The sequence below is a fragment of the Mesorhizobium sp. P2_D1 genome, assembly GCF_056404455.1.
The window spans coordinates 1-46,835 of sequence record NZ_JBFUDZ010000045.1 but is presented as its reverse complement, the minus strand read 5'-3'; the positions used below and the strand labels follow the sequence as shown (position 1 = coordinate 46,835).

The window sequence follows — 46,835 nt, the reverse complement described above, 5'->3', positions numbered from 1 at the left end:
AGGTATGGCCTTGTCGTTGGGACGCGGCAGGGTCGGCAAAAAAAGGCGCGGGCCACGGCCCGCGCCTTTTTCGTATTCAAGCTTCCAAACCTCAGTCCTTCTCGAAGACGCGCGCCTTGGCGACGACGCCGGCAATGGCGCCGCCGATCAACGGTGCAACGATGAACAGCCAGAGCTGGCCGATCGCCGCACTGCCGGAAAACAGCGCCGGGCCGATCGAGCGGGCCGGATTGAGCGATGTGCCGGTGACCGGGATGATGGCGAAGTGCAACCCTGCCAGCGTCAGGCCGATGACCAGCCCGGCGAACGCCGTCGAGTGCTTTTCGGCGGTGACACCGAGGATCACGGTGACAAAAGTGAAAGTGCCGATCAGTTCCCACAGGAACGCCGAGCTGACGCCCCATTTCGCCACGTCCCAACCATTGGCGCCGAAGCCGCCGGTGTGTCCGCCGGTCTGGCCGGAGACGATGATCCACAATGCCAGCGAGGCCAGGATGGCGCCGATGATCTGCGCAATCCAGTAGGGGATGACGTCCTTGGCTGGCAGCCGGCCGGCAAGGAAGACACCGAGCGTCACCGCCGGATTGAGATGTGCGCCTGAAATCGGGCCGATCGCATAGGCCGCCGCAATGAGACCGATGCCGAATGCCAGTCCGATGCCTTCCTGGCCGAGCGGCAGCGCACCGCCGAAGCCACCCGTCACCACCGAAGCCGTACCGATGAACACCAACAGAAATGTGCCTAGAACTTCCGCCAGATAAGTCTTCATTGCCCTCTCCACGTAGCGATCCGCCGGTCCACGTTTTCCGTGCCGCGAATCATGGCGGCAAGAGTATTCCCAACCGAAAAACTTGGAAAGCAGAGCGGTTGCGCCAGATCGCGTACTTGCAGGCGCCAGTTACGAACATTAGAAATCTGTCATCTATTGATTGATCTGTTGTTGCTGGCCAAGGACATTTACTGGTCGGGCGATCAGCCTGCCTCAGTCAAGTCAACCTCGTCGGCATGAGACGGAAGCGGGGTTCAATCCAGTCGCGAAAGGCTCTAAGAGCAGGCCGGGAGATCATGTGCTCGATTTGATGGAATGACGAATGCGACTGGGCGGACGGCTGGCTGCGGCCATCGAAGTGCTGGAAGACATCGGCCGGCGTCACCGGCCGGTTGCGGACGCGCTGAAGGATTGGGGCCTGTCGCACCGCTTCGCCGGCGGCGGCGACCGCGCGGCGATCGGCAACATCGTCTATGACGGCTTGCGCCGAAAGCGTTCCGCCGGATGGCTGTTGGGGGAAGACACGCCGCGCGCTATCGGCTTCGGCGCGCTGTTGCTCGAATGGGGCCAGACGGCGCAGTCGCTGAACGATGCGCTCGACGGTGACAAATTCGCGCCGCCGTTGCTGACTGCCACCGAGCTTCAGGCCATTTCCGAACGCCGGCTCGCCGATGCACCGGCCGCGGTGCGGGCCGACATACCCGATTGGTGCGTGCCGCTTTTCGAGAAAACCTTCGGTGACACCTGGGCTGATGAGGGGGCGGCGCTGGCGACGCGCCCGCCGCTCGACATCAGAGTCAACACGTTGCAGGCCAACCGTGACAAGGTGCTGGCCGAGCTGACGGGAACCGGCGCCAAACCTGCCGCCATCGCCCCGCAAGGCATCCGCATCCCGCCGATCGATGGCGACGGCAGGCACCCCAACGTGCAGGCCGAGCCGGCTTTCCAGAAAGGCTGGTTCGAGGTCCAGGACGAAGGCTCGCAGGTCGCGGCCGCCCTTGCCGGCGCCGAGGCCGGCATGCAGGTGCTCGATTTCTGCGCCGGCGCCGGCGGCAAGACACTGGCGCTGTCGGCTGCAATGGACAATCGGGGCCAGATATTCGCCCACGACGCCGAAAAGGCGCGGCTGGCGCCGATCTTCGACCGCATCCGTCGCTCGGAAAACCGCAATGTGCAGGTCGTCACCAAGCCGGCCGAACTCGCTCCGCTCGGCAACCATATGGACATCGTGCTGGTCGACGCGCCTTGTACCGGCAGCGGCACCTGGCGGCGCCGTCCCGATGCCAAATGGCGACTGACGCAAAGACAGCTCGACGCCCGCAAGGGCGAACAGTCAGCGATCCTCGAAGCCGCCAAAGCCTACGTCAAGTCAGGCGGCTTGCTGGTCTACATCACCTGCTCGGTGTTCGACGAGGAGAATGGCGAGCAGGTCGCGGCATTCCGGCATCGCAACAGCGGCTTTGTCCCGGTCGATCATCGCGCGCTCTGGGACAGCCGTTTTCCCGGCCATAAGACGGCCGTGCGGATCGGTCCGGCCGGCGACGTCTCGCTGTCGCCGGCGTTGAGCGGCACGGATGGGTTTTACTTCTGTGCGTTGCGCAAGGCGAATTGACGCTGCCGTTGACAGGCGGCGATAGCGCCCCAGTTGCAGATGCCGGGCGTCTGGCCGCGATCAAGGGATAGGATACTTGCAAAGATATCTGTCGCTTCTGCTTTTCGTCATTGTGGTGCTCGGCGGGGGCCTGCTGATCGGTTATGCGACGCTGCCGGGTGCCTGGTATGCATCGCTCACCAAGCCGCCCTTCAATCCACCCAACTGGGTTTTTGCACCTGCCTGGACACTCCTCTATCTCCTGATCGGCGTGGCCGGCTGGCGGACATGGCTGCAAGCGTCGTCGGGAGCCGCGATGAAAATCTGGGCCGTCCAGCTGGTGCTGAACTTCCTATGGTCGCCGACCTTCTTCGGAGCCAAGATGATGGGGCTCGCGCTTGTTGTGATCGCGCTTCTTCTCGCCAGCATTGGGCTGTTCATCGCCACGGCCTGGAACCGCGACCGGACATCCGCATGGCTGTTCGCGCCATATGCGGCATGGGTTGCGTTTGCCACCTTGCTCAACGCATCGCTTCTCTGGTTGAATTAAGATCGGTTTGCTGCAGTGCAGCAAAAGCATTTGCCTGCCGCCCATGCCTCTGCAATAAGCTTATCCGCATAAAGAAAGGCAGCGGCCATGGCAGCAAAGATCGTACCCGCCCCGGACTATGAGGATCGCGTCAGAACCTCCTTTGCGCGCCAGCAGGCCATGGCCACGATCGGCGCCGAACTGACGCTGGTGACGCCGGGCATCATCGAGATCGAGATGCCTTATTCGGCGGCACTGACCCAGCAGCACGGTTTCCTGCATGCCGGCGTCATTTCGACAGCGCTGGACTCGGCCTGTGGCTATGCCGCGTTCTCGCTGATGCCGGAAAACTCCGGCGTGCTGACCATCGAATTCAAGGTCAATCTGCTGGCGCCGGGCAGGGGCGAACGCTTCCTGTTCCGCGGTTCGGTGACAAAACCCGGCCGCACCATCATCGTCGCCGACGGCCAGGCCTATGCCTTTGCCGCCGACGGCGAGGCCAAGCTGATCGCCACCATGACCGGAACGATGATGACGGTGGTCGGGCGTGATGGCATCGAAGGCTGATCCGATGGGTAAGATTGTACGGCTTGGCGGCAAGGGCGTCCTCTTCGTGATGGCTGCCGAGGCCGAGTATGGCCCGCACCTTAAGCGGCTGTTCACGCCGCTGATGACCGGCGTTGGACCGGTCGAGGCCGGCGTCAAGCTGGGCGCCGAACTCTCCTTGCTGAAGTCTCGGAAGACCCTGCCGGACCTCGTCGTATCGCTCGGCTCGGCCGGCAGCCGGACTCTGGAGCAGACGGAAATCTACCAGGCCGTGTCGGTCGGCTACCGCGACATCGACGCCTCGCCGCTCGGCTTCGAAAAGGGCGCGACGCCTTTCCTTGACCTGCCGGTGACCGTGCCGCTGCCGTTCAGGATACCCGACCTGAGGGAGGCAACGCTGTCCACCGGTGGCGCGATCGTCACCGGCGCCGCCTATGACGCAATTGCCGCCGACATGGTCGACATGGAGACTTTCGCTTGCCTGCGCGCCTGCCAGCTGTTCGACATCCCGCTGATCGGGCTGCGCGGCATTTCCGACGGCGCGGCGGATCTGCGGCACGTCGGCGACTGGACCGAATATCTACACGTCATCGACGAGAAACTGGCCGCAGCGGTCGGGCGGCTGGAACAGGCGATCGGCGATGGCTTGCTGGCGCCTGACCGGAAATAGCATCAAGCCGCCAGGCTCTCCGGATCGCCGAAATCGATGCGCGAAATGCGCCCGCGCACGGCGCCGCTCGCATCGACATAGTCGATCGCTCCTGGCGTATGATCGAGTTTCCAGGAGCCGGTGGGGCCATCTTTCCATTCGACCTTGTAGCCGTGGTCGAGCAGCATCCAGATCCCATGGAAAAGGGTACCATCCGGTAGCAGCATATGCGCCCGGTTCTCGTTTTCGTAGTGGATGAAGGCGTCCTTGCCGCCCATATCGATGACATGCGTGGTGCCAACCATGATAACGGCCAGCATGTTCCTGTCGTCCCTGTCCGCGTGCTTGAGTTCGAAAGAGCCTCGACGGAGTGAATATCGTCAAGTATCTTGACTATACGGAGCCGGGACAAAATGGTCAAGCAGCTTGACGAAAAAATCGAAACCCCGCCGGATCACGTCGGCTGGCGCCTATGGCAGGCAAGCCGTGCCTGGCAGGCCGAATTCGCCGCCGCGATGCGCGCCGCCGGTCACGGCTGGTTCACCGAAGCACGCGCCGGACTGCTTGGACACATCACCAGGAACGGCATGCGCCAGTCGGCGTTGATCGAACGCTCGGCAATCTCCAAGCAGGCGATCCAGCAACTGCTCGACGGCCTCGAGGCGGAGGGGATCGTCGAGCGTCTGCCCGATCCGCAAGATGGCCGCGGCAAGCTGGTGCGTTACACCAGCAAGGGGCTGGATGCCCTGCGCGACGGCGATCGGGTCAAGATGGAGATCGAGCGGCGCTATGTCAGTCGCATTGGCGAGGAGCGGTTCACGGCGCTGATGGGCGCTTTGCGGGCACTTGCGGCCGGACAGGCTGCGGCGAATGATGAAGACGCTGGCGCTGAAGGTGAAGTCGTGGAATCGAAGTGACAGCAAGGCCCCGCAACCCATTGCGTCGACTCATTTCTTTCTCTAAACGCTCGCCATGAAAACAGCCAATCATCCCGACACCGTCCTGATTGTCGATTTCGGCAGCCAGTTTACGCAACTCATCGCCCGCCGCATCCGCGAGGTCGGCGTGTTTTCCGAGATCGTGCCGTTCCAGTCGGCCGAGGCGGCGTTCAAGCGTATCAATCCGAAAGCCGTGATCCTGTCCGGCGGCCCCGCCTCGACGTCGGACATCGGCAGCCCGCGCGCCCCGCAGATCGTCTTCGATGCCGGCGTGCCGGTGCTCGGCATCTGCTATGGCCAGATGGCGATGTGCGTGCAGATGGGCGGCGTCGCCGAGAGCTCCGATCATCGCGAATTCGGCCGCGCCTTTGTCGAGATCGAGAAGGACAGTCCGCTGTTCGAGGGCCTGTGGGCGCCCGGCCAGCGCCACCAGGTATGGATGAGCCATGGTGACCGCGTCATCTCCTTGCCCAAGGGCTTCGAAGTGTTCGGCAAGTCCGAAGGCTCGCCCTTCGCCATCTTCGGCAATGTCGAGCGCAAGATGTACGGCATCATGTTCCACCCCGAGGTGGTGCACACCCCGGACGGCGCAAGGCTGCTGCGCAACTTCGTCCACAACATCGCCGGCATCGAGGGCGACTGGACCATGCGAGCCTATCGCGAACACGCGGTCGAGGCGATCCGCAAGCAGGTCGGCAAGGGCAAGGTCATCTGCGCGCTGTCGGGCGGTGTCGATTCCTCGGTCGCCGCACTTCTGATCCACGAAGCGGTCGGCGACCAGCTGACCTGCATCCTCGTCGACCACGGGCTGATGCGCAAGGACGAGGCGGCAGGCGTGGTGGCGATGTTCCGCCAGCACTACAATCTGCCGCTGATCCTGGTCGATGCCGCGGACAAGTTCATCTCGGCGCTGGAAGGCGAAACCGATCCCGAGAAGAAGCGCAAGACCATCGGCCGGCTGTTCATCGAGGTGTTCGAGGAGGAGGCGAAGAAACTCGGCGGCGCCGACTTCCTGGCGCAAGGCACGCTCTATCCCGACGTCATCGAAAGCGTCTCCTTCACCGGCGGCCCGTCGGTGACCATCAAGTCGCACCACAATGTCGGCGGCCTGCCCGCGCGCATGAACATGCAGTTGGTCGAGCCGCTGCGCGAACTGTTCAAGGACGAGGTGAGGGCGCTCGGCAAGGAGCTCGGCCTGCCCGAAAGCTTCATCGGCCGGCATCCGTTCCCAGGCCCTGGCCTTGCCATCCGCTGCCCAGGCGGCATCACCCGCGAGAAGCTGGAGATCCTGCGCGAGGCCGACGCCATCTATCTCGACGAGATCCGCAAGGCCGGCCTCTACGACGCCATCTGGCAGGCCTTCGCCGTGCTGTTGCCGGTGCAGACTGTAGGCGTGATGGGCGATGGCCGCACCTACGAGTTCGTCTGCGCGCTGCGCGCCGTCACCTCTGTCGATGGCATGACGGCGGATTTCTACCACTACGACATGGCGTTCCTGGGTGCCGCCGCCACCCGCATCATCAACGAAGTCCGCGGCATCAACCGCGTCGTCTACGACGTCACCTCAAAGCCGCCCGGCACAATAGAGTGGGAATGATTCAGACCCACTCAAACGCCGCCGAAAATACGCCAATCTGCGACGTAACATACTGAAAACAAAAATAAATCCCTTCAGGGACAATCAGCGACAATCGGTGCGCTAGGATTGGCTTTGACGGACCGCTTGACGGACCTTCCGCATATTGCCCACCCGATTTTTTCTGAGTACCGTCAGCGCCAATGAGGCTCGTGACGGTACTTTTTTGTGCCTTAAGGCATTGAAGAAAAAGGGAATTTCCTGTCACGAAGCCTCTAAATTGTCCTGACGGTACTTTTCAGGAGGCAATGGGAATGTTGACGGACATCGCTCTTAAAGCGCTGAAACCAAAAGATAAAATCTACAAGATTGCTGATCGTGACGGCATGTACGTCCGCGTCATGCCCAGTGGCGCGATCTCGTTTCGGCTGGATTACAGGCTGAATGGACGCCGCGAGACGGTCTATCTAGGCAGATATGGGAGAGATGGAATCTCGCTCGCGTTGGCACGAGAAAAGTGCCTCGACGCAAAGCGCGCTATTGGCGATGGCCGATCGCCGGCGATCGAGAAGCAGCGCGACAAGCGTCGCCTGAAAGAGGCGAAGAGCTTTGGCGAGTTCGGGGAGAAGTGGCTCACTGCCGCACCGATGGCCGACAGCACCCGCGCCATGCGGCGCGCCATCTTCGAGCGGGAGCTTCTTCCGACCTGGCGCAATCGCCTGCTGACGGAGATTACGCCGGATGACCTGCGGGCCCATTGCGGCGCTATCGTTGAGCGTGGCGCCCCGGCCACCGCCATCCATGTTCGAGATATCCTGAAGCAAATCTACGGCTTCGCGATTTTGCACGGGGAGAAGGTGGCCAATCCGGCTGATGAAGTTGGGCCCGCGTCAATTGCTACTTTCGTGCCGAAGGACCGCTCGCTTTCGCCCTCAGAAATCCGAGTGATGCTGAAGCAGCTGGAGCACGTCGCCACAATCCCCACGATCCGTTTGGGAATGCGGCTTTATCTGCTCACCATGGTGCGCAAGAGCGAGCTGCAGGACGCGGTGTGGGACGAGGTCGATTTCGAGAATGCGGTCTGGACGATCCCGAAGGCGCGGATGAAGCGCTCGAAGGCGCATAACGTCTACCTATCGCGTCAGGCTCTCGACATCATGATTGCCCTGAAGACTTGTGCGGGAAATTCCAGATACCTTCTTCCATCGCGGTACGATGCGGATGCTCCGATGTCGCGTGCCACGTTTAATCGGATCACCTACGCAGTCGTCGAACGGGCAAAGGCGAACGGACTGCCTCTCGAACCGTTTACGGTTCATGACCTGCGGCGAACGGGCTCGACCCTGCTGAATGAGCTTGGCTTCAACAGCGATTGGATCGAGAAATGCTTGGCCCACGAGGACGGGCGCTCATCGCGAGGTGTCTACAACAAGGCTGAGTATGAGCTACAGCGCCGCCATATGATGCAAGAGTGGTCAGACATTGTCGATGCATGGGTAAACGGTAAGAAGCACATCCCGGCGCTCATCCCGCCGTCGATGCCGCTCTTTGAACCTGATCCAGGACTTTGACGGGGCGGGTTTGGCGTTGGGTCACGTTGGGACCGGCAGCGCGCAGAATTGGCGTTGAGCGACGGGCCGCCAACCAGGCCTGAACCTCGCTCAGATCCCAAACGACGCATCGCTGGGTCAAGGCGAAGCGTCGAGGAAATTCCCCCCGCTGCTCCATCTCATAGATTGTGCTGTCGGCCAGAGGCACGATGTTCCGCAATTCCTTACGCCGAATGGTCCGACTCATTGTCGTGTCTTTCTTTGAAATCATGAAAACCTCCTGTCCGAGCGTTCGAAGAGTCTGGATTCAATCGGTCATCAAGAAAAGGCGCATTTGGGAGGCGTCGTGGAAACGGCGAAAATTGAGTACAGATAGGACAGACACGCGTCACCGAGCACTCCGCTGCGTCCTCTTCCTGCTGGTCGAAATGCATGGACTGGCCGCGCATTATCCCCAATGTCAGGCGATTGCCGGAGCGGACCGCCGCAGTCGGGGACAGTCGGTCCCGCGTCCCGGCCTGCGGCCGTCGCTATGCTGACGCTCCTACGGCTGTCCTGTTAACCGCCCGCGGCGGGGGCGAATTTCCTCCGTCCAACGCGCGACAATTGTCCGCTATTGCGGACGCGCGCAGGACTGCGGCTTATACGCCGTTTTTTCATTGGGCGCCGACTGTCGTCGGCGCTGATCGCAAGACAACGCTGGCCAGCCTGTCAGAGCGAGCGGACCCGAGATCGATCCTCTTGTGGTACCTCCAGCCAGGACGTGCTTACGTTCTCGAAAATGGGAGGACGACATGCTCAGGCTCGTACATGAAATGAAAGCCAAGAAGGCGGCCCAGAAAATGCTGGCCCAGATCGTGAAGAATTCCGTCCCCTCTCAGGGTGCGGTGAACGTCGGCTTCAGAGGTGGCAACGTAGATCGCGAGGTGTTCTCGTATGGCGAAGGTGAACTTTGGGCTTCGATCAGCCGGACACCGGACAATGCCGAGATTGCGAAATTCTGGAATGCGTTTGGAATCTTCGCCGAACGGCCCGTGCAGCACATCACCGTCGAGATAAATGTCCCCGCCCCAAGCAATAGCTGGCAAGTCGCCGGAGCCTTTGCCGAGGACGAAGAGACAGGCGACATCTACCTGATGCATGACGGCGCGGTTGGAGGAGGCCGAAAGGGGATCGGAAAGAACGCCTTTCTCCTCTGGTCACGGATAGGAATGGTCGACGTCCTCTGCGAAGACGGAAGAGTGCGCGAGGCAATTCCGGTTGGAAACATGGCCGACGACGACTTCGTTGGGCGACTGTCGCGCTTCGCCACCAAAGTTGCGGACTTCAAGGCTGCGGTAAAAAGCGGCGAACTCAGCACCCCCGCATTCAAAAAGAGGATAGAGGAGGACGATCGCTACAACAGAGAATTCTCAGGCACGAAGCGCGGCAGCCGAGCTCGAACAGCTTCTGGAAATGCAGTTGTTCGATCGCAACGTGCGCGGGGTTCGCTTGACCGAGCCAGGCAGAGCCTGGATCGATATCGTACGGGCTCACTACGAAGGCTTGCTGGAGGCTTTCGCTGAGCGGGCCCGCGACAACAACGATGCCAAGACGCTCCGGGTTGGATTGTGCTGGGTGACGGGAGGGAATTTCCTCAAGCGCCTCATTGATCGTTTCGGCAATTTGTATCCGGATATAAGGCTGACCATCGAGGATGTTCCAACTGGGCAGTGCATGGCGGCCATACGCCGCCGGCGCTTTGACATTGTGTTCACGCACGATTCGGGCGCCGTCAAATGCTGCAGCAGTCAGGTGTTTTGGCAGGAGCGTGGCGGTGATTGCTGGGGCGGTGCGCCGCCTAGACGCGAATTTCGCCGACGCAGTGGACCGCTTGGTGGGACGATTGGAGAAACAAGGGGCGGGCGCGATGGCGCCGGTGCCGGGTGATGTCATGCCGGCGTTCCTGCTGCCTGACGACGATGGCAAGCTGGTCAGTCTGGCCGACGTGCTGCAAAGGGGGCCAGCGGTGATCACCTTTCAGCGCGGGCATTGGTGCCCCTATTGCCGTTTGAACGCGATTGGCATCGTCGAAGCCCAGCCCGAGATTGCCACCCTGGGCGGCCAGATCGTGGTGATCATGCCCGAGCGGCGCAAATTCGCGAAGGCGATGAAGACTGCCGTCGGCGCGACGTTTCCCTTCCTGACCGACATGGACAATGGCTACGCCCTGTCTCTCAATCTTGCGATCTGGGTCGGGGCGGAGATGGAGCGGCTGATGGGGCTAGGCCTCGATCTCCCCAACTATCAGGGCAACAGCAGCTGGTTCCTGCCAATCCCTGCAACCTTCATCATTGGAACCGACGGGATCATCACCGATCGCTTCGTCGATCCCGACTACCGTCGGCGGATGGACATCGACGATCTGATCGCGGCGCTCAGGCGGGCTCGCTGACGCCAAAAGAGGACCAGTCGGTCGACCGCAACAGGTTGAGCAGCGTCGTGGCCACGGGTGAGCGATGTCGGCCGGCAACCGTGTAAACGGCGACGACCCGGGAGATATCGACGTCTCGCAGCTTGAGCCTGCGGATATTTGGCGTCCGTGGTGCCGTCACGGAGACGAAGCCCACCCCGGCGTTGGCCTCCAGCAGTGCCAGCAGGTCGTGGTCGGTCTCGACTTCATGCGCGGTGCGAGGCGTCAGGCCTTTCTCTGACAGGCAACGCGAAAGATCCTCGCTCGTTTCCCAATCGATCCGGCTGAGCACGGGTTCCGCCGCCAGTTGGCTCAGCGCGACATCGGCCTCGTTGCGGCGGGCAAGTGGGTGATCGGAATTCACGACGAGCTCAATACCCTCCTGGAAGAGCGGCCAGGTGTCGAGCCGATCCCAGGCCTGCCCCAACGGACCGGCAACGGCTAGCTCAACCTCACCGTTCTTGAGAGCCTCAACGACGGCGCTCGGCGAGCCCCGGTTGATCTTGAGATGGACTCCGGGATATGCGCGAAAAAGCTCCGTAAACGGCGATACCAGCAGCGCAATGTTGACGCTGTTGGAAATGGTGACATTAAGAGGCGCCACGTCGCTGCTTTGCACAGCCTTGGCGAGTGATTTTGCGGAAGTGGCAGCGTCGTAGCACTGTTGCAACAGAGGCAGCATACGCCTGCCGAGTTCAGTCAGGTGAGAGTGCTGGCGCTCGCGCCGAAGGAGTTCACCCCCCAACTCCTCCTCGAGCGTCTTGATCGCTCGTGTCAGCGCAGGTTGGGTAACGTTGCACTCTTCGGCTGCTCTGGTGAAATTAAGCGTGCTGGACAGGGCTAGGAAATAGCGGACTTGCTGCATCTCCATGAATCTTCGCCCCCTCAGCGAAATGATCTATCAGCGACTGCGCATGTTTGCAGGCTAGCGCATTGCAGCCGTTCCGGCAAAGTGTGGCAACGTCGCTAGGCGGGACGCTATGCAGTATGGCTTAGTCAATGTTTGCTTTGGGCCGGATCAAGTCGATGATCGCGATCGTCCTCGTCTCCCACATCCAGCCTTTGGCCTAACAGATCAGATTGGGCAAAAGCGCAGTTCCATGAAAAAGGATCACTTCAAGCGGCGCCTCAGATTTTTTCGGCACCAATGCCTTGACCTCGCAGGCATGGATGCCTGCACGTCCGTCAGTGCGTTTCGTGGTAGGGGCTCAATTTCACATAGCGATACATGGACGGCGCGGCTTCGCCATTCATCTTTTGGAACGCAGATTTCGACGGCAACCCGCCGATCCTTAGTGCGGATAGGCAAACAGAAATCGCTTCATCTAGTATGCGTTCCCCTTCCTAATTATAGAAATGGAGAGTACGGTTTAAGAAGCCATCCGGGGGGGTGAAATGCGCTTCAGGCAACTGATTGCAGCTCTTGTTCTAGTACTTTCCCACCCTTTTGGCGCACTGGCCGATGAGTTTGCCGCAGTAACGCACCCGAGCTTCTCAGCCGTAGAGCCGCGGCTGGTTTATGGGCTGATCACCTACGATTTTGCGTTTACTGGAAAGGACGGCGCTGCAAGAAGTCAATCGGCTTCGGCGTTCCTGCAATCGTTGATAAAGTCGAGGTTCCAAAACAAGTCGGGAAACTACATCGTAAGTCTCGATGTGGCGATTGGCGACAAGATCATTGCCACCGAGCCGATCATGTCGGCAACGTGGGAAGAGAGCAAATTCCTCTTCGTCACGACATCCGAGAAGTCGAACATCGTCATCAACAGGAACGGTATCCTCATCGACGACATCGTCGTGGATTCTGAGACAAATACAATCTCGTTCTCGATGAAGGTCAGATATAGTTCCAATACGTCGGTGGACATGTCGTTGCTGACCGAGCTGTCGCAACTGTCTAGAACCGCCTCTCTGGCCGGTTTGTCGCCTGGTGTTCAGGCGGTTTCGGATGCCTATGCTCCGTTCGCGACCATCCTCAGCAAGCTCCTGAGCAAATACACCGACGTGTCGATCGTCGACAACACAACGGGCTCGTTCACGTTGCTGGATGACGGATTTCCCAATCAGCTGCGATATAACGGGACCAACTTCAAGGTTAACATCTACCTGAAGACGCTGAACTCGCAACTGCCGACGAACTTTTCGCCTGAAGGGTTCAAGATCTCCAATTTCGGCCTGCCGCTGACCGAGGTGAAGAGCGGTGTTGGGGCAGCACGGGCACCGGTGATCGATCTGATATCGGCAGGAACCGACAGGGTTGCCGGATTTGTAAAGGCGATCACGGACGGCGCGCCGCTTGGATCCCCCAAGCCCGCATCCGAGACGGAAATCCACGACAGTTGCGTCGCCCTCAAGAACAAACTCAACAAATTCGTCACCTCAAGGGATGCGGCATTGGTCTACTGGTCCTTCCTTCGAAGCTTCCATGCGGCGCTGGTGCAATACAAGGATGGCGTAAGCTGCGGCAGGGGCGATTTGGTTGAAGACCTGAGCGCACTGAATTTGCCGCTCAGCGCAAGCGACTGGCCTGCACAATAGGCTTCGAATAACGGGCTGCCTTGCCCAGGTCTTTGTGGGTTCTCTGGAGCGAAACGATGTTCACAGTAGGCAAGCGGCATTGCCGGGCGCTTTTGGTGGCGTTGCTTCTCTTGGTGTGTCCTCGCGTCGTATTCGCAGAGGAGCCGGGCGTGTTCGCGCTCCTTGTTGGCATAAACAGCTACGCAAAGACGCCAGGCTCCGCCTACAACGCATCGGACCTTCATGGAACCGCAAACGACGTTGCCCTCGTTAAGGACCTGCTGACCGGCACCTACGGCGTTCCCGACGACAACGATCGTTTCCGGGTTTTGCTGGACGCCCAGGCGACCCACGCCGGCATTCGAGAGGCATTTGCGGATCAACTGATCGAGAAGGCAAAAGCGCATCCGGATGCGACGTTCCTGTTTTACTTCAGCGGTCACGGCTCCCTGGCCATCGATGACAATGGCGACGAGGGCGATGGCTATGATGAGACCATCGTTGCACAGGACAGCCGTGGTCCGGGTGGCACCGACATACGCGACGATGAAATCGAGGCCTGGCTGACGCAACTCAAGCAATACTCCCATAACATCGTGCTGATCTTTGACAGCTGCCACTCAGGCACGATTTCAAAAGAGCCCACACTTGCTGCCCGCATGGCGCCGCTAGACGGTAGGCTGCTGAAGGATGCGCCTGCTGAGCGTCACGGCAAGGATGCGTCGATCGCGGATTCAGGCCGCTCATACTCGATCGTCGAAGGGTCCCGGGCCGATGAAGTGTCCAACGAGGATCTTGTCGCTACCGCATCGGGTTCGCAGTATCATGGGCTGCTGACCTACTATCTGGTCCAGACGCTCAAGCGATCTCCACAGCTGACCTATCGCGAAGCAGTGATGCAAGCCGAGAGGTATGTCCAAAAACGTGCGCCATCCCAGCATCCACAGGCGGAAGGAGACTTCGACAGGGTGGTTTTGGGCGGAATAGGAACCCGCCAGCCCCCCTTCATTTCGGTCACAAGTGTGACGCAGGACCAGATTTCGGTCGCAGTTGGCCAGGCGCAGGGGATTCAACCAGGAGCAATCATGGCCGTGTATTCCAGCAAGGCAACCAAGCTGGTCGGTGAGGACGGCAAGATCGCGAACGCGGTCGTGATTTCGTCCGACGTCGCGACTTCGGTTGCCAAACTGGTCAAAGCCCCGAACGAGCCTGTGACCACTGCGTCGAAAGTTCGAATCGTCTCGCCCTATTCCGTTGAGCAAAAGGTTGCGGTGGCTATTGCCGATCCACCTCCAGAGCTGGGCATCGCTGCGGCGGTCCTGCCGATAAAGGCAGCGCTCGCTGATCGACTTCGCGACAATGCGCTGGTACGGCCGGTGCAGGATCTAGGCCAGGCGACGATGGTGATCGCCATGGGGTGCCTGAACGGTGGCAAGCTTGTTCCGATGGAGGAACGCAAAACGCTCAGCCCCGACTGCGACAAGGTCTACTACATCACGCCGCGAGACCAGGTTGGGGCCATGCATGGCTACACGGTTTCGGCAAAGGACGACGGTGCCGCTGTCGATGGCATTACGGGCGCGCTCGAGAAGATAGCCCGACAGGAAAACCTGCGCGCGCTGACAAACAGCGTTTCCCCGCTGGCAGGTGCGGTCAGGGTTTCTCTTGTCCGTGTGACGGTTAAGACCGAGAACGGCAAGACAAGCGTGGAGAGCGAGGCTCCGGTGGTGTCATCGGGTATAGAGCCGATGAAGCAGGGAGAATATTTTCGCTTCAGCCTCACAAATACAGGATCACAAGATCTCTACTATTCAATTATCGGATTGGGGAGCAGCGGATCTGTGTATGTCTTGGGAGATGGCGGATCAGGGGACAAATTGCAGGCTGGCGTCACGATCAGCACAAAACCGCCACTGAAGGTCGGGCCGCCCGCCGGCCTTGAATCCTACCTGGTGCTTGCGACGACTTCGCCAGTCAACGTCCATTTCCTCGAGCAGCAGGGCATAGATCCCAGAGATGCCGGCCCGCTTGGCTGGCTTCTCGCTGGGCTCTCTAATCCTGGTTTCAGGGACTCCGCCCAGGTTCCGGATTTTGATCTGAATTCCTGGGCAACCATGCGGATGGATATTGAAATTCAACCTTAACTCGGCAAGTCGGAGAAGGACAGACAATGACAGTTTTCAAGAAAGCACAATCGGACAGGCAAGGGTTCAAGCGTAAGCCTTGGTCGCAGGCTGTTCTTCTGGCGTTATGCGTGACAACAGCCTCGATCGCGCACGTCCAAGCCGGTCAGGCGGTGAAAACCCTCAAGGACAAGCATGCGCCGGGCATCCTCCTGGAAGACACCAAGGATGTACTGCCGCAGGGTGTGGAATTGCGCAAGGTATACCGGCCCGGCATTGAATTGACCAAGAAATGGGAAGGGTGGGTCCCCAAGCGCTATAATGATGCCGTTGGTTACTGCACCGTCGGCTACGGCCATCTCCTGAAGAAAAAGAACTGCGACGGTACGGGTAACGAAGTGGAGTTCCTGAAAGGTATCTCGAAAAAGCGCGGTGAAGAGCTGCTTATCGAGGACATGTCGAAGGCCCAGATCACTGTGCAGCTGGCCGTGCCAAAAGATATCGACGACGGCGCCTATGCCGCGCTTGTCGATTTTACGTTCAATGTTGGCGGCAACAACTTCAAGACCTCGACCCTTCTCGCGGTCGTCAAGAAAAAGCAGTTTGATCGTGTCCCCGAACAGCTCCTCAGATGGACACGTGCGGCAGGTGTCGAACTGGTAGGATTGAAGAACCGCCGCAAAGACGAGATCAAGGTGTTCTTTGACGGAAAGCCGGTTCCGAAGCCGGCGCCCATACCGGGTGAGGATCTGTCGCCTCTCAATATCGATGTTGTTGCCGAAAAGACGGCAAACTAGGATGCATCATGCCACATCCGTGCCGATTCTGGAGGCAGTAGCGCGCAACGGGTTATAGCGAGAGCATCGTCGGCGCCCCTACGCTGCGACGCGTCGCGCGGCGTAGGGCGTGTCGATCTTCGAAGGCAAGCGACGACTGTCACCGACCCAGTTGCAAAGAGAGTTCGCGGCAAGCCGCGACAGCTTTCAATGAGGGCTGCGCATGAGACCACACCGGGTAATTTTCGAGGTCCTGTACTTTTTCCTGATTTGTTCGGTGTTGTGCGGCGTCGCCTTTGCACAGGACATTGGTAGTCGCGGCCCAGACAATTTCGCTGCCCTGGTGCCCAACCTGCGGCCGCAGGAGGCTTCGTTCGTGACGTTCTCACCCAATGGCAAGCTGCTGGCCACAGGTGGCGGGTATGGTGAGCCGGCAGCAAGGCTCTGGGACGCGGACACCGGACGTTTTTTGCGCGTTATTGACGGCAGCAACAGCAGCGCTTCGATCGGAGTGCACGTCAGTGCTTTTGGCTTCTCCGACGACGGGCTGACCGCAGTGACAGGAGACGATGAGGGGCGGCTTCTGTTGTGGGACCTGAAGGGCGGTCGAGTGCTGCAGGAATACGCGACGCAACACCAGGCGATCTATTCGATTGCGATCTCGACTGATGGAAAAGAGGTGGCCCTCGTCGAGGAGGGCGGCATTGAGATATTTGACATTGCGGTCGCAAAGCCGATCTTTTACCGCAAGACGCCCGACATAAGTTACGGCAAGATCGAACGCCATGGAACTGGATGGGCGGCCATATCATGGAGCCCCGGCAGGGTCCTGTTCCTTGACCCCAGGCTCGGCAACGACACAGAGGTTGATCTGGGGGATGACACCACCAGCGTGTCGTTCTCGGACAGTGTCGGCAAGATACTGGTAACCACGTCCCAGGACGTGTCGATCAGGGACCAGAGCAACCACGTCCTGGCCAGAGTTCCGGTTCGAAAGAACGTGCCGACGGAATCCGCAATGTCTTCCGATGGGCACTACGTGGCCCTCGGATACCGCATGGGCCTTGTTGAATTCCTGGACGCGGGCACGCTTAGGCTTCTGCGCACCGTTTCCGTCGACGGCGACCTCGATTCACTCAATTTCTCGCCTGCGCAACCATCGCTTCTGGCGGTCGGCCTGCGGTCGAACGGCTCTCCGATTTTTTTGCTGAGCGCCGGTTCCGACAAGGGCGACGAGATCGTCGGCGCATCGATCGATCCAATTGGGTCTGCGGCGTTCCGGCCCTCCAGAAACCACCTGATACTCGCTCCCGTGGCAGGCCCGGTTGCGCTATGGCGCGACGACGATGGCCGAGGCGTGTTCGAGAACCTGGGCAATGGGCCGATATATTCGGGATCCATCGCCTTGTCCTCGGACGGTCAACTCCTGGTTGTCGATTCAAAAAGCGATACGCGTCTCTGGAGCGTCGACTCAAAAATTGGTTCACGCCTTCAAAAAGGCAATCTGGACCATCACGGTGGATGCAACGGGGCTCAAGTGTTCCTTCCCAAGACCCATCAACTGGTGACGACCGACGGCGCGGGGCGCGTGTTGATATGGGATCTGGACTCTCGTGCTCGGCTTATGCTGGACGAGAGTGCCGCCGACAGACGCCGTTGTATCGCCGTCTCCACCGACGGAGCCATGATCGCAGTCTCGGACGAAACCAAGGCAACGATTTCGCTCTGGGATGCAGGAAACCGAAAGCGGATCAGAAATCTCGCTGGCTTGTCGACCAACATCGGAGGCGTGGCGTTTTCACCGGATGGTTCGAAGATTGCGGTGGTCAGTCCTGCAGAAGGTTTCAGCCTGTTGGACATACGCACGGGGGAGAAGCTCAAGAGCGTGGATATCCCGTTGCTGGGATTGACGTTTCTGCCGGACGGCAGGCGACTTGCATTCGGCAAGGATGACGGCGAGATCGCAATTTTCGACTATGTCGCCGGCAAGGTCGAGCGATCCTTCTTTGGCCACGTCGCGAGGATTTCTTCGCTGAACGTGTCCGGCGACGGAACGCTGCTGGTTTCGGCAAGTGACGATGGCTCCGCGAAAATATGGGACATTCCAAGCGGCAAGCTGATGCAGACGATCGTCTTTGGCCGTGAGGGTACCTGCCGGAGCGACGTGGAGGGCAGCCACGCAGGCAATGGGCAGGCGGATCGTTCGGTCCCGACATCTTGTTGGATGAGCTTTGACGCTGACGGGCGATTTGATTCATCGGCCCTGGAGTCCATGCCGCTGGTCAGCTGGGTGGTCAGCGATGATCCCTTCAAGGCCCTTCTGCCCGAGATATTCATGCGGGATTATTACGAGCCGAACCTGCTTGGCCGGCTGCTGGCGTGCCATGGGGCTGAGGTGAGCGGAAAGAATGCGAACGCGTGCGCCGACGCGTTCAAGCCGGTACGGCCGCTGGCCTCGCTGAATCGGATCCAGCCGGATGTACGGATTGTGAGTGTGAAGGCGGGGCCGACACCTGGTGTTGCCCTGGTGGAGGTTGAGGCATCGGGCAAGGAAGATGCCTCACAGCCGAATGGCAAGACGAGCACCGGGATTTACGACGTACGGCTGTTCCGTGAAGGGCAACTGGTGGGCCAGTGGCCCGAGCCGAAGGACAATGCGGCGGTGGTCGGCGAAGATCTTGGTGCGTGGCGCAGCGCTTCGCGCGTGGCGATGACGCCGGGAAAGATCCTGGCGAGGCACGTCTTCCCGGTCCGGCTTGCAGGCGGTGACAAGGGCAAGAAGGTGACGTTCACGGCCTATGGGTTCAACGAGGACCGGGTGAAGAGCGCGACAGCCACCGACGACAGCTACACGGTGCCGCAGGGCATAGCCGTTCCGGCGAAGCCGCGGGCCTATGTGGTGACGGTCGGAGTGAACGAGTACGAGAACGAAGCACTGCGGCTGAACTTCGCTGTGGCCGACGCCAGGGCGATCGAGACGGCGCTGCGGGGAATCAAGGGCTACGACGTGGTGCCGGTGCTGCTGACCACCGACTACGCGCGCACGGAAGGGGATAAACAGATCCCCGCGGTCGACCACGCCAGCAAGGCCGACATCCAGGCGGTGCTGTATCTTCTGGCGGGCAAGGGGGAGGTGGAACGGTCGCGGCTGCGGCAGGAGATCGGCCCGGTCATCGACCATCTGGCGAAGGCGACGCCGGACGATGTTGTGATCCTTGCCTTCTCCGGTCATGGCCACAACGAGCAGGGCCGCTTCTACATCCTGCCGTCGGATTCGGGCAACGACCTGACGAAGCTGGACAGAATGATCTCGAGCGAGGAACTGACGGCGTGGCTGCGCGATGTCGATGCCGGCGAGATGGTGATGATCGTCGACGCCTGTCACTCCGCGGCGGGGGTGCCGGAAGGCTTCAAGCCTGGTCCGATGGGCGATCACGGGCTTGGTCAACTGGCCTATGACAAGGGCATGCGCATCCTTGCGGCCACCCAGGCCGACGACGTTGCCCTGGAGAGCGGTTCACTCGGCCAGGGGCTGCTGACCTATGCGCTCAAGGAGGGGTTGACGACCGGAACCAGCACGCACAAGCTTGCCGACACAGACGGCGATGGCACGGTCACCATGAAGGAATGGCTGACCTATGCCGAAACCCGGGTGCCCGGCCTCTACCAGGATGTGCTCGCCGGCAAGATCGAGAAGACCAGGGACTCCAGCCCCGATGCCAATCTTCTCGAAGACACCACCCGACACGCCCAGACGCCGGCACTGTTTGATTTCGTGAGAGCGACCGCGCAAGACCCTGTGATTGCAGCCCGCTGAGGATGGCGCGGGAAAGAGCCTATTCGCTCCCTCGAAAGACACATGGCGGCCGAGAGCAGATTCCTTTTCGACCCCATCATTTCAAAACGAATGCACGACCCAACGACGCAGGTTATATTGCCCCACGGGCCAACGTCATCGAAGGGGGAGGGCATGACATGCAGGCAATGCCGATAGCGCATCAAGCCGCGCAACCCGTGGTCGGGCCCGTATCCTCCTTGACCGGCTATCCGACCGCCGTCCTGTGCTGGCTGCTTTCGGCTGGGGTCTATATCGCGGCCAAATGGGTGGCGCCTGAAATGCCGCCCTGGGGCCTCTGCTTCTGGCGGCTGACGCTCGCTTGCGCAATCCTGCTGCCGATTGTGCACCATCATCACGACGCGATGATAGGGCTTTTGCGAACTCGCGCCGTGGAGGTCGTCGCCGTGGGGGCGATCGGCCTCACGCTGTGCCAGGGTATGATCTACCATGGCCTCAACGACACCGACGCCACCACGGCCGGCATCATCATGGCGCTGTCGCCTGTCATGACCATGGTGCTCGCCCGTTTCGTGCTTGGCGAGCCGCTCGGCCTGTGGAAGTCGCTTGGCGCGCTGGTTGCGCTCGCCGGGATGATTTTCATCGTTGCCCACGGGAACCTGACGGCGCTGCTGCAACTCAAGTTCAACGCCGGCGAGCTGTGGATCGTCGGCAGCGCGTTCAGCTGGGGCCTGTACACCGTGCTTTTGCGCCGTGCCAAATTCGGCATCGAACTTCTGCCGATGGTCGTGCTGCTGCTCGGCGCCGGTGCGCTGGTCGCATTGCCTTTCCATTTGTGGGAATTGTTCAACGACGAACGCTCCGCCATGGACGTCCACAGCATTCTCGCGCTCGCCTATCTGGCAGGTCCCGGCGGCGCCTTGATGTACTATCTCTACAACAAAAGCGTGGAAACGCTCGGCGCGAGCCGGGCGAGCATGTTGCTCTATCTGCAGACGGTGTTCGTCGCCATACTCGCCTATCTGCTGCTCGGCGAGGACTTGCACGATTACGATCTGGTCGGTGCGGCCTTCATCGTCGCCGGCATCGTACTCGCCACCGTGGTCAAACCCCGGCCGGCTCAACCACGCGTGGCGTAGAAATCTTGCGCGTGACGGCGAGGAACTGGCCTGGAGCTTGTGGAAGGGGAAGAGTCGCGACTGTTCGAGCCTTTCGGCATAGATTTAATTGCCAGGTCCCTTGGAAAACGGCCCCTTGCCATGCCTAATCTGGCAGGCCCGCCAGACGCCAGCCATCAACAAACGGCTGCGCAGAGCTCCGGCTCTTGAAGGGGGAGTTCGCAGAGAAATCAGCGAACCTCCAATTTGGATTTCCCGCAAGGAATATCCGTGCCTCCTCCTGTGCCTCCGAAACGCGGCCGGCAAGGGCAAGTGCGACAATCAGGTGCTCTCTCGAACCGGTCCCATAGGTTTCTTCCCGGCTTAAGGATGCAATAGCTTCTTCATAGTAACCGGCGGAGATCTGAGCCGCTCCAATAATCCAGAAATACCAACCGGGAGCGCGAGGATTTAAGCGCAGCGCCTCTGCGCACGCCTTCAGCGCTGCTTGCGGTTCGCCTAAATAGGTCTGAAGCTCACCGCTCCATGCCACTGCATCTGCATTGTTGGGATTTATCCGAATGGCAGCATCGAACTGAAATTTCGCCTCATCCCAATTCCGCTCGTGGAGATGAACGCAGCCCACAACCATGCGTGCGTGAGAATCGCCGGGATCGATTTCCACCGCTCGTTGCGCGTGCATTAGAGCCTCTGCGCGACGAGGCGTCTGCGGGCCTCCCCAGATAAACCAACTAAATAGCAATGATAGGGCAAGATTGCTGTGCCCTTCGCAGTAGTTCGGATCGATCTGTACGGCACGTTTCAAATCGTCACAGGCCTCACTGGTGTCTGATCGCGAAACATTCCATTTGCCTCGCGACCGGACACAAAGATCATAGGCTTCCAGATTTGACGGTCGGGAATGGGCAACAATATTCTTGTCACCAAGCTTGCCAGAAATCGCTTCAACGACGCGTCGCGTGACCTCGTCCTGAACGTCGAAGATGTCGGCGATATCGCGGTCGAAGCGCTCGGCCCACACGTGATTGCCGCCTTCGGCCGCATTGATTAGCTGCACATTGACACGCAACCGCTTGTTGGATCGCCGTGCGCTGCCCTCAAGAATATATTTGACGCCCAGATCGCGAGCGATCTGACGGACGTCGGTGGGCTTGCCCTTGTAGGCGAAGGTGGAGTTGCGGGCGATGACGAAGAAGCCGGACACATTCGACAAATCGGTGATGATGTCCTCCGTCAGCCCGTCGGTGAAGAATTCCTGTTCGGCGTCGCCACTCATGTTGACGAAGGGCAGCACGGCAATCGAAGGCTTGTCGGGCAGCGCGAGCGGGTGCGAAGATTTCTCCGGCACGAGAGCGTCAGCCGGTGCCGCGGGCTTGGCCTTGGCGGGAACTCCGACCTGCAGCGAATAGACCCGGATCGGCTCGGCGATGTTCTTCAACTGAACCGCGCCGCGATCGTAGATTGCGATATCGAGCCTTGACTTTACCTGCCAATAGGCTTGCTCGGAAAGACAGATATTGCCGGGTTCGCATATGCCTTCAAGGCGCGCGGCGATATTGACGCCATCGCCCATCAGGTCGCCATCGCGTTCTTGCACGACGTCGCCCAAGTGAATGCCGATCCGGAACTCGATGCGGCGATCATCCGGCACCCCGGCATTGCGCTCAAGCATGGCGTTCTGCACTTCGATCGCGCAGCGCACTGCTTCCACTACGCTGCTGAACTCGACGAGGCTCCCGTCGCCTGTGCGCTTGACGACGCGACCACGATGAACAGCGATGGTGGGATCGATGAGATCGCTGCGCAGCGCCCGCAACCGTGCCAAGATGCGATCTTCATCTGCGCCGGCTAACCGGCTGTAGCCGACCACATCCGAGACCAGGATCGCTGCAATTTTGCGGGCCTCACTCATGTCGTGCTCCCTCCATCCAGTCTGGCACTACTGCCGAGCCAAAGGAAGATAGCCCGCGCCATTGGTCGGATGGTCCGCGTGACCGTTTACTCGCCGGGGTGGCACGGCGCACGGAGCGGCGCTATGCAGTTGGTGAGTATAGTTGCTAAACCCAGCGATCGAACGAGGGGACGGTGTCGGTGCGACCGCGACGTTTCTGCGCAGTGCGGTCCCACGGGCAAATCGACAACGCATTCCCGCACACGTCTCGCAGTAAAGTTGGTATGCATACGCGAGGGAGAGGGTAACAGATGAAACATATTCTTGGCCTGCCGTCCGACTCGACGCCGACGCTCCTGTTTCCGAAGACGTGATGCAAAAGCAATGTCAGATCTCATGTCTTCTCAAGATGTGACCGGCTCATCCCGCCCCGCGGGCTGGGGCTTGGCCGCAAAGCTGTTTACAACCCTCGTCCTTCTTGGCGCGACCGCGGTCCTGGTGACCGGGGTGCTCGGTTACTTCCGCGCCCGCGACGCCCTCGAAAAAGCAGTCTTCGACCAACTCACGGCCGCCCGTCAGACCAAGGCGCGCCAGGTTGAAACCTACTTCCGCACAATCCAGGCGGAGCTGCGCCTGCTTGCCACTTCCAAGATGGTGGTCGATGCGACACGCGAGTTCCGGATCGCGGTCGACCAACTCGACCGGGCAGGCGCGCCGCCTGACCTGCGGCAGAAGGTCGGCGTTTGGTACGCTGAGAACTTCATCCCCGGAATGACGCGCACCCTAGGCAGGGAACCAGCCCTGTCGGACTACCTGCCGGTCGGTGGTGCCCCCTACTATCTGCAGTATCACTACATTGTGGAGAATCCCAACCCGCCGGAGCGGCGCAAGCTTCTCGACGACGCTGGCGACGGAAGCGAATACACCAGGCTGCATGCCATATATCATCCGTTGATGCGCGCTGCGGCGACCACGGTCGGCTTTTTCGATCTCATGATTGCCGATCCCAAATCAGGTCGCCTGATCTATACGGTCGAGAAGGAGGTTGATTTCACCACGTCCCTTCAATTGGGTCCGTACCGTCGCACCAACGTCGCGGCCGCCGTCGCCCGCTGCTCGCAGATCGCAGATCCGTCAGCCATCTGCCTCGAAGATTTCTCCTCTTATGCGCCATCTGGCGGCGCACCGATCGCCTTTATGGCAGCACCGGTGATTGCCCAGGGCGTCGTCATCGGCGCGCTGGTCGCGCAACTGTCGAATGATGAGATCGACAACGTTGTCACTGGTAACCGCCGCTGGCGGCAGGAAGGGTTCGGCGACACGGGTGAGGCCTATCTCGTCGGCCCCGATTATCTGGCGCGCTCAGGCTCGCGGGCGTTCTACGAGAACCGAGAAAACTACTTCGCCGACCTCAAATTCGCCGGCGCTTCGGACGAGGAGATCGCCGCCATTCAGCGCTACGGGACACCAGTGCTGCATCAGCGCGCCGACACCAAGGCCACACGTGCCGCGCTCGCCGGTGTCGAGGGCACGGGCGAGATCATCGGATACCGTGGCGTCCCGACGCTCGCTTCATGGGGACCGCTTGCGATTTCCGGTGTCAAGTGGGCTCTCGTCGCAAAGATCGACAGCGCCGAGGCCTTCGCACCGATCGCGGAACTCCGCCGGGATCTGCTGCTTGTCGGGGGACTGGCGCTGCTCGTGGTGGCCGCCATCGCCGCCTGGCTTTCGCGCGCGCTGCTCGGACCGCTCCGCGATCTCACTGCCGGGGTGAAACGCTTCTCTGCTGGCGACTATGCGACCAGCGTGCCGGTCCGCACGCGCGACGAGATTGGCGAACTCTGCTCGGCCTTCAATGGCATGGTTGAGGATCTGCACCAGAAGAATCTCGTGATAGAGAACAAGAACCGCGAGAACGAGCAGCTGCTGCTCAACGTCCTGCCGGCACCGATCGCCAATCGGCTGCGCGCTGGCGAGGAGAGGATCGCCGACGGCTTCGCCGAGGTCACGGTCGCCTTCGCAGACCTGGTCGGGTTCACGGCACTGACATCGGAAATGCCGCCGCACGATGTCGTGATGTTTCTCAACGGACTCTTCACGCGCTTCGACGTTGCCGCCAATGATCTCGGCATCGAAAAGATCAAGACGGTGGGCGACTCCTATATGGCGGTGTGCGGCCTACCCGTACCGGTAGCCAACCACGCCGAGCGCATGGTCCGCATGGCCATCCGCATGGTCCACATTACCCGCGAGCACGCCATGGAACACAACGTCTCTATGAAGCTCAGGGTTGGCGTCAACAGCGGGCCAGTGGTCGCCGGCGTCATTGGGAAGAGTAAGTACATCTATGATTTATGGGGTGACACAGTGAACTTGGCCAGCCGCATGGAGTCTGCCGGAGTTCCCGACTCTGTTCAGGTGACGCGCCCCGTCTATGAACAGCTCAAGGACCAATTCGTCTTCGAGCCGCGCGGCGCTATCGAAGTCAAAGGCAAGGGAAAAGTGGAAGCCTGGGTATTGAGATTTTAGGCGCTGTAGGCACCTCCGATGCCGGCTTGCCCTCCACCTATACGCCGTCAATGGATTTCGCCGCGGGCGCGACTGGCCGCCTTCATGCGGTTCGAAGGTCTCGACGAAGCGCATCGGGCCGAAAAGATCGACGCCCTCTATGTGCTCTTCTGATGTCCTGGATGCGGATATCGCACCGCCTTCGCGGATCGTTCAGAACAGATACGACGCCGGGGACCGCGGGCCTTGTATTGCTCGACGAGACAAACGGAGCGCTGGCCACGAAACACGACATATGAAGCGATGAGTCCAAATTATCGGGTTCCGGCCCAAATGAGGCGTCAACCGCACGTGCGAAGGACCCAGCGCGTACCGTCCGAATAGAGACCAATCAAGGAAATTGGCGGGGTATCGATTCGCCAGTATGAAGTTAGCGGTGCCCCCAATATGTGGATCATGGCTGTCCGCACCACCGCCGGGTGAGTAACCGCTATCAGTTGTCCGCCTGCCGACAGCATTGAATCGAGGAACCCTGCAGTTCGGGTGGCCACTTCCGTCAGCGCTTCACCGCCTCCGGGACTATAGGCGGGATCGGCTCGCCATGCGGCAAGCGAACCGGGCTGCGCGGCTTCAATCTCATCTGGCGTCTTGCCCTCCCAGGCGCCGTAGTTCTGGTCTCGCAAGCTGTCGTGGACCGTTGCGCGGAGCCCCATGAAATGGGCTGTTTGCTGGGCGCGTAGCGATGGAGCCACCAACACGCGGTTCGTGTTCGAAAGCTGCTGACCAAGCGCGCGAGCGAGCTCAACCGAGCGCTTTTCCAGTGTCTCGTCAAACAGCGGGAACCCCGCTTTGCGCATTCTCTGCGTGATGCCGCTGCAAACCAGCGTCAGGCGTGTCGCTCTCATACCGCGCGTCCGCGTTTCGGTTCGATGATAGCTGTCTTCGCGGCCAAAGCCTGCAGCAACCAACCTAACAGGTAATAATCGTTTTCCTTACAGCCGCCGCGACGGAATATTTCGGGTCGACAAAATTGCCCAGCCGCACGATGCCGCATTGGCTCAGCAGCATGTAGGCGTCCCACTTGTCGAAGCCGAACTCAGCGACCATCCAGCGGATCAGTTCGCGGTAAGCGATGCGTGTTGCATCCTCAAGGGGTCTGGCACTGCCGATCGCCATAATGAGATCGGCGGTCTCGAGCCGAGGCCAATCGATTGTCCAGCCCTTGATCAAGTCGACACGGATGGTGACGGTCGCCGAATACTCGACCGCCACGCCGCAAACCTCGCCGTCGCCTTGGCAGGCATGCGCATCACCTATGAACACGCGAGCGCCGGGCGAGCGAACTGGCAGGTACGTCACGCTGCCAGGCCCCATGTCCGGCAGGTCCATGTTGCCGCCGTGGTTGTCGGGCGTCAGCGAGTTGATGGAATCGATCTCTGGTGAGCAGCTCAGCGTCCCGATATGAGGCTTGTAAGGGAGCGTGACCCGATCGCTCCAGTAAACATGCTCCTCGTCGAGGTTGATCTTGCGGACCACCTCGGGCAGCGGCTCGTTGAGCATGGCCGTGTACGTCGTACCGGTCAGGGCACCGAACTCCTCGATCATGCAGCACGTGCCGCGTGGGTTCTGGCCGCGTGGCACCATCGACTCTATATAGACCGCAACGGTGTCGCCTTTTTCCGCCCCTTCGACCATGATCGGTCCATTCTGAGGATTGAGAAACGGCATTCGCAAGAGTTGCGAAGGCTTGTCGGTTTCGTGCCGGATGGCGCCCTCGAAGGCGTCACGGGTTTCGACGACGATCCTGTCGCCGGGAGAGATTTTGAGGACCGGCTCGGAATATGGTCCCATCGTATAGTGAAATTTTCCCTGCTTTTCCTCGGTCAGGTGGTGCGTGTTTCGTGCCTCGCCGCGCCCGACCCCGCGCGTTGCCATGATCGATCCCTCGACCCATGGATGCGTGAATGGCAAGGCTGGCTTTGCGGTCTGCGTATTCATCTTTTTCTCCTCTAAAAGACAAAGCCGCGCGAGCGCCGCTTTCGCTGGCGTTCGCACGGCGCTGTGCGTATTCAATTTCGATATCGAGGCTCAGCCCTGCCGCCTATTTGCGGGCGGCGGATCTGCTGATTTCGGGAATTGTCGACAGAAAGCTGTCTGCTTGTGCTTCGAGTTCGTGGCAGCATGCTTCGACTGAGATGCGCCGGCGCATACTCTCGTCCCGAATTAGGTGAAATGCCGCGTCGTCATCGATGCCCAACACACTCATGATGCGCAGGATCGTGTGAACCACCAGCGGGCGGCATCGCAGCCGTTCGCGCAGGTCGGCGACCTCGCGCTGAAGCTCGGTACGGTCATTATGGTTGTGGAACGCCGTGACCAGTGCCTGAAACACACCTTTCGAACCTATGGGCGTAATGAGGTAGGCGCTTGGATTCTGGCTGATGGCCCAGGCAAGCCGGCCCGGCGTTTCCGAGCCGATGATGGCGATCAGCGGGATCGGCGCCTGCGACCACGGGAACATGCCGTCGAACCCGTTGTCGACGTCGAAGAACACGATATCGACAGGGCCAAAATCCTTGGCTCGCGGCGGCCATTGGCATATGGCTTCGATGTTGAACCTGCGGAGCTGGCTCAACAGGGCGTCCACGTTGCTATCCGCCCTGTGGATGATCAGCGCCGTTTTGTTGCTGAAGTTTGGGATCACTTGCTTGGTCACGACACGACCCTCAGCTTCAGTTGCTGCCGGTCACCGGGCGGCTGATCCTGATCGCGAGAATCCAGCATGAAAGCCGCCCCTTTCAGCGAAGCCAGAAACGGATCGGGCTTGATAGGCTTTTGCGCGGCCGCGACGATAGTGAATTCCGCGCCGGCGCTCGATACGCCGATGCGCGGCGTCAGGTAACAATGGTTGTTTTCCGTGTCGATGCGGATCCGTCCTTGCGGTGCATCGTAAACACAGTCGCCGAGTACGGCGAGTATGTCGGATGCTTTCGTCGAGGCTGCAGACCGAAGCGCGAGTGCAAGCATGTGAACGGAATTGTACGAAGCTTCGGCGTCTGCCGAGGTCACCTTCTGCTGGCCGAAACGCGTTCTGTAATTTTCGACAAAGGCATGATTTTGCGGGTTGTCCAGCGACTGGAAGTAGACACTGGAGGTAATGTGGCCGAGCGCTGCGGGATCGCCGATCGTGCGAAGTTCCGGTTCGGAGAGCGTGCAACTGGCGATGGGAATGGAAACGTCGCCTGGAGATTGGGTTCCTAGTCCAGCTTCACGAAAAGCACGCAAGAATGCGTAGCTGGATTCGCCGATAAGCGTGTTGAACACGAAATCGGGCCGTACGAGACGGATTTCCTCAACGAGCCCGGTAACCTCGGTCGATCCGACAGCCAGATAGCGCTCAGCGAGCACCTCGCCGCCAAAATTCTCGGCGATTTCGCGCATGACGCGATTGCTTTCCCAAGGCCAAATATAGTCCGAGCCGCAACAATAGACGCGAGCGCCGAACCTTGAGGCCATATATTGCGCCAGGGGCACTATGTGCTGGTTCGGCGACGCACCAAGATAGACGACATTGCCGCTGCTTTCGAAGCCTTCGTAGTGTGAGGGATACCAAAGTAGCGCATCGTATTTCTCAACGACAGGCACGATCGCCTTGCGGCTGGAAGAGGTGTAGCAGCCGACGATGTGCGCAACATCGGAGTTGATGATGAGATCCCGGCAGATCGAAGCGTACTCAGCCGTTTCGCCTCCAGGATTTCGAACAAGCGGTGCCAGCTCGAAATCGAAGTCCGGCGATCTGTTGACTTCCTCGACGGCGAGCAGCGTTCCATTAAGCATCGCCTCGCCGACCGTGGCGTATGGCCCGGTCGTGGAAAACAGCACGCCGACCGGGATTTTCGCTTTTTCGCCCAAAATAGCTCAGCCCCAAAAAAATAAGCCCTGAGGCCTTGGAAGGCGTCAGGGCTTCGTTGCCGCGAAGGATCGTCCTGATCCCTCAATTTTTAGTTCAAACCGGCTAGCCGGCAAATCCAATCAAATCGTCCGTCAGATCGGCAAAAATGTCAAATTCTATTTCCGACGGTTTGTCACGGCGCTACGGGCATCACATAAGTATCTGTTTTGTTTTACAAAACTCAGGTGATTTGTTGATTTTGCAAAATTCGCATGAATAACGGTTGACAAAGAAAAATTCCTCAGCGACGCTAAATAGGAACAAAAAGCGAGCGCCCAAAAGAGGCGCAGCATGAATAGATAAAGCTCGTGAAAATGCGAGCTTATGGCGATGAGGCCCGCTCACCGGTGACGGTGGCGGGCCTTTTTAGTTCTGAAAAAAGACAATGGGGAACCCGGCAATGAAACCTGTCATAGCAACGGCTCTGAGCGTTGGCGTCCTCGGCGCGATCTGCACCTGGGCGTTTCTTTCCATCGGCACAATTCTGGTCTGGGCGGCTTTTGTCGCCTGGGCCTGCTTCTTCCAGTCGGGCGGCGACGAAGCCGCGCTCAAGAGCACGATCGTCTCGAATATCTTCGGCTGTTTCATGGGCTGGCTAGGCGCTGTCATGATCCTCGGCCTGCCTATCGGCAACTTTGTTGGGCCCCAAATCTGGCCTGCCATCGTGGTGTTCATCACGGTTGTGATCTACATCCTGGCATCGCAGGTTCCGGCCCTGGCTTCCGTGCCGGGCACGACGTTCGGCTATGCCTGCACATTCGCGTTCCTGCTGCAGACGCCTGACCGGCTCGCTTTGGCGAAACTGCTCTCGGYGTCTTTCGAGAACTCGCTGGTGGTGGTTCCGGTATCGATGATCGGCGGCGCCCTGTTCGGTTTCGCATCGGCCAAGCTCGCCGCCGCCTTGACCAAGCCGGCGCTGGCCGTCGCCTGACCGCAAGCTGCCATCCCAGACGGAAATCTTCGAACAATATCAGTGAGGTAAGTCATGAAGAACAACAGTCACACTCATGCTAACGTGCTGATCCCCGAGGTCGGCCTGCGCGTCAAAGCGCTGGAATCTCTGCTCGCCGAGAAGAAGGCGATAGATCCTGCGACCCTCGATCTGATCGTCGAAACCTTCGAGACGCAGATGGGACCCAAGAACGGTGCGAAGGTCGTCGCCAAGGCATGGACCGATCCGCAATACAGGAACTGGCTGCTGGAGGACGGCACCGCCGCCATCAAGAGCCTTGGTTATATCGGCGTGCAGGGCGAGAACATGGTTGTCCTTGAGAACACGCCAAAGGTGCACAACGTCGTCGTCTGTACGCTCTGCTCCTGCTATCCCTGGCCGACGCTCGGCTTGCCTCCCATCTGGTTCAAGTCGGCGCCCTACCGGGCACGGGTGGTGATCGAACCGCGAAGCGTCCTCAAGGAATTCGGGCTCGATATCGCCGATGATGTCGAGGTGCGGGTCTGGGACAGCACGGCCGAGCTCCGCTACCTGGTGCTGCCGATGCGTCCAGCAGGCACTGAAAGCCTGACCGAACAGGAATTGGCCGCTCTCGTTACCCGCGATTCCATGATCGGAACCGGCGTAGCGCAATCACCTTCGCACTAGGCTCTGGCAAAAGGATCAGACCATGAATGGAATTCATGACGTTGGCGGCAAGCACGGCTTCGGTCCGGTGCTGGTTGAACAGAACGAACCCTATTTCCACGAGGAATGGGAGGGGCGGATGCTATCGATGATGATCGCGTGCTTCGCAGCCGGCATCTACAACGTGGACCGGTTCCGGCATCCGATCGAGAAGATGGATCCGCGCCATTATCTGATGTCGAGCTACTACGAGAAGTGGCTCTGCACCGTCGAACAGAACTGCATCGATGCCGGCATCGTTACCCGCGAGGAAGTCGATGCCCGCCATGCCCAGCTCATGAAAGGAAAAGCAGCATGAACATGCTCACCCCCGATATGGTGCCGACGGTTCTGGCCACAGGCGATCCGGCCCGCGTCGATGCAAACGTCCCGCCGAAGTTCAAGGCCGGCGACCGGGTAACGGTCGTCAATTTGAACCAGGTCGCGCACAACCGGCTGCCTGCCTATATCAGGGGCAAGGCCGGAACCGTTACTTTCGATCACGGCGTGTTCGTGTTCCCGGACACCAGCGCCCACCGGAATGGCCCCAAGCCACAGCACGTCTACACGGTGGTCTTCACGGCTCGCGAGTTGTGGGGCGACGCCGGCCATCCGCAGGACCGGATGTATGTCGACGCCTGGGACGATTACCTCGAGAGCGCGGACTAGCGCGCTTTCCAGCTTCTCATCCACTCCGGCATGAAGAGGATTTTTCCATGGACCAGAATAGCAGTCTCGATCAGCTTCCCGGCCTTCCACGCAATGAAGGCGGACCGCTCTTTGCCGAGCCTTGGCAACTCACCGCGTTCGGGATCGTTCTCGCGCTTCACCGCAACGGCTATTTCCAGTGGCGGGAATGGGTGAACTACATCAGCGCCGAAATCGAACTCGGCAAGACCTATGGCCTCGACCCGGAAAACCACAACGGGATCTACTATCATCAATGGCTTGCCGCGCTCGAGAAACTGGTGACCGACAAGAAGCTGTCAAGCTTCGATGAGCTGATGGCGCGCAAGGAACAATGGCGTCACGCTGACGAACACCGCAGCTTTGGCGAACCGCTCAGCCTCGACGGACATGATCATGGTCATTCTCATCACCACCATCATCATCACGATCATTCTCATGACCACGATCACAGTTGCCGCGCGCCAGCGACCCGGCTGGCGTGAACCACAAGCCGGCAGCAGCGCCGCAACCGCAGAGTGGGGGCGGACGAACATTTCGTTGCCAAGTCATTCCAACAAACACCGTTCAGGAGAACTTCCATGTCCGAAATCGCTCTTAAACCCGTTGCCCTGCCGGCACCCATTCCGGTTCGCGAGCTTCTGCCTTGGGCCATCTTTGGCGGGCTGATGCTGATGCTGGCGATCTATTTCATCGGTGCCGAAGAGGGCGCGACGTCGCTGATCCGTGGCATGTACGTCCACGAATTCGTCCACGACGGCCGCCATCTGCTCGGCTTTCCCTGCCACTAGCCAAGGAACAATGACATGGTTGGGAGTCTTTTGGTGCGGGGCATGCTAGTTGGCATCATAGCCGGCCTATTTGCTTTCGGTTTCGCCCGTGCGTTCGGCGAGCCGCAGGTCGATCACGCGATCGCTTTCGAGGAACAGCAGGCGCAGGCCGCAGGCGAGGCGCCAGAGCCCGAACTCGTCAGTCGTTCGACCCAGGCCGGTATCGGCCTGCTCACAGGCATTCTCGTCTATGGCGCGTCCATAGGCGGGCTTTTCGCGCTGGTCTTCTCCTATGTCCAGGGACGGGTCAGTGGCTTTGGACCGCGCGGCACGGCAGCACTAATTGCGCTGGTCGGATTCGTCGCGATCATCCTGGTGCCGCAGTTCAAATATCCGTCCAACCCACCTTCCGTGGGTGATCCCGAAACGATCCAGGCGCGCACCCAGCTCTTCTTTGTACTGCTGACCGTGTCGATCTTGGCGGCAGTGGCCTCGATAGGCCTCGCCAGACGCTTGGCATCACAATACGGAATCTGGAATGCCTGGATAGCGGCGGGGGGTGCCTATTTTCTCGTGATGTCTCTTGCCGAATATGCGCTGCCGCCGATCAATGAAGTTCCGGAGCAGTTTTCTGCCGCTGTACTGTGGAATTTCCGCCTTGCTTCACTCGGTATCCAGACGGTTCTTTGGACTGCGATCGGCGTGCTTTTCGGAGTGGTCGCCAAGCGCAGGCTGGTCGAGCGTCGCGACGGTCGACCGGTGGCAAGCGTGGCGGTCCGCTAGGCCATTCCGGGATGCCGCGGAGCATCCGGGTGTCCACGCGCGCCGCGGCATGGTGTTTCTGTCTTTTGCTGCTCTCGATGATTGCGGAATCGGCGCAGGCGCATCGCCAGAAGTTAGACCTGGACAGATCAGGTCTTCAAATCCCAGCTTTAACTCACGGCCAAATGGCCGTGATCGCCAACTATCGGAGCGAAATTCTTGATCTGGCGGCCAACCAAGATCGTACGGATCAAATGTTTCGCAGGCTGCTGAATTTCGCCAATCTGCAGTATGCCGCCTGTCTTTGGGGACTGATGCCCGGCAGCATTGGAGATGAAACAAGCCCGTTCAATGAATGCAGCCATGCCTATCTGTCCGCGATGCAGGCAGCGCTGACGCATCTGCGCGAGATGTCGGCAGATAAACCGACCGTCGAGGCGCTGATATCACGGATCGACGCAGACATGGTGCAGAACCGCGCGTCGTTCGTCGTGTGTCAGTTCAGCGGCGAGACCTTCAATACGGCGTCGCTGGTCATCCCGAACTGGGGGAACATCCTCTGGCACCTGCCCAGCCTGGTTGCGGTAGGCATCATCTTTTTGGCGACGATGGCAGGTGTCCTGTTTCCGATTCGCACCTTGCGGCAACGGGTTGGGAAAACCGAGCGGCACCCCATTCCCAGGGACGTCTGGACACCGAAACCTGAAGAGTGGATAACGCGGCAGCCAGTCGAGCGCTCGCTGCCGGCCAACGCGAGGTGTTGTCAGCTTCGCACTCGCCACGACCCAAATGCCTTTGTCCTATCCACCAATCAAGATCAGTCGGTTCGCGCTGTCGGTGGCCCAGCTAAATCCCGACGACCAGTGCACCGCCGCTGAGACCCGCACCCGCTGCCGCAAGGAGAATTTTCTCGCCCGGCCGGAACGGCTCGGTCAGATGAGCGAGCGACAGTGAGAGCGGGATCGTCGCAGCGGAAGAGTTGCCGTAGTCGGCGATTGTCTTGACGATTGCGTGATCTGCAATGCCGAGGCTCCTCCCGACCGCATCGAAAATGCGGGCATTGGCCTGGTGCGGCACGAACCGATCGATGTCCTGCGGCTGCGTTCGGGCTGCGGCGAGCGCGTCCTTTGAACATGCAGTCATCATGTCCACGGCCCTGGCGAACACTTCGCGGCCGTCGGTCATCGTCATTCGGGTTTGCCCGAGATCCAGGCCACTTTGGAACGGGATGTTGCTTCCGCCCGCCGGGATCTGGATCAGCCCGTAGCGCGAGCCGTCCGAATCCACCGAGGCACCGAGAATGCCCCGGTCGGGATCCTCGCACGGACCAATCACCACGGCGCCGGCGGCATCGGCGAAAAGGACCGAGCTTGCGCGCTCGGCCGGATTGATGCGACGGCTGAGGATGTTGGCGGCGATGACCAAAGCTGATTTACCATGCAGGCGGGTGAAGCCGTCCGCGAACATCAGCGCATAGATGAAGCCGGCGCAGGCGCCGGTCAGATCGATCGCACCTGCTCGTCCAAGTCCCAGCTTGTGCGCGACGAGGGGTGCGCTGGGCGGCAGAAGGTGGTCGGGCGTCGAGGTGGCAAGCAACAGGAGACCGATGTCGCTGCGATCAATAGCGGCGTTCGCCAGCGCCATTTCGCCTGCACGCACAGCAAGGCCGGACAGCGTGTCTTCATCTGTCGCCCAGAAGCGCGAATGAATTCCGGTGCGCCGCTCGATCCAGCCTGGCTCGAGCCCGAGACGATCTTCGATCTCCTGATTCTCGACCTTGCGCGCCGGCGCATGATGGCCGAACCCGAGAATGCGCGACGATCGGCTCATGGCCCCGAACCGAAGCGTTCGCTGGCCTCCTCGATGGCGTCATAGAGACCGTCCAGTTCCTCGCTGGTGATGCAATAGGGCGGCAGAAGATAGAGGACATTGCCAAGCGGACGCACGAGCAGGCCGCGCTCGAGGAAGAAAGCCCGCAGTTTTGGCCCGATCTCGGCCAGATAGCCGGCGGAGCCGGTGCGCAGATCGAGAGCCGTGATCGTCCCGGTCGCCCGGCTGTCGGTGAAGCGAGGGTTATCGCGAAAGCGTTGAAGCCCGGCGGCCTGCTTTGCACTCAGGGCCGCGACCCGCTCGGCTACCGGCTCGTCGCGCCAGATCTCGACATTGGCGAGTGCGGCCGCGCAGGCAATCGGATTGGCGGTGTAGGAACTCGAGTGGAAGAAGGTATTCTTGCGGTCGTCGGAAAAATGGGCCCGGAAGATGGCGTCGGTGGCAAGCGTCGCCGCCAGCGGGATGGCGCCTCCGGTCAAGCCCTTCGAGGTGCACAGGATGTCCGGAGAGATGGATGCCTGCTCGCAGGCGAACATGGTTCCGGTGCGGCCCCAGCCGGTCATCACCTCGTCGGCGATCAGCAGCGTGCCCGAAGCTTCGGCGATCTTCTTCAGTTCGGTCAGAACCGAGGCCGGATACATCAGCATACCGCCGGCGCCAAGCACCAGCGGCTCGACGATCAGCGCGGCGGCGTGCCGGTCGCGGCTGACGGCCTCGAACCGATCAAGCGTCTCCTGCTCTCGCCCGGCGGCCGGGAAGGGGATGGTATCGACCTCGAACAGCAACGGCTCGTAGGCAGCGTTGAACACACCGCGGGCGCCGACGCTCATCGTGCCGATGGTGTCGCCATGATAGCTGTGCTCCATGACGACGATGCGCGTGCGCGGTGCGCCGATGTTGCGGAAATAGCCGAGCGCCATCTTCAGCGCGACCTCGACAGAGGTCGAGCCGCTGTCGGAGTAGAACACCCAGTCAAGGCCGGCCGGAGCGAGGCCGACAAGCGCCCTGGCCAGGCGTTCGGCCGGCTCGTGGGTGAAGCCGGCGAAGATGATCTGGTCGAGGCTCGCGGCGGTCGTCTCGATGGCCTTCATGATGTGGGGATGGCGGTGGCCATGGGTGACGACCCACCAGGAGGAAATGGCATCCAGGATGCGCGTGCCGTCGGCCTTGTGGAGGTAGGCGCCGTCCGTCCGGACGATTTCAGGGATCGCCGGTTCGAGCGCGTGCTGAGTGAACGGATGCCACACACGGGACTGCGACATCATTCGCCCCCTGCGATCGCTGTGAGGTCGAAGCCGGCAACGATGGCTTCTCTCAGCGTTTCACTCGTCAGCGGATCGATGCGCGGCAGTCTGCCAAGCTGGCGCACACCGCTGAACTCCACGATGGTTCTTTGCGTATCGGCCACCTCATCACCGATGAAGGCAATGCCGATGAGCGGGATGGAACGGGCCCTGAGCGCCTCGATTGACAGCAGGGTGTGGTTGATCGTGCCGAGCGTGGTACGGGCGCACAGGATAACCGGCATCCGCCATTGCGCGAATATGTCAATGAACCTCGTCTGTCGGTTGAGTGGCACCATCAGCCCGCCAGCGCCTTCGATGACAAGCGGACCCGGCAAGGCTGGAAGCGAGAGCTTTGCCGCCTCGATCGCAACGCCGTCGATTTCCGCTGAACGATGCGGCGACAGCGGCGTTCTCAGACGGTAAACTTCCGGCAGGACGCGCCCGGCCGGCAAACCGGAAAGCCGGGCGACGACCTCACTGTCAGTCTCGTCGTCGAGTCCCGATTGCACCGGCTTCCAGTAGAAGCCGTCGAGCTGGCCGGCGAGCCCGGCCGAAAACACCGTCTTGCCGATGCCGGTATCCGTTCCGGTGATGACGATGCGCTTGGTCATGCCGAGGCCAACACCTCGACGAGCGCCTCGACCATGGCCGAAATGTCGGCTTCGTCGACGTTGAGCGTCAGCGAAATGCGCAGGCGCGACGTGCCCTCGGGAACCGTCGGCGGACGAATGCCGCGAATGTCGAAACCGCGCGCCTGCAGTGCTGCCGCCACCGCCATGGTGCGCCTGACGTCGCCGATGACAAAGGGCTGGATCTGTGAGCCGCTCGGTATCACGCCGCAGCGCCCGGCCAATTGGCGACCCGCGAAGCCAACACGCTCCTGCAACTGGAGACAGCGCATCGGCTCATCGGACAGCATGGCGAGCGCTTCGCGCGCCGCGACCGCCATCAGCGGYGACGGTGCGGTGGCGTAGATGAATGGCCGGCACCGGTTGACGAGATAGTCGCACAGCGTTCGTGGAGCGGTGACAAGCGCGCCCGACGCTCCGAGTGCCTTGCCGCAAGTGTGGAGTGCGATGATGTTGTCGCGGCCCTCGAAACCGGCGGCAAGGCCGCGGCCCTCCGGTCCCCAAACGCCGGTGGCATGCGCCTCGTCGACGACGATGAATGCCTCGTGCCGATCGGCGAGCGCGACCAGGCTTTCCAGCGGCGCGCGGTCGCCATCCATGCTGTAGAGGCTTTCGACGACGATCCAGACGCGCCCGGTGCCGCCTTCGGCGCGCCAGCGCGTGATCGCATCCTCGACAGCATCGACGTCGTTGTGCGCGGCGAGCTTGAACTCAGCGCGGCCAGCGCGGGCCCCCTCATTCATGCTGGCATGAGCGAGCTCGTCGAGGACCAAAAGGTCGCCCTTCTGCGGCAGCGCGGTCAGGAGAGCGAAGTTGGCGATGTAGCCGCTACCGAAGAACAGCGCGCGTTCAGCTCCGAAGAACGCCGCAGCGTCCGCCTCCAGAGCCTCATGCTCCGGCGCGTTGCCGCGCAACAACCGCGACCCGGTGGCGCCGACCGGCGTGCCCTGCGCGATCGCCGCCGCAACCGCGTCGCCTAGTCTTCTCGAAGCGGCAAGCCCGAGATAGTCATTCGACGAGAAGTCGAGGCCGGCACGCGGCGACAGTGTCCGCAACCGGTCCTTGCGCGCCAGCCCCTGCAAGGTCGCGTCATAGCGGGCAAGCGGTACCCCGTTCATTGCGCCTCAAGTTCCATCGGCTCGATGCCGAGACGGCGGAACAGCAGACTATCCTTGTCCTCGCCGGGATTGTCCGCCGTCAGCAGCGTGTCGCCGACGAAGATCGAGTTGGCGCCGGCAAAGAAGCATAGCGCCTGCATCTCGTCGGTCATGGCGGTGCGGCCGGCTGAAAGCCGGACATGCGATTTCGGCATCATGATGCGCGCCAGTGCGATCACGCGCACGAATTCGATCGGCTCGATCGGCCTGGCGTCGGCAAGCGGGGTACCGGCGATCGGGATCAGCATGTTGATCGGAACGCTTTGCGGATGTTCCGGTAGATTGGCCAGCGTCACCAGCATGTCGATCCGGTCCACCGGCTCTTCGCCCATGCCGACAATGCCGCCGCAGCAGACCTTGATGCCGGATTGGCGAACCTGTTCGAGCGTATCGAGCCGGTCGGCAAAGCTGCGCGTGCTGATAATCTCGCTGTAGTAGCGTTCCGACGTATCGATGTTGTGGTTGTAGTAGTCGAGACCAGCCTGTTTCAGGCGAGTTGTCTGCTCGAGATCGAGCATGCCGAGTGTCATGCAGGTTTCCATGCCGAGCGCCTTGACCCCTTCGATCATCGCCACCACCGCGTCCATGTCGCGCGCCTTGGGGTTTCGCCACGCGGCACCCATGCAATAGCGGGTGGCGCCGGCGTCGCGCGCCTTGGTTGCCTCGGCGATGACGCGCCTGACCTCCATCAGCTTCGACGCCTTCAGGCCGGTTTCGTGATGCGCCGACTGACTGCAATAGCCGCAATCCTCCGGGCATCCGCCTGTCTTGATGCTGAGAAGCCGGCTGAGCTGGACCTTGTTCGGATCGAAATTCTGACGGTGAACGGTCTGCGCCTGAAACAGCAGGTCATTGAAAGGGGCATCATGCAGCGCCCGAGCCTCTTCAAGGGACCACGTCCGGCCGCCGCCGAAGGATCGAGCCTCAGGCATGGTCTTTTCCGAAATCGCTGTATGCATTTCCATGCTGTTCCTTACGTTGTGCGACACAGGCGCCTCTTGAAATGGCGGACACGGTCGAAAGAAGCTGGGTCGGCTGGATGGTCAGCCCCGACGGTTAAGGCTCACGATAGTCGAGACCGATATCGAGGATCGGCGCGCTGTGAGTCAACCAGCCGATGGAAATCAAATCGATACCGGTTGCGGCAACGGCTGGCGCAATCGCGGCGGTGATCCCGCCCGACGCCTCGGTTGTGGCCCGGCCGGCAACCATGGCTACCGCCTGGCGAAGCTCGTCGACCGACATATTGTCGAGCAGCACGGCGTCGGGGGCCAGAGCAAGCACCTCTTCCAGTTGGGCCAGCGTATCGACCTCGACTTCGATCTTGACGAGATGGCCGGCGCTGCTTCGCGCCCGCTCGACTGCTGTACGAATTCCACCGCCCATGGCAATATGATTGTCCTTGATCAGGATCGCGTCGTCGAGGCCGAAGCGGTGATTGGATCCGCCACCGGCGCGCACGGCGTATTTTTCGACAGCTCGCAAGCCGGGTGTCGTCTTGCGGGTGCAGACGATCTTTGCGCCATGCCCGCGAACCGCGGTGACGACCGACGCCGTCGCCGTGGCGATGCCACTCAGATGGCACAGGAAATTGAGCGCCGTCCGCTCCGCCGTGAGTATGGCCCGGGCCGGACCGCTCACCGATGCAATGATTTCCCCTTGCACGACCTCGCTGCCGTCTGAACGATGCAAGGTCATTTCGACATTCTGGTCGATAAGCCGGAAGGCGAGCATCGCCAGATCGAGCCCGGCGACAGTTCCAGCCTGGCGTGCCGAAAGGACGGTCGTTGCCCAAAGGTCCTTCGGTACGATGGCATCGGTGGTCACGTCGCCGGCCCTGCCGAGGTCTTCGAACAGAGCTGCACGCACAAGGGGTTCGAGCATGATTGCGGGAAGTGGTGAGAGGTTCATCACGCGACGCTTTCCAGCATTGGGGAGGATTCGAATTCCAGCGCTGCGGCAACGGCTGCGTCGAGCGTCATCTGGGAGCGGCGGGCCACGGCAACATCGTGGGGGAAGTCCGTCCGGAAATGAGCGCCGCGGCTTTCCCGGCGCAGCAAGGCGGCAACTGTGATCATCAACCCGACGGCGGCGGGATCCGACGCCGTTTCGTGTCGCTGCGACAGCGCCAGCAGGGTCCGGGCAGCCTGCTTCAACCCTTTGCCGTCCCGCGTGACGCCGAGGGCATGTGACAGGAGGGGGCGCACAGGCCCTGGATCTGGCGCGGGCAGGTCAGAGGCCATCGCTGGCTTTCCGCGGTGCTCAGGCGAAGCGGCTACACTCTCGGCAACCCAGCGCGCGCAAACGATGGCTTCGGTCAGCGAGTTGCTGGCAAGCCGGTTGGCCCCGTGCAGGCCGGTCGAGGCAACCTCTCCGCAAGCCCAAAGTCCGGGAATCGATGTGCGCCCGGCCAGATCCACGGCGACACCACCCATGTGATAGTGCTGGGCCGGCCGGATAGGGATGAGATCCCGCGCCGGATCGATACCGGCGTTGCCGCAGGCCGATGCGATGGTTGGAAAATGCCGCGCGAATGTCGCGCCCGGCTTTTCGCGCGCATCGAGGAAGACGCGATGGCCGTCGGCAAGATGCCGCCAGACGGCGCGCGCGACGATGTCGCGCGGTGCGAGTTCCGCCCCGGGCACGCCATCGAGGAAACGTCGGCCTGTCTCGTCAACGATTGTCGCGCCTTCGCCGCGAACCGCCTCGCTGATCAGCGGCATCGGACGGCAGGGCCCGTCAAGCGCGGTCGGGTGGAACTGGATGAACTCGAGGTCGGCAAGAATTGCACCGGCGCGTGCGGCGAGTGCCAGGCCTTGTCCGCAACTGCCTAGCGGGTTTGTCGTGTCGTGGAACAGGCCGCCGATCCCGCCTGTGGCGAGAACGACCCGTCCTGTGGCGACGAACACCGGACCTGTCGAACAACTTGCCAGCACGCCGGCAATCCTGCCATCCTCCACGACCAGCCGGCGCGCTTCGATGCCCTCGACGACCACAATCGACGGCGTGGAGCTCACGGCGGCGACAAGGGCGCGCATAATCTCGCGACCGCTGCCGTCACCCCCGGCATGAACGATGCGCCGCCGGCCATGCGCGGCCTCCAGCCCGAGACGTAGCGCGCCTTCGGGTGTCCGATCGAAGCGAACTCCAAGGCGCGACAGATCCTCGATCGCGGCCGGCGCCGCGTACACGATGCGCCTTACTGCTTCCGCATCGCAAAGGCCGTCGCCTGCGGCGAGCGTATCGGCAAGATGGAGTGCCGGTTCATCATCGTCGCCTAGGCTGGCGGCCAACCCGCCCTGTGCCCACGCRCTCGACGCGTCCGCGCCAAGCGGCGATCTCGACAGCAGRAGCACCGGCTCSGGYGCCATGTGCAACGCGGTCATCAATCCGGCTATGCCGCCGCCGATGATGACCGGCCGGCCCGCGAGATTGCGAACGTCCATGCTCATACCGCCAACATCCGCTCGACGGCCAGACGCGCGCGCCCGGCGATCTCGGGCGCGATGGTTACCACATGGCGGTTCTGCTCGAGCGCCGTACGGATGTTGGCGAGCGTTATCCGCTTCATGTGCGGGCACAGATTGCAGGGCCGGATGAACTCGACCTCGGGATGGTCRACCGCGACATTGTCGCTCATCGAACATTCCGTCATCAGCACGACGCGGGGCGGTTTTTGCAGCCCGACATAGTCGGACATCGCCGCAGTCGAGCCGGAGAAATCTGCCTCTGCCACCACGTCGGGCGGACATTCGGGATGGGCAAGTACCGTCACACCGGGATGGTCCTCGCGCAGCTGGCGGATATCGGCTGGCGTGAAGCGCTCATGCACCTCGCAATGCCCTTTCCAGGCGATGATCTGCACGTCGGTCTGGGTGGCGATGTTCTGGGCCAGATACTCGTCCGGCAGCATGATCACCCGGGGAACGCCCAGCGACTCCACGACGGCTTTAGCATTGCCTGAGGTACAGCATATATCGGACTCTGCTTTCACCGCGGCCRACGTGTTGACATAGGTGACGACCGGCACGCCGGGATAGCGCCGCCGAAGCAGGCGGACATCCTCGGCGGTAATCGAGTCGGCCAGCGAACAGCCCGCCCGCAGGTCGGGAATGAGCACCGTCTTTTGCGGATTGAGCAGCTTCGCCGTCTCGGCCATGAAATGCACCCCGGCGAGCACGATGACATCGGCTTCGGCCGTCATCGCCTTGCGCGCAAGCGCCAGGCTGTCGCCGACGATGTCGGCCACACAGTGGAAAATCTCGGGCGTCTGGTAGTTGTGCGCCAGGATGACGGCATTTCGCTGCCGCTTCAGATCGAGAATGGCGTCGATATCATCCGCAAATGCCGGCCATTCGATGGGCGGAATAACTCGCCGTACCCGGTCGTAGAGTGCGGAGCTCAGCGTCATTCTTGTCCCTCACATATGCTCGGTTTGAGTATATATAGGGCATATGCTTATATGGAGCATAAGCAATGTCAAGCACGCGAAAGTGGCAATTTCGTCCCTGCGACCGCCCGCTCGGCCAGAACGCCGTGCCGGAAGCGAAACAGCTTGGCCGGTCGGCCGCCTGTGTCGGTTGTTGATGATCCGGTCTCTTCGACAAGTTCCTGCTGCTCTACCAGCCGCCTGAAATTCTGCTTGTGGACGAGCCGACCGGCGAGCGCCTCGACGCTGCGCTGGAGTTGCAGGAGCGTGAAGACCGACGGCATGAGTTCGAAGACGACGGGACGATATTTGATCTTGGCGCGCAACCTGGCGATGCCGGTGGCCAGGATACGGCGGTGATCGGCCGCCATTGCAAGGCCGAAGGCCGATAGAGTGCCGTTTTCGCCTTGGCGGCGATGCGCTTCCCCGACAAGGGCCGCTTCGTAGAGCAACTCGTAGCGTTGCAGCACCAGTTCCTCATTCCAGCCATTGCCATCAAGACCGAAGGCGATCGCCGCTCGCTGCCAGCGGTCATCGTGCGTAGGGCGATCGTCGGCGCCATCCGCCCAGGCCTTCAGGTGCGGAACGATCACGTCCGGCAATGCAGAGGGAACACCTGCACGGTGATCTTCCCAGGGGAAATAGTCGTACCAGTTGCGCCAGGCGGCTTTGTCGGCGGGTGCCGCCTGCTCCTCCCGGGTCAGCGCCAGGTAGCTGATGGAAACCACGCGTTGCGCGCTCCCGTTTGCTGTCCTGTCGCGATCGGCGAAAGTGTAGAGCTGCTCGATATAGCCCAAAGGGTGGCGTGTCTGGTGTTCGACCCAATCTCTTAGCCCCGACTGCAGCGAACGATGTCCAAGTTCGAATGGGCCGGAAGGCAGGGATTGACCTCGCTCGATGGTCATGACGCGCGGCTGGCCAATCGTCACCGCGACCAGCACCGCAATCAGTTCCGCCGCAATAGAATGCCGTTGGCCGCTTTTTGCGGGCTGCCTCACAATATCTTCCGCCTCATTTTTGCGTAGTCCTCGATCATGGTGCGCTGGCAATTGTCTGCCCTACGGCCAAGGGTTTGATTCTAAGCGTGAACCGGGCCGTGGCGGCAGTCAACGTTTCAACCCAGGCACCAGGCGGGGTTGGATAGGCATCGGTCCAAGCACCCAGCGAAGGACGGTACACTGCCGCCGACTGGATATGGTTCACGAGCTACTGGCCAAGCATGCCAAACGCGAAATCCACACGTGACCCAGCCGCTCATCGAGCTACTTAGCGAGTCAGCCAGATTCGCACGAGAAACATCGGGATGGGTTTCGGCAAGCATCCACAAAAGTCTCGATGGAACGCGAGTCGTCAACTATGCGCAAAGCGCAAGCGCGCAGGCCGTCCAGAGGGTGATCGATCGCTTGAGGGACGCTGGCTTTTTGGACCGAAACAGGGGAATCGGTGAGGCACATCCATGCCTCTATGAGGTCGTATTCACGCTCGATAGGGCTTGGTCGAGTCCGACAACCCTCCACCACAGCTCCTGCTCGGCAGCGATGCCCTTGGATTTGTGTCGGAGAGGGTCGAGCGTCTTAAGCATGAGGTCGAAGCATGGGAGTCCGTTAGCATCTCGACCGATGGTTGACAGCGTTGGCGAAGGCAGTCGCGAAGGTCATCGAGGAAGACATCCGCACCCTGGGGGCCTACAATTCCCGAGTGCCGATGGGGGCCCGCAGTCCGATCCGGAACCATCGAAGAGAAGGAACCACCAGATGAAGAGCTTCAATATCTTGGATCAGGTCACACCAAGCCGTCGTGATTTCTTTGCAGTCGCCACGACGGGCTTCGTTGCCGCTCAGCTCGGCACGCTCGGATCGGCGGCAGCGGCACAGCAGACGGAGTCGGGTTCTACAGTCAAGCCTGGAGCACATACTTCCTTCGCGGCGCTAAAGCAGATCGACGCCGGCGTGCTGAATGTTGGATACGCTCAAGATGGCCCTGAAAATGGCCCTGTTGTGATCTTGCTGCATGGCTGGCCCTACGACATTCACAGCTATGTCGACGTGGCTCCGATCCTGGCCAAGGCCGGCTATCGGGTGATCGTTCCCTATCTGCGCGGCTACGGTCCTACCCGCTTTCTGTCCGCCGAAACGCCGCGCAAAGGCCAGCCGGCAGCGCTCGCCGTCGACATCATCGCGCTGATGGACGCGCTGAAAATCGATAGGGCCGTCTTCGGCGCTTTTGACTGGGGCGCGCGGACCGCCAACATTATCGCCGCACTCTGGCCGGAGCGCTGCAAGGCGCAGGTGTCTGTGAGCGGCTATCTGATCGGCAGCCAGCAAGCCGGCAAGGTGCCACTGCCCCCGAAGGCCGAGTTGCAGTGGTGGTATCAGTACTATTTCGCGACCGAGCGAGGCGCGGCCGGCTACGCCAAATACACACGCGACTTCGTGCGCCTGATCTGGGAACTTGCGTCGCCGCAATGGAAGTTCGACGACGCCACTTTCGCGCGGTCGGCAACAGCTTTCGACAATCCCGATCATGTTGCGATCACGATCCACAGTTACCGTTGGCGGCTTGGGCTGGCAGAGGGCGAAGCACAGTACGATGACCTGGAGAAGCGGCTCGCCGCGGCTCCCGTGATCGGTGTCCCCACGATTACGCTCGAGGGTGACGCCAATGGGGCGCCTCATCCGGACCCAAGCGCGTACGCCAAGATGTTTTCGGGCAAATACGAGCACCGATTAATCAAGGGAGGCATCGGCCACAACCTGCCCCAGGAAGCACCGCAGGCTTTTGTCGACGCTGTTGTCGCTGTCGCCGCATAAGTGATTTGCACCCTGCGTGACGACGTCCGAGGCCGACTCAAACCTGGCACAATTGGCCCCCCAGCTCTCGTGGAACGCCGATATGCGCATGCGAGCGCCTGACACCAATTGTCTGTGAGAAATCCGAGTTTCAATGGAAGGCAAAGAAGCTCGACCGAATTTCAGGTCGATGTCTCGAGATCGCCAAAGCCGGCGCCTTCCCGCTCTGCCAGTTTGATGATTTCGGCGAATCTGGCGTCGTCGATCTGTCCGGCCATGCACACGCCGTCCGTTTGCCATCCGGGCCGTGACATTTCCTCAAATTCAGGATCCCGCAGCCGGTCGGCCAGCCTGCGATTGCAAACGAGATAGGCGTCTTCAAACTGCTTTACGACATATGCCGGCAACCCGAACGGCGGCCCTGGCAGGTGTCGTTGAAGAGCCAAAAGCGCTTCTGACATCGGTGGCAGACCCCGCTCGTTAAGCATTCGCGCAACCTCGGTCATTTCGGCGTTAAGGCTCCGGTTGGCATGAATTTCCTGCACCTGATCGATCGTTTCGATGCCAATACCCAGCCGCACCTTGAACGCGCTCAGCAGCGAACGCGGGCTATAGTTGATCATCCGCATGGCGGCATCGGGAAATGCGCCGGTCCAGCTCTCGTAGAGGCAATTCCAGTCGAGATGGGGAAGATATTCGGCGCCGTCTACAATATCGCTGCGTCCGAGCGACTTGATGTCCTGCGCGTAGCCGCTAGCTGACAGGATGTCCTGCCGCCTCAGGACACAGACGATCATGACGACGTCCACATTCTCCTGCCTGAAATATTCCGCCACATGCAGCGGCTCGCAGATATGAAAGTATTCTGACGATATGATCGACACCAGATCGGGGTCGGACGAGAACAGCGTCTCCTTCTCGTCAGGAAGGTTGGCGAGACCCCTGATATCGTCCAAGGCGCGCCGCGACACGTCCTGGACCAGGCTTGCGGCGACTTGATGGGAGGCCATGTCAGGAGCGACGTAGAAGCCGGCCGGTTGCAGGACAACACTGTTGTATCGGAGCCAGTTCTGCAGGAACGTGGTTCCAGTCTTGGCGAGGCCGATATGAAGGATTGCCCTGGGCATGAGTGCCAGCTCTATGGAGGACTTGTTCACTCTTCCTACGCCTAGTCGGCCCGGTTGAGCAACGGTCGATGCTGCCTGTCCGTTCTCGCGCTCCGCTTTGACCGATAAGCGATTTCCGCAGCGCTCGGATGCCCCGAACTTGCCGCGGCGCAAATTCGTGTCGGAGTTCCTCGACGCCAGGCATGCGGCAGAAACGCGACCTAAAAGGCAGGCTGCAGATTGTTTAATTGTCTCCAGATTGTAAGTTGGTGGCAGGCGGCTTGTGGGTTGGCGGCAGACGACTCAGAGAGAATCGATGTCAGATATCGATATTGCCGGCATACTGGCAGAGCATGAACCACTCGCCCGGTCGATCGCCGAAGCGAAAAAGGTCGCCTATGAGATCAGCAAGGATGACATGCTGCTCGATTTCTTCGTCCGGGCCGTGTTTCCGACAGATCACCGAAAAGCGATCGAAGCCTATTTCACAG

Annotated in this window: 44 protein-coding genes and 1 pseudogene; 26 read left to right on the top strand and 19 right to left on the bottom strand. The window is 60.8% G+C overall.

The window, feature by feature from the left end; translation table 11 throughout:
• Nucleotides 1-91: 91 nt before the first annotated feature.
• On the bottom strand, nucleotides 92-769 hold the full coding sequence (locus AC1D0I_RS25380) for an MIP family channel protein (protein WP_258592052.1): 678 nt from the start codon (nucleotides 767-769) through the stop codon (nucleotides 92-94).
• Between the two features lie 322 nt (nucleotides 770-1,091).
• On the opposite strand from AC1D0I_RS25380, the gene AC1D0I_RS25375 reads away from it, so the two are divergent.
• From AC1D0I_RS25375 to AC1D0I_RS25360, 4 genes are all read left to right on the top strand, one after another.
• Entirely contained in the window at nucleotides 1,092-2,381 is a 1,290-nt protein-coding gene (locus AC1D0I_RS25375) for an RsmB/NOP family class I SAM-dependent RNA methyltransferase (protein ID WP_477303295.1), read from the top strand.
• Between the two features lie 76 nt (nucleotides 2,382-2,457).
• Complete coding sequence (locus AC1D0I_RS25370) at nucleotides 2,458-2,910, top strand: TspO/MBR family protein (protein ID WP_477303297.1); 453 nt, start codon at nucleotides 2,458-2,460, stop codon at nucleotides 2,908-2,910.
• A gap of 87 nt (nucleotides 2,911-2,997) precedes the next feature.
• Nucleotides 2,998-3,456, top strand: coding sequence for a PaaI family thioesterase (locus AC1D0I_RS25365; RefSeq protein ID WP_095088397.1), 459 nt, complete (start codon nucleotides 2,998-3,000; stop codon nucleotides 3,454-3,456).
• A gap of 4 nt (nucleotides 3,457-3,460) precedes the next feature.
• Nucleotides 3,461-4,105: a 5'-methylthioadenosine/S-adenosylhomocysteine nucleosidase gene (locus tag AC1D0I_RS25360; protein ID WP_477398554.1), complete on the top strand. Its 645-nt coding sequence runs from the start codon at nucleotides 3,461-3,463 to the stop codon at nucleotides 4,103-4,105.
• Between the two features lie 2 nt (nucleotides 4,106-4,107).
• On the opposite strand, the gene AC1D0I_RS25355 is transcribed toward AC1D0I_RS25360, so the two are convergent.
• Nucleotides 4,108-4,404, bottom strand: a complete 297-nt coding sequence (locus tag AC1D0I_RS25355; protein ID WP_477398552.1) for a hypothetical protein — start codon at nucleotides 4,402-4,404, stop codon at nucleotides 4,108-4,110.
• 93 nt (nucleotides 4,405-4,497) lie between these two features.
• Here AC1D0I_RS25355 and AC1D0I_RS25350 point away from each other — a divergent pair, with 93 nt between their 5' ends.
• The 3 genes from AC1D0I_RS25350 (at nucleotide 4,498) to AC1D0I_RS25340 (ending at nucleotide 8,169) form a co-directional block, all read left to right on the top strand.
• Nucleotides 4,498-5,001, top strand: coding sequence for a MarR family winged helix-turn-helix transcriptional regulator (locus AC1D0I_RS25350; RefSeq protein WP_477398550.1), 504 nt, complete (start codon nucleotides 4,498-4,500; stop codon nucleotides 4,999-5,001).
• A gap of 55 nt (nucleotides 5,002-5,056) precedes the next feature.
• Complete coding sequence (guaA, locus tag AC1D0I_RS25345) at nucleotides 5,057-6,619, top strand: glutamine-hydrolyzing GMP synthase (RefSeq protein ID WP_477398548.1); 1,563 nt, start codon at nucleotides 5,057-5,059, stop codon at nucleotides 6,617-6,619.
• 293 nt (nucleotides 6,620-6,912) lie between these two features.
• Entirely contained in the window at nucleotides 6,913-8,169 is a 1,257-nt protein-coding gene (locus AC1D0I_RS25340) for a tyrosine-type recombinase/integrase (protein ID WP_477398546.1), read from the top strand.
• On the opposite strand, the gene AC1D0I_RS25335 is transcribed toward AC1D0I_RS25340, so the two are convergent.
• Nucleotides 8,123-8,419, bottom strand: coding sequence for a helix-turn-helix transcriptional regulator (locus AC1D0I_RS25335; protein ID WP_477398544.1), 297 nt, complete (start codon nucleotides 8,417-8,419; stop codon nucleotides 8,123-8,125). The genes AC1D0I_RS25340 and AC1D0I_RS25335 overlap by 47 nt on opposite strands.
• A 523-nt stretch (nucleotides 8,420-8,942) precedes the next feature.
• On the opposite strand from AC1D0I_RS25335, the gene AC1D0I_RS25330 reads away from it, so the two are divergent.
• From AC1D0I_RS25330 to AC1D0I_RS25320, 3 genes are read left to right on the top strand one after another with little or no spacing between them, the layout of a single operon-like run.
• Complete coding sequence (locus tag AC1D0I_RS25330; RefSeq protein WP_477398542.1) at nucleotides 8,943-9,713, top strand: hypothetical protein; 771 nt, start codon at nucleotides 8,943-8,945, stop codon at nucleotides 9,711-9,713.
• The gene (locus tag AC1D0I_RS25325) at nucleotides 9,604-10,077 is read left to right on the top strand and encodes a LysR substrate-binding domain-containing protein (protein ID WP_477398540.1); all 474 of its coding nucleotides are present in this window, start codon (nucleotides 9,604-9,606) and stop codon (nucleotides 10,075-10,077) included. The genes AC1D0I_RS25330 and AC1D0I_RS25325 overlap by 110 nt, the downstream gene beginning before the upstream one ends.
• Nucleotides 9,965-10,582, top strand: a complete 618-nt coding sequence (locus AC1D0I_RS25320) for a peroxiredoxin-like family protein (protein ID WP_477398538.1) — start codon at nucleotides 9,965-9,967, stop codon at nucleotides 10,580-10,582. The genes AC1D0I_RS25325 and AC1D0I_RS25320 overlap by 113 nt, the downstream gene beginning before the upstream one ends.
• Here AC1D0I_RS25320 and AC1D0I_RS25315 read toward each other — a convergent pair.
• Nucleotides 10,566-11,471, bottom strand: a complete 906-nt coding sequence (locus tag AC1D0I_RS25315; protein ID WP_477398536.1) for a LysR substrate-binding domain-containing protein — start codon at nucleotides 11,469-11,471, stop codon at nucleotides 10,566-10,568. The two genes, AC1D0I_RS25320 and AC1D0I_RS25315, sit on opposite strands and share 17 nt — an antisense overlap.
• A gap of 524 nt (nucleotides 11,472-11,995) precedes the next feature.
• Between AC1D0I_RS25315 and AC1D0I_RS25310 the strand changes: the two genes are divergently transcribed.
• From AC1D0I_RS25310 to AC1D0I_RS25290, 5 genes are all read left to right on the top strand, one after another.
• On the top strand, nucleotides 11,996-13,138 hold the full coding sequence (locus tag AC1D0I_RS25310) for a hypothetical protein (RefSeq protein WP_477398534.1): 1,143 nt from the start codon (nucleotides 11,996-11,998) through the stop codon (nucleotides 13,136-13,138).
• A 56-nt stretch (nucleotides 13,139-13,194) separates the two neighbouring features.
• Nucleotides 13,195-15,261, top strand: a complete 2,067-nt coding sequence (locus AC1D0I_RS25305) for a caspase family protein (RefSeq protein WP_477398532.1) — start codon at nucleotides 13,195-13,197, stop codon at nucleotides 15,259-15,261.
• Between the two features lie 26 nt (nucleotides 15,262-15,287).
• Nucleotides 15,288-16,037: a lysozyme gene (locus AC1D0I_RS25300; RefSeq protein WP_477398530.1), complete on the top strand. Its 750-nt coding sequence runs from the start codon at nucleotides 15,288-15,290 to the stop codon at nucleotides 16,035-16,037.
• A gap of 202 nt (nucleotides 16,038-16,239) precedes the next feature.
• Nucleotides 16,240-19,833: a caspase family protein gene (locus AC1D0I_RS25295; RefSeq protein ID WP_477398528.1), complete on the top strand. Its 3,594-nt coding sequence runs from the start codon at nucleotides 16,240-16,242 to the stop codon at nucleotides 19,831-19,833.
• 158 nt (nucleotides 19,834-19,991) lie between these two features.
• Nucleotides 19,992-20,951: a DMT family transporter gene (locus AC1D0I_RS25290; protein WP_457153310.1), complete on the top strand. Its 960-nt coding sequence runs from the start codon at nucleotides 19,992-19,994 to the stop codon at nucleotides 20,949-20,951.
• A 124-nt stretch (nucleotides 20,952-21,075) separates the two neighbouring features.
• Here AC1D0I_RS25290 and AC1D0I_RS25285 read toward each other — a convergent pair whose 3' ends face one another.
• Nucleotides 21,076-22,842 (bottom strand): adenylate/guanylate cyclase domain-containing protein, encoded by a 1,767-nt coding sequence (locus tag AC1D0I_RS25285; RefSeq protein ID WP_477398526.1) that lies wholly within the window; start codon nucleotides 22,840-22,842, stop codon nucleotides 21,076-21,078.
• Nucleotides 22,843-23,217: 375 nt separating this feature from the next.
• Here AC1D0I_RS25285 and AC1D0I_RS25280 point away from each other — a divergent pair, with 375 nt between their 5' ends.
• Nucleotides 23,218-25,350 carry an adenylate/guanylate cyclase domain-containing protein gene (locus tag AC1D0I_RS25280; protein WP_477398558.1) on the top strand — a complete coding sequence of 711 codons (2,133 nt, stop codon included), beginning with the start codon at nucleotides 23,218-23,220 and terminating at the stop codon, nucleotides 25,348-25,350.
• A 320-nt stretch (nucleotides 25,351-25,670) separates the two neighbouring features.
• Here the strand turns inward: AC1D0I_RS25280 and AC1D0I_RS25275 are convergent, their stop codons facing one another.
• The 4 genes from AC1D0I_RS25275 to AC1D0I_RS25260 form a co-directional block, all read right to left on the bottom strand.
• Entirely contained in the window at nucleotides 25,671-26,234 is a 564-nt protein-coding gene (locus AC1D0I_RS25275; protein WP_457153308.1) for a histidine phosphatase family protein, read from the bottom strand.
• A gap of 64 nt (nucleotides 26,235-26,298) precedes the next feature.
• Complete coding sequence (locus tag AC1D0I_RS25270; RefSeq protein ID WP_477225615.1) at nucleotides 26,299-27,327, bottom strand: acetamidase/formamidase family protein; 1,029 nt, start codon at nucleotides 27,325-27,327, stop codon at nucleotides 26,299-26,301.
• 103 nt (nucleotides 27,328-27,430) lie between these two features.
• A complete protein-coding gene (locus AC1D0I_RS25265; protein ID WP_477398524.1) occupies nucleotides 27,431-28,045 on the bottom strand; it encodes an ANTAR domain-containing response regulator in 615 nt (204 codons plus the stop codon).
• Nucleotides 28,042-29,241, bottom strand: a complete 1,200-nt coding sequence (locus tag AC1D0I_RS25260) for a transporter substrate-binding domain-containing protein (RefSeq protein ID WP_477398522.1) — start codon at nucleotides 29,239-29,241, stop codon at nucleotides 28,042-28,044. Before AC1D0I_RS25260 ends, AC1D0I_RS25265 begins: the two co-directional genes overlap by 4 nt.
• 440 nt (nucleotides 29,242-29,681) lie before the next feature.
• Between AC1D0I_RS25260 and AC1D0I_RS25255 the strand changes: the two genes are divergently transcribed.
• From AC1D0I_RS25255 to AC1D0I_RS25220, 8 genes are all read left to right on the top strand, one after another.
• Nucleotides 29,682-30,212, top strand: coding sequence for a DUF1097 domain-containing protein (locus AC1D0I_RS25255; RefSeq protein WP_477398520.1), 531 nt, complete (start codon nucleotides 29,682-29,684; stop codon nucleotides 30,210-30,212).
• 54 nt (nucleotides 30,213-30,266) lie between these two features.
• A complete protein-coding gene (gene nthA, locus AC1D0I_RS25250; RefSeq protein WP_457154034.1) occupies nucleotides 30,267-30,881 on the top strand; it encodes a nitrile hydratase subunit alpha in 615 nt (204 codons plus the stop codon).
• Nucleotides 30,882-30,903: 22 nt separating this feature from the next.
• Nucleotides 30,904-31,218 (top strand): hypothetical protein, encoded by a 315-nt coding sequence (locus tag AC1D0I_RS25245; RefSeq protein ID WP_477398518.1) that lies wholly within the window; start codon nucleotides 30,904-30,906, stop codon nucleotides 31,216-31,218.
• Nucleotides 31,215-31,568 (top strand): SH3-like domain-containing protein, encoded by a 354-nt coding sequence (locus AC1D0I_RS25240; RefSeq protein WP_477398516.1) that lies wholly within the window; start codon nucleotides 31,215-31,217, stop codon nucleotides 31,566-31,568. Before AC1D0I_RS25245 ends, AC1D0I_RS25240 begins: the two co-directional genes overlap by 4 nt.
• A 47-nt stretch (nucleotides 31,569-31,615) precedes the next feature.
• Nucleotides 31,616-32,071 carry a nitrile hydratase accessory protein gene (locus tag AC1D0I_RS25235; protein ID WP_457154032.1) on the top strand — a complete coding sequence of 152 codons (456 nt, stop codon included), beginning with the start codon at nucleotides 31,616-31,618 and terminating at the stop codon, nucleotides 32,069-32,071.
• 96 nt (nucleotides 32,072-32,167) lie between these two features.
• Nucleotides 32,168-32,377: a CbtB domain-containing protein gene (locus AC1D0I_RS25230; RefSeq protein WP_457154031.1), complete on the top strand. Its 210-nt coding sequence runs from the start codon at nucleotides 32,168-32,170 to the stop codon at nucleotides 32,375-32,377.
• 15 nt (nucleotides 32,378-32,392) lie between these two features.
• On the top strand, nucleotides 32,393-33,139 hold the full coding sequence (locus tag AC1D0I_RS25225) for a CbtA family protein (RefSeq protein ID WP_477398514.1): 747 nt from the start codon (nucleotides 32,393-32,395) through the stop codon (nucleotides 33,137-33,139).
• Between the two features lie 29 nt (nucleotides 33,140-33,168).
• Complete coding sequence (locus tag AC1D0I_RS25220) at nucleotides 33,169-33,996, top strand: hypothetical protein (RefSeq protein ID WP_477398513.1); 828 nt, start codon at nucleotides 33,169-33,171, stop codon at nucleotides 33,994-33,996.
• Here AC1D0I_RS25220 and AC1D0I_RS25215 read toward each other — a convergent pair.
• From AC1D0I_RS25215 to AC1D0I_RS25175, 9 genes are all read right to left on the bottom strand, one after another.
• Nucleotides 33,965-34,948: a beta-ketoacyl-ACP synthase III gene (locus tag AC1D0I_RS25215; RefSeq protein ID WP_457152413.1), complete on the bottom strand. Its 984-nt coding sequence runs from the start codon at nucleotides 34,946-34,948 to the stop codon at nucleotides 33,965-33,967. The two genes, AC1D0I_RS25220 and AC1D0I_RS25215, sit on opposite strands and share 32 nt — an antisense overlap.
• Entirely contained in the window at nucleotides 34,945-36,210 is a 1,266-nt protein-coding gene (locus AC1D0I_RS25210) for an adenosylmethionine--8-amino-7-oxononanoate transaminase (protein ID WP_477398511.1), read from the bottom strand. The genes AC1D0I_RS25215 and AC1D0I_RS25210 overlap by 4 nt, the downstream gene beginning before the upstream one ends.
• Nucleotides 36,210-36,845 (bottom strand): dethiobiotin synthase, encoded by a 636-nt coding sequence (gene bioD / locus AC1D0I_RS25205; RefSeq protein WP_477398509.1) that lies wholly within the window; start codon nucleotides 36,843-36,845, stop codon nucleotides 36,210-36,212. The genes AC1D0I_RS25210 and bioD overlap by 1 nt, the downstream gene beginning before the upstream one ends.
• On the bottom strand, nucleotides 36,842-37,981 hold the full coding sequence (locus AC1D0I_RS25200) for an 8-amino-7-oxononanoate synthase (protein ID WP_477303352.1): 1,140 nt from the start codon (nucleotides 37,979-37,981) through the stop codon (nucleotides 36,842-36,844). The genes bioD and AC1D0I_RS25200 overlap by 4 nt, the downstream gene beginning before the upstream one ends.
• The gene (bioB, locus tag AC1D0I_RS25195; protein WP_477398507.1) at nucleotides 37,978-38,952 is read right to left on the bottom strand and encodes a biotin synthase BioB; all 975 of its coding nucleotides are present in this window, start codon (nucleotides 38,950-38,952) and stop codon (nucleotides 37,978-37,980) included. Before bioB ends, AC1D0I_RS25200 begins: the two co-directional genes overlap by 4 nt.
• 124 nt (nucleotides 38,953-39,076) lie before the next feature.
• Nucleotides 39,077-39,931 (bottom strand): carboxylating nicotinate-nucleotide diphosphorylase, encoded by an 855-nt coding sequence (gene nadC, locus AC1D0I_RS25190; RefSeq protein WP_477398505.1) that lies wholly within the window; start codon nucleotides 39,929-39,931, stop codon nucleotides 39,077-39,079.
• Entirely contained in the window at nucleotides 39,931-41,472 is a 1,542-nt protein-coding gene (locus AC1D0I_RS25185; protein WP_477398504.1) for an L-aspartate oxidase, read from the bottom strand. Before AC1D0I_RS25185 ends, nadC begins: the two co-directional genes overlap by 1 nt.
• Nucleotides 41,469-42,431, bottom strand: a complete 963-nt coding sequence (gene nadA / locus AC1D0I_RS25180) for a quinolinate synthase NadA (RefSeq protein ID WP_477398502.1) — start codon at nucleotides 42,429-42,431, stop codon at nucleotides 41,469-41,471. The genes AC1D0I_RS25185 and nadA overlap by 4 nt, the downstream gene beginning before the upstream one ends.
• Nucleotides 42,432-42,499: 68 nt before the next feature.
• Nucleotides 42,500-43,450 (bottom strand): NUDIX hydrolase, encoded by a 951-nt coding sequence (locus tag AC1D0I_RS25175; RefSeq protein WP_477398556.1) that lies wholly within the window; start codon nucleotides 43,448-43,450, stop codon nucleotides 42,500-42,502.
• Between the two features lie 491 nt (nucleotides 43,451-43,941).
• On the opposite strand from AC1D0I_RS25175, the pseudogene AC1D0I_RS25170 reads away from it, so the two are divergent.
• Together AC1D0I_RS25170 and AC1D0I_RS25165 are read left to right on the top strand one after the other, a co-directional pair.
• Nucleotides 43,942-44,076: pseudogene (locus AC1D0I_RS25170) on the top strand (short-chain dehydrogenase/reductase); the annotation flags it as partial.
• A gap of 127 nt (nucleotides 44,077-44,203) precedes the next feature.
• Nucleotides 44,204-45,259: an alpha/beta fold hydrolase gene (locus AC1D0I_RS25165; RefSeq protein WP_477398501.1), complete on the top strand. Its 1,056-nt coding sequence runs from the start codon at nucleotides 44,204-44,206 to the stop codon at nucleotides 45,257-45,259.
• Nucleotides 45,260-45,420: 161 nt separating this feature from the next.
• Here the strand turns inward: AC1D0I_RS25165 and AC1D0I_RS25160 are convergent, their stop codons facing one another.
• On the bottom strand, nucleotides 45,421-46,518 hold the full coding sequence (locus AC1D0I_RS25160) for a hypothetical protein (protein WP_477398499.1): 1,098 nt from the start codon (nucleotides 46,516-46,518) through the stop codon (nucleotides 45,421-45,423).
• Nucleotides 46,519-46,835 lie beyond the last annotated feature (317 nt).

What these genes read in the sequence shown, in the direction of transcription:
- AC1D0I_RS25380 (WP_258592052.1), bottom strand. Translation starts at nt 769, where the DNA reads ATGAAGACTTATCTGGCGGAAGTTCTAGGCACATTTCTGTTGGTGTTC.
- AC1D0I_RS25375 (WP_477303295.1), top strand. Translation starts at nt 1,092, where the DNA reads ATGCGACTGGGCGGACGGCTGGCTGCGGCCATCGAAGTGCTGGAAGAC.
- AC1D0I_RS25365 (WP_095088397.1), top strand. Translation starts at nt 2,998, where the DNA reads ATGGCAGCAAAGATCGTACCCGCCCCGGACTATGAGGATCGCGTCAGA.
- AC1D0I_RS25360 (WP_477398554.1), top strand. Translation starts at nt 3,461, where the DNA reads ATGGGTAAGATTGTACGGCTTGGCGGCAAGGGCGTCCTCTTCGTGATG.
- AC1D0I_RS25355 (WP_477398552.1), bottom strand. Translation starts at nt 4,404, where the DNA reads ATGCTGGCCGTTATCATGGTTGGCACCACGCATGTCATCGATATGGGC.
- AC1D0I_RS25350 (WP_477398550.1), top strand. Translation starts at nt 4,498, where the DNA reads ATGGTCAAGCAGCTTGACGAAAAAATCGAAACCCCGCCGGATCACGTC.
- guaA (WP_477398548.1), top strand. Translation starts at nt 5,057, where the DNA reads ATGAAAACAGCCAATCATCCCGACACCGTCCTGATTGTCGATTTCGGC.
- AC1D0I_RS25340 (WP_477398546.1), top strand. Translation starts at nt 6,913, where the DNA reads ATGTTGACGGACATCGCTCTTAAAGCGCTGAAACCAAAAGATAAAATC.
- AC1D0I_RS25335 (WP_477398544.1), bottom strand. Translation starts at nt 8,419, where the DNA reads ATGATTTCAAAGAAAGACACGACAATGAGTCGGACCATTCGGCGTAAG.
- AC1D0I_RS25330 (WP_477398542.1), top strand. Translation starts at nt 8,943, where the DNA reads ATGCTCAGGCTCGTACATGAAATGAAAGCCAAGAAGGCGGCCCAGAAA.
- AC1D0I_RS25325 (WP_477398540.1), top strand. Translation starts at nt 9,604, where the DNA reads ATGCAGTTGTTCGATCGCAACGTGCGCGGGGTTCGCTTGACCGAGCCA.
- AC1D0I_RS25315 (WP_477398536.1), bottom strand. Translation starts at nt 11,471, where the DNA reads ATGGAGATGCAGCAAGTCCGCTATTTCCTAGCCCTGTCCAGCACGCTT.
- AC1D0I_RS25310 (WP_477398534.1), top strand. Translation starts at nt 11,996, where the DNA reads ATGCGCTTCAGGCAACTGATTGCAGCTCTTGTTCTAGTACTTTCCCAC.
- AC1D0I_RS25305 (WP_477398532.1), top strand. Translation starts at nt 13,195, where the DNA reads ATGTTCACAGTAGGCAAGCGGCATTGCCGGGCGCTTTTGGTGGCGTTG.
- AC1D0I_RS25300 (WP_477398530.1), top strand. Translation starts at nt 15,288, where the DNA reads ATGACAGTTTTCAAGAAAGCACAATCGGACAGGCAAGGGTTCAAGCGT.
- AC1D0I_RS25295 (WP_477398528.1), top strand. Translation starts at nt 16,240, where the DNA reads ATGAGACCACACCGGGTAATTTTCGAGGTCCTGTACTTTTTCCTGATT.
- AC1D0I_RS25290 (WP_457153310.1), top strand. Translation starts at nt 19,992, where the DNA reads ATGCAGGCAATGCCGATAGCGCATCAAGCCGCGCAACCCGTGGTCGGG.
- AC1D0I_RS25285 (WP_477398526.1), bottom strand. Translation starts at nt 22,842, where the DNA reads ATGAGTGAGGCCCGCAAAATTGCAGCGATCCTGGTCTCGGATGTGGTC.
- AC1D0I_RS25280 (WP_477398558.1), top strand. Translation starts at nt 23,218, where the DNA reads ATGTCTTCTCAAGATGTGACCGGCTCATCCCGCCCCGCGGGCTGGGGC.
- AC1D0I_RS25275 (WP_457153308.1), bottom strand. Translation starts at nt 26,234, where the DNA reads ATGAGAGCGACACGCCTGACGCTGGTTTGCAGCGGCATCACGCAGAGA.
- AC1D0I_RS25270 (WP_477225615.1), bottom strand. Translation starts at nt 27,327, where the DNA reads ATGAATACGCAGACCGCAAAGCCAGCCTTGCCATTCACGCATCCATGG.
- nthA (WP_457154034.1), top strand. Translation starts at nt 30,267, where the DNA reads ATGAAGAACAACAGTCACACTCATGCTAACGTGCTGATCCCCGAGGTC.
- AC1D0I_RS25245 (WP_477398518.1), top strand. Translation starts at nt 30,904, where the DNA reads ATGAATGGAATTCATGACGTTGGCGGCAAGCACGGCTTCGGTCCGGTG.
- AC1D0I_RS25240 (WP_477398516.1), top strand. Translation starts at nt 31,215, where the DNA reads ATGAACATGCTCACCCCCGATATGGTGCCGACGGTTCTGGCCACAGGC.
- AC1D0I_RS25235 (WP_457154032.1), top strand. Translation starts at nt 31,616, where the DNA reads ATGGACCAGAATAGCAGTCTCGATCAGCTTCCCGGCCTTCCACGCAAT.
- AC1D0I_RS25230 (WP_457154031.1), top strand. Translation starts at nt 32,168, where the DNA reads ATGTCCGAAATCGCTCTTAAACCCGTTGCCCTGCCGGCACCCATTCCG.
- AC1D0I_RS25225 (WP_477398514.1), top strand. Translation starts at nt 32,393, where the DNA reads ATGGTTGGGAGTCTTTTGGTGCGGGGCATGCTAGTTGGCATCATAGCC.
- AC1D0I_RS25215 (WP_457152413.1), bottom strand. Translation starts at nt 34,948, where the DNA reads ATGAGCCGATCGTCGCGCATTCTCGGGTTCGGCCATCATGCGCCGGCG.
- AC1D0I_RS25210 (WP_477398511.1), bottom strand. Translation starts at nt 36,210, where the DNA reads ATGTCGCAGTCCCGTGTGTGGCATCCGTTCACTCAGCACGCGCTCGAA.
- bioD (WP_477398509.1), bottom strand. Translation starts at nt 36,845, where the DNA reads ATGACCAAGCGCATCGTCATCACCGGAACGGATACCGGCATCGGCAAG.
- bioB (WP_477398507.1), bottom strand. Translation starts at nt 38,952, where the DNA reads ATGCCTGAGGCTCGATCCTTCGGCGGCGGCCGGACGTGGTCCCTTGAA.
- nadC (WP_477398505.1), bottom strand. Translation starts at nt 39,931, where the DNA reads ATGAACCTCTCACCACTTCCCGCAATCATGCTCGAACCCCTTGTGCGT.
- AC1D0I_RS25165 (WP_477398501.1), top strand. Translation starts at nt 44,204, where the DNA reads ATGAAGAGCTTCAATATCTTGGATCAGGTCACACCAAGCCGTCGTGAT.